Genomic DNA, 55,442 nt, shown 5'->3' with positions numbered 1-55,442 from the left:
GCCAGCGCCGCCGTGGCCGCCAGGGCCCGTGCCGGGCCGCCGACGGGGCCGCCGACCGGGGTGACGAACGCCCCGCCGGGGTGGACGGCCGCGCCGACCGCCCACTCGGCGCCGTCGGCACGGGTGGCGCGGAGCAGCACCCGCCCCGGGCCGCCGGCGGCCCGGGCCCGGACCGCCGGGATCCCGGCGCGCGCCAGGGCCCGTACGGCCGCCGAGGCCAGGGGTCCGCCCGGATCGGCGGCCCGTACCTCCACCCGGGCCCCGGCGAGGGCGGCGGCCGCCTCGGCGGGACGGCCGGCGACCGTGAGCAGCCACTCGCCCGCCGGGGCGCCGTCCGGCGGAGCCGGGGCCTCCACCAGCATCCCGTGCGCGTGGAGCTGCCCGATCAGCGCGCACAGCGCGGCACGCAGCGGCGTACCGGCTCCGGCGCGGGCGGCGAGCTCCGCGGCGCCGTCCGTCCGCAGCGCCTCCTCCAGCATCCGCCACAGCGCCGGCAGCGCGGGACTGCCCTCCAGGGTGACGCTGCCGCTCCAGCCCCGCAGGTGGAGCCCGCCGGCGAGGGGGCTCGCGATGACACCGGGCCGCAGCCGCCAGGCCCGCAGGACGTCCAGCCGGTCGGGCTCCCGGTCGGGCGCGGGGGACACGCCGGACACGTCCGGCGGCGCGGCGGTCATGACGCACCCCCGGGGCTTCCGGCACGGTAGGTCTCCACCACGACCTCGACGGCACGCGCGGGGACCTCCCGTGCGCCGGGCGCGGGCAGGGCCTCCTCCAGCACCAGCCCGTCGGGATGGCGGGCGAGCCACTTGCCGAGGCAGCGCAGGTGCAGCGCGTTGCCGAGGTCGACGAACTGCGGCTTGGGCAGCGCCTGCCGGTACCGGGGATCCTCCGGCGCCGCGGCGGCCTCCGCGGCCGTCACCAGCGGCGGGTGCAGGAACAGCTGGTCGGGCACGCCCAGCAGGGCCCGCCAGCGTGCGGCGGCGGCGAAGGGGACCTCCCCGCCGGCCGTGTCGGCGGCCAGCGCGGCGCGCAGCGCACCGACCGTGCCGGGCGCGAGCTTCCAGCGCCGGCGCCGCAGCACGACGTGCCGGTGGCGCAGCCGGGGGGTGCGCACCAGCGGCCCGCCGGGGACCTCGGTGACCACCCGGGGCACCAGGGAGGCGAAGGAGACGACGCCTTCGGGATGGTCGTGGACCAGCGGGGCGTCCCGCGTGGGGAGCAGGCCGCTCACCAGCAGACCCGGGTAGAAGACGTCCAGCGGCTCGCCGGTGTCGCGCAGCCGCAGGCGCACCTGGTCGGTGGTCTCGTCGTGGACCAGCTCCACGTCCGAGTCGCGCAGCGGCGCCCGGTCCCCGCGGCCGTCCGCCGCCCGCGGGCCGTACTCCTGGGAGACGATCTCCTCCGGCATGAACCGGGGCTGCAGGTTGGCGTTGAAGCCCTGGACGGGGCGGAACTGCACCGGCCGCGAGCCGGGTCCCGCCGCGTGCGCGACCTGCCGGGTGACGGCCTCGACGGCGTCCGGGCCGAGCAGGCCGAAGAAGCGGCTCCCGGTCCGCCCCCAGCCGCCGTAGAGGTGGTTGAGGGCCAGCAGCCCGCGCCGGGCGTCCCGCTGGACGAAGTGCGCGTACGAGAGCGGGCGCGTCGCCGCCCAGGCGGGCAGCCGCGCGGCGTAGGCCCCGACCAGCTCCGCGGGCAGCACCACATCGGCGTCCGGGTCCTCCCGGAGGGCGGCCTCCGCCCGCACCGCCTCCTCGAACGAGGCCCGCAGGCGCACGAGTCCGGCCGCGCGGCTCGGCAGGGCGCCGAGGCCGTCCCGCGGGGTGAGGAGCGCGTCCCGGACGGTGTCCTGCCAGGCCGCGACCGTCGAGGGCCCGAAGTCCCAGACGGGGTGGCAGACCCCGCCCCGGCCGTAGCGGGCCACGAACCGGTCGCGCAGGGCCCGGCGCACCAGGTGCCCGAGGTCGTACAGCTCGGCCAGGGCGGCGACCTCGCGCAGCGCCTCGTGGTCCTCGGCGGTGAGGAGGCCGTCGGCGTCCACCGGGCGCCGGGCCACCACGTCCTCCGCCAGCACGGGGGGCACCGGGTCCGCCGCGGGCAGCGGCCGTCCCGCCGAGGCCAGCAGGGCCGTCCAGCGTTCGCGCAGCAGCGCGAGCAGCGCGGTGCGCTCGCGGGGCCCGGCCGCGCCGAACTTCCGTGTGGCGTCGGCGACTTCGTCGACCCGGCAGGCCAGGGCGGTCTCGCCGCCGTCGCGCAGCCAGGCGGCGAGACGCCCGAGCGGGTCGGCCTCCTGCGGTCCGACGGGCGGTACGGGGACCAGCAGTCCGGCCTCCACGAGCTGGTCCAGGTACGCCATGGCGGCCGCCCGGTCCCCCGGAGCGGCCAACGCCGCCGCCAGCCGCGCGGGCGTCGCGGGAGTGCGGCACAGCCCGGCCACCCGCTCCAGGGGGGCGCTCGCCGCGACCTCGACCTCGTCCTGCCCGGGCACGGTGAAACGGCCGACGGCGGACAGGCCGCGGGCCCGGGCGAAGGTGGCGCGCCCCTCGGCCGTACGGGCCGCACTCGCCATCCGGTGCGGGAGCCGGGCCCGCCGGGCGGGGTCGGTGAGCAGCGCCTCGCACAGGGCGGCGACCAGGCCCCGGCCGGCGCGCACGCGGTTGCCGACCGGGCCCGGCAGGCCGTCCTCCCCCCAGTCGGGGCCGCCCGGCTCCCGGGAGCCGGGCCCGGCCGGGAGCGGACCCCAGCCGACCGCGGTGTACCAGGAGACGGGGCTGCTGCGGGTGGCGGCGCGCACGGCGTGCCGCAGCACCCCGGGTTCCTCCTTGCGGGCGCGGCGCCCGGCGGCCCCGGCCCCGGCCCGCTCGACGGCGGCCAGCAGTTCGGCGCTGGTCGCCGAGGCCGCGAGGGCGAGGGCCGGCTCGCGGCACTGGGCGGCGAGGGCGCGGCGCTCCGCCGCCAGGGCGGCCGCGGCCGGGACGCGGAGCCGGTCCCGCAGGGAGGCGAGCCGGCCGCGCAGCTCCAGCCACTCCCGCAGCGCCGGGACCCGTTCGGGCAGGTCGCCGAGCGAGTCGAGGAGCGCGGGCCGGGGGTCGCGGCCGTTGTGCAGGGCCCGGCGCAGCGGCAGCACCACGTCCCGGTGGAAGGCGTCGGGGTGGTCGCCCCGGCTCGCGTACAGGGCGTCGGTCAGTGCGGGCGTGAGCCGGGCCAGCGCGCCCTCCAGCCGCGTCAGTTCCTCGGACGCGGCACGGAAGGCGGCCGCGTCCGGCGACTGCGCGGGATGGGTGAGCGTCGTCGCGCGCACCAGCGCGTACGAGGAGGTGCGCACGGCGGGGGCGGGGGAGGTCATGGCGTCCCGGGTCCTTCCGGCTCGGCCTGGTCGGGGGCAGGAAGCGGACCGCCCGCTCCGGGCCCGGGTGCGGGCGCCGGAGCGGGCGTCGGCAGGGGCACTCTCAGATGACGCCGGGAACCGTCTGCGGCTGCTGCGTGACGCACTGGCAGGCCGTGGCGGTGGGGATGCCGCACGTGGAGGTGGACGAGCCGGCGGCGAAGGCCGAAACGCCCGCGGTGTCGCGCATCGCGGTGACGGTGATGCCGCCGAGGTCCAGGTCGTGGGCCTCGAAGGACGTGGCCGCGTCGAAATCTGCCATGAGAACTCCCAAGGGTGTGGGGCGACTTGTGATGGCTGGATCCTTGTTGCGGACGAGCGGTCGCAACGCTAGCTCCCAGGGTGGCCCGGTCGCAGCGGACCGTTTTCGACATCGCGGGGTAACTCCACGTGAAACCAGGGAAGTTGACCGAAAGGCAGCACAACGCGCCCCCGAACGGACCCGGTCGGCCAGGCGGCACGCCGCCCCACCGCCGAAATCGGGCCGGTCTGGCCGCAAACCGCCGCCGGGAGCGCGGAGGCAGCGGGAGCCGCTGTCGTGACGGGTGCACGGGTACGGGGGCTGCGGCCGTGCCGTGGAGGCAGTTCATCCACGCGGAGCGGCGGAAACAGCAAAGGCAAGGAGGTCAACCCACTCCTTGCCACTCTCAAGTTATAACGCACCGGGGGGCTTGCGGCAAGGCCCCGGTCGTAGCGCAGAATCGCTGGCCTGAGCCGAACACACCGCAACACACGGGTCGCGAACGAACGCCCCCGGATCGGAGCCGCATCAGTGAACCCGCTGACCACCAGCGTGTTTGACCTTCCCGACCACCTCGGCGCCAAGGCCGCCCCGAAGCTGGTCGCCGGGGACGAGCGGCACTTCGCCGCCATCGAGGAAAGCCTGGAACGGACGATCGCCGAGGTGTCCGAGCGGCTCGACGCCGCGCGCCGGGCCCCCGGCGGCATCGGCCGGGAGGCCATGGACCGGGACGCGGAGATCCACCGGCTGACCGCGCGCCTGCGCGTGCTGCGCCGTTTCGGCCTGGACCTGTGCCTCGGCCACATCGTCCTCGCCGACGACCCCGAGCCCCTGTACGTCGGCCGGTTCGGCCTCACCGACAGCACGGGCCGCCGGCTGCTCGTCGACTGGCGCTCGCCGGCCGCCGAACCCTTCTTCGCGGCCACCCACGCCAACCCGATGGGCCTGGCCAGCCGCCGCAGGTACCGCTGGAACCGCGGCCGGATCGGCGACTACTGGGACGAGGTGTTCACCGTCGACGGGCTGGAGGGGCACGCCGCGCTCGACGACCAGTCGGCCTTCATCGCGAGTCTCGCGGGCAACCGGTCGTCCCGCATGCGGGACGTCCTGGGCACCATCCAGGCGGACCAGGACGCCATCATCCGGGCGGGATCCCGCGGCGCCCTCGTCGTCGACGGCGGTCCCGGCACCGGGAAGACCGTGGTCGCCCTGCACCGCACCGCCCACCTCCTCTACTCGGACCCCCGCCTGGGCCACCGCCGGGGCGGTGTGCTCTTCGTCGGTCCCCACCGCCCCTACCTGTCCTACGTCGCCGACGTGCTCCCCAGCCTCGGCGAGGAGGGCGTACAGACCTGCACCGTCCGGGACCTCGTCGCCGAGGGCGCCACGGCTGTGCCCGAGAGCGACCCGGAGGTGGCCCGCCTGAAGTCCACCGCGGACCTGGTGAAGGCGATCGAGACGGCCGTCAGGTTCTACGAGGAGCCGCCCGCCCAGGGGATGACGGTCACCACCCACTGGGCCGACGTCCGGCTGACCGCCGGCGACTGGGCCGCGGCGTTCGACGCGGTCGAACCCGGCACTCCGCACAACGAGGCGCGCGAGCAGATCTGGGACGAGCTGGTCACGATCCTGCTGGACAAGCACCACGACGAAGGAGACGGCGACGGGGACGACCTCTCGCCCGAGCTGCTGAACAGGTCGCTGCGGCAGAACCGGGAGCTGGTGACCGCCCTCGACCGCGCGTGGCCGGCGCTGGAGGCGACCGACCTCGTCGCCGACCTGTGGACGGTCCCCGCCTACCTGCGCAAGTGCGCTCCCTGGCTCAGCCGCGAGGAGGTGCGCACGCTCCAGCGGGAGGACGCCGAGCGGTGGACGGTCTGCGACCTGCCCCTGCTGGACGCGGCCCGGCACCGGCTCGGCGACTCGCAGGCGTCCCTGCGCAAGCGCCGGCACGAGGCCTCCGTCGCCGCCGAACGCGAGCGGATGGCCGGCGTCATCGACAGCGTGCTCGCGGCCGACGCCGACGGCGAGGGCGCGGTGACGATGCTGCGCGGCAAGGACCTCCAGGACAGCCTGATCGACGAGACGGCGCTGCCCGCCGTCGACCGGGACCTGCTCGCGGGCCCCTTCGCGCACATCGTCGTGGACGAGGCGCAGGAACTGACCGACGCCGAATGGCAGATGCTGCTGCTGCGCTGCCCCTCCCGCAGCTTCACCATCGTCGGGGACCGGGCGCAGGCCAGGGACGGGTTCACGGAGTCCTGGCGGGAACGGCTCGAACGGATCGGGCTCGACCGGATCACCATGGCTTCCCTGGGCGTCAACTACCGCACCCCGCAGGAGGTCATGGCCGAAGCCGAACCGGTCATCCGGGCCGCCCTCCCGGACGCCAACGTGCCGGCCTCCGTCCGCAGCAGCGGCATCCCCGTCGTCCACGGGTCCGCCGCCGAACGGGACTCGGTCCTCGAAGCCTGGCTCTCCGCGCACGCGGAAGGGGTCGCCTGCGTCATCGGCGATCCCGCGTTCCGTGCGACGCCCCGCGTGCGGTCGCTGACACCGCAGCTGTCGAAGGGGCTGGAGTTCGACCTGGTCGTCCTCGTCGACCCGCAGGAGTTCGGCACGGGCGTGGCGGGCGCGGTCGACCGCTACGTCGCGATGACCCGGGCGACCCAGCGCCTGGTGGTCCTCACCGGCGCCGACCGGCGGTAGCGGACTTCCGTCGGTGCCGTGGGACCGGACCGGCTGCGCGGGGCCGGACCGGTTGCGCGGGGCCGAGTCCGCGAGGAAAACGGTCTCCGACCGCCGCCCCGCACCCCCGGCCGCCGTCGGGGGTGACGGCGCCGCGGGAGCCGGGGCGGGAGCATCCGCCCGGCGGGCCGGCCGCCGGTCAGGCCGTCCCGGTCAACGCCCGCACCAGGCGCTCGACCCGGGCCCGGACCGAAGGCCCCGCCCCGGCCGGGCCGGTCATCAGAAGGTGGTGCAGCGTCCCCACCAGTGCCAGCGCGGCCGACTCCACGTCCACGCCGGCCCCCACCCGCCCGAGGGTCTGCTCCGCGCGCAGGTAGCCGCAGACCGCCCGTTCGACGGCGTCGAACCCCGGGGCACCGCCCGCCCAGGCCTCCCGCACCCGCCGCGCCGCGGCCGGCCGGGTCACGGCCAGTCCCACGAGACCAGGGTCCAGGGACAGCACCGCCGACGCCACGTCCGCGAGGTTGTCCGCCACCGCGCCCGCGCCCGCCCTGGCCGGGAGCCCTTCCGAGAGGGCGGCGGCGGCCCCGAAGCGGAAGAGGACGAGCTCGGCGACGAACTCGTCCAGACCGGCGAAGTGGGTGTGCAGCACGCCCTTGGCACAGCCCGCCTCCTCGGTGACGGCCCGGCTCGTCAGGGCGGCGGCCCCGTCCCGGGCCAGGACGCGGTCGGCCGCCTCGAACAGCCGCTCCCGCAGGCCTTCGATGGCCACTCCTCGCGGTGACATCAACATCCTCCCGGTGTAAGGGGATTGCCAGTATGGGCACATGCCCATACTGTTTGGGCACTCGCCCATTCTAGGTGCCCGCCACTCTTGCCGGAGGTCCTTCCGCATGCACACCACCAACAGCGCCAACACCGCCCAGGCCGAGGCGTGGAACGGCTACGAAGGAGCCCACTGGGCCGCCCACCACGACCGCTGGAACGCGGTCAACGCGGGCTTCGACCGGCCCCTGCTCGCCGCCGCCTCGATCCGGCCCGACGGGCGCGTCCTCGACATCGGCTGCGGGGCCGGCGCCACCACCCGGCTGGCGGCCCGGACGGCCCACCGCGGCCACGCCCTCGGCCTCGACCTCTCCGGCCCCATGCTCGACCGGGCGCGTGCGGTGGCCGCGCGGGAGGGCATCGCCAACGTCTCCTTCACCCACGGCGACGCCCAGACCCACCCGCTGCCCGAAGCCGCCTACGACGTCGCGATCAGCCGGTTCGGCGTCATGTTCTTCTCCGACCCCGCCGCCGCGTTCGCCAACATCGCCTCGGCCCTCAGGCCGGGCGGCCGCGTCGCCCTCCTGTGCGCGGCCGAGCCCGAAGGCAACGAGTGGCTGACGGCGCTCACCGCACTCGCGGACGTCCTGCCGGTCGGGGGCTTCGGATCGCCCGGCGGGCCGGGCATGTTCTCGCTGGCCGACCCCGGCACCGCGACCGGTCTGCTGCGGACGGCGGGCCTGCGCGACGTCCGTGCCGAACACGTCCGGGCGCGGGGCACCTGGGGCCGCACCGCCCGCGACGCCGCGGACTTCCTCCTCGACTCCGGCCCCGGCCGCCATCTGCTGAGCGCGGTCGACCCCGACGCGGGCGCCCGGGCCCGGGACCGCCTGACCGACACGTTCCGGGCGTACGAGGCCGAAGGCGCGGTCAGGCTGAGCAGCACCGGCTGGCTCCTGACCGCGACCCGCGCCGCCTGACCCGCGCCGCCTGACCCGTACCGCCACGGCGGGGCCCCGGACCCCGGGGCTCAGTAACCCCAGACGCTGAGCTCGACGATGGCCGCGAACAGGTGCTCCCAGACGTCCCCGCCGGGCGTGGCGGGGTCCACGGCGAGCGGGTCCAGGGCGGCCGCCTCGCGCAGGAAGTCCCGCTTGCCGTTCTCGCCGGGGTACGGGCTCCAGCACGCGCCCATGAACCGGTACACGGCCTCCAGCAGCCGTACGAAGGTCTCCACGTCCCGGGCGAAGAGGAACGGCCCCTCGCCGTTGCGGACCATCCAGACCGCACCCGTCTCCGGGTGGACGGACACCCGGCCGGTGTCGCCGTACCTCAGGTCGAAGGTGCCGAGCGGCAGCAGGCCGTGCTCCTCGGGCCCCACCCGGTGCGCGTCCGCCCCGGTCCACCCCAGGGTGAACGAGGCCACCCCCGCCGCCCACCACCGCGGCAGCCCCGCGGCCGCGATCACCTCCCGGGTGGGGGAGTGGACCAGCGCCGCGGGCTGCTGCCCGGGCTCCAGGCGCAGGACCCCGTCGGCCCCGAAGGCCTCCGCCAGCCGGCCGGCGTCGAGCGGGGTCCCGGCGGGCGACGGCCCCGCGAACCAGGGGCCGCCCGCCCCCCACCCGACGGCCTCGGCGGGCCGGGCGGCCGCGGGCCGGTCGCCGTTCCGCTCGACGACCGCCATCCCGCGCTCCTCGGCGAACGCGAACCGGCCCCCGCCGAGCGGCACGGGCTCCTCCCAGGTCCCCGGCCAGTGGAGGACCGGCTCCTCCTCGTCGTCGAAGAAGACGTCCTCCCCTTCGGCCACGGCGTCGTACGGCCGCTCGGCGAACTCCCCCTCGGCCGGGGCGGGGACCCGCTCCCCGGTGGCCGGGTCGAACCAGCGCTCGCCCGCCCACTGTGCCTCGACCTTCAACAGGACCCGGCCGTCCGGCGCTTCGTGGACCTCGACGTGCGCGCCGCCGGACAGGTTCGGCTGGGCCCGGTAGGCCCCGACCGGACGCCACCAGGCCCAGACCGTCCGCCACGGCATGTCCGGAGCGGCCCCGGCGACCAGTGCGGCGTACGCCTCGTGTCCCAGCACCCGAGCCCCGAAGTACAGCCACGACGCGAACTCCGCGCGCGACACCTCGGCCCCGTCGAGCACGGCGACCGCCTGTCCGAAGGCCTCGCGCCCCACACCCCCGCCCGTGGCGGGCAGTTCCGTGAGGGCTCCGGGTCCGGCCGCCAGCAGCGCGGCGGGAGAGGCGAACAGCTTGTCAAGATCGTCAAGAGCCATGGGCCCATGCTGCCACGCCCCACCGACAGGCCCGCCGCTCCGTACGGACGACCCCCTGCCGGACGGCGGTACGAGCGCGCCGCCGCTCCGCGGCCACCCCGGGGACACCGCCCGCACCGGATCCGCGGCGGTGCCGTCGACATCCGGAGGCGGTGCTGGTGGCGTCGGCGGCCGAGGCGCGGACGCGGAAAGCCCTTCGGCCCGGACGGTCTCCGCCGTCCGTACCGGGTCCCCGCGCCCCGGCCGCCCGCGGAGAACCCGCCGGACACCCCTGAGGGCTGTCCCGTGATCCCCGGCGGGCCGCGGCCCCTGGACCCGGACGGCCCCGGGGGTGTCTTTCCGGCCGGTCGGGCCGGGCCAGCGCGCCCCGCCCCGGTCGGCCGGGCAGGACGTGCTTCCATGGCGGACGTGCCCGGCCCGGCACTCCCCGCCCCGCCGACGGAAGGCGCCCGATGGCCGCGATCCTTTCCCCCGCGACCCGTTACCCCGAGACCACCCCCTGCGACATCGGCCTGCCCGTGCTGCGCCTCGTGCTCGGTGTGATCATGGCCGTCCACGGAACCCAGAAGCTGTTCGGATGGTTCGACGGCCCCGGCCTCAAGGGAACCGGCGTGTTCTTCGCCAAGGCCGGCTACCCGGCGGGCGAGGCCACGGCGGCGGTCGCCGGCCTGACCGAGACCCTCGGCGGTCTCGGCCTGATCCTCGGGCTGTTCACCCCGCTGGCCGCCGCGGCCGTCGTCGGCGTCATCATCAACGCCATCGCCGTCAAGTGGACCGGCTCCGTGTTCGGCCCGGAGGGCGTCGAGTTCGAGTCCCTGATCGTCGCCGCCGCCGTCACCCTGGCCCTGACCGGCCCGGGCCGCTTCGCCCTGGACCGCTTCCTGCCGGTCCTGCGCGCCCACCGGCCGGTCCACGGGCTCGCCGCCCTCGCCCTGGCGGTCGTACTCGCCGCCGTGGCGCTCCTGCTGCGGGACTGATCCGCCGGGCATCATGGCCGGGTGACGACGCAATCCGGCGACGACCCCGGACGCGGCCCGCGCGAGCGGCCCGTCCTGCTGCCCTACGCCGATCCGGCCTTCGTCGCGGACCCGTTCCCGCTGTACCGGCACCTGCGCGAAGAGGCCCCCGTCCACCGCGCGGTCATCGCGGGAGGCCTGGACGCCTGGCTCGTCACCCGCTACGAGGACGGCCTGGAGGCCCTGTCGGACCCCCGCCTCAGCAGCGACGTCCGCGACGCCACGGACGCCCGCCTCCTGCGGCAGCTGCCCGGCACGGAACGCGAGGCGATGCTCGGCAACATGCTCCGCAGCGACCCGCCCGACCACACCCGGCTGCGCCGCCTGGTCTCCAAGGCGTTCACCGCCCACCGGGTGGCGGGGATGCGGCCCCGGATCCAGGCCGTCGCCGACCGGCTGCTCGACGCGGTCACCCCCGCCGGCCGCGCCGACCTCGTCGCCGACTTCGCGCTGCCGCTCCCCGTCACCGTGATCAGCGAACTGCTCGGCGTCCCGGTGGACGACCGCCACGACTTCCAGCGCTGGACGGACCGCCTCATCACCCGCGGCGCGGAGCCGCCGGACCCCGCCGTGGTCAACGAGGCCTGGCAGCACATGCGCGGCTACGTCACCGGGCTCATCCGGGACAAGCGGACGAGCCCCGCGGACGACCTGCTCAGCGACCTGGTCGCCGCCCGGGACGAGGAGCGGCGGCTGACCGAGGACGAGCTGATCGCCATGGTCTTCCTGCTGCTGGCCGCCGGCTACATCACCACGGTCAACCTGATCGGCGGCGGCCTCGCGATGCTGCTCGCCCACCCCGACCAGCTCGACCTGCTGCGCTCCGATCCCGGGCTGCTGCCGGGGGCCGTCGAGGAGTTCCTGCGCTACGACGGCCCGGTCAGCCCCGGCATCGCCCGGTTCGCCCGCGAGGACGCCGAGATCGCCGGCGTGCGGATCCCGCGCGGCTCGACCGTACTGATCGCCTCCGCCATCGCCGACCGGGACCCGGTGCGCTTCCCCGACCCCGACCGCCTGGACATCACCCGGCGGGACAACGCCCACCTGGCGTTCGGCCACGGCATCCACTACTGCCTGGGCGCACCGCTGGCCCGGCTCGAAGGCGAGATCGCCATCGGCACGGCCCTGCGCAGGCTCCCCGGGCTCGCCCTCGGGGTACGGCCGGACGAGATCCCCTGGCGCCCCGGCGGCCTGCGCGGCCCCCTGGCCCTCCCGGTGGCCTTCACCCCGGACACCCCCTAAGGGCTGTCGCGCCGCATGGCGGCCGGCCGTGCGAACCGGCCGGCCGGGCCGTCGGCCTCAGCCGAACCAGACGACCAGGCGGACGTTGCGGTCCCCGTGCACGGCCGCGAGCGCGCGCATCGCCGCCCATACGGGTCCCCAGCCGCCGTCCGGCGGGACGAACATCCGGGGCGTCAGGACCACCGGGCGGTACTCGGCGCCGTTCAGGCGGACGCCCGCGCCCGGCGGCCACTCCGGCGGCATCAGGTCCTCGCCGAAGGCCTCCTCCGCCGCGTCGAGGACCTCGGCCCGCGCCCAGACCACATCGTGCAGCACGGGCCCGCCGTCCGGGCCCGGACGCCACTCGCCGAGCCAGGACCAGGCGGGAGCGTCGCAGACCGGAACGTCCCAGTCGACCGCCGCGACCTCCGCCCAGGTGGCGTACGAGTGGCCGTGGTGCAGTTCCCCGCTCGTCCGCGGAACCGGATCCGAGACATCGTCAGGGACTCCCCGCTGGTCGAACAGCGGCCGGTCCACACCGAGGCTCCCGCCGAAACCGAAGAGGCACTCCCAGACGTGACGCTCGCGCCCGAGCCCGAAGTCCAGCAGGCTGCCGACCGTCTCCCAGCGCCCGCCGGGCCCGCGCGCCTCGATCACCCCGTCGATGTCAACCCCCACGGCCGAAGATCCTAGACGGGCTCAACCATCCCCGGCCCGCCGGAGTCTTCCCGTGCGGAACAACCAGACAGCCCAACGGCAAGGAGACGAGAAGCCATGACGTTACGGAAGACCGCACGGGCCGGCGCGGTGGGCCTCGCGGCGGCCGCCATCGCCGCCACCGCCCTGGCGGCCCCCGCCCACGCCTCGCCGGACCCCGCTGCCGCCAAGGCACGGCACGCGGCGACCCAGCGCGAGATGGACGCGGACGTGAAGGCCGGCACCCCCGGCATCACGGCACAGGCGCGCGACGCCCACGGCGTCTGGCAGTCGACGTCGGGCGTCGGCAACCTGGCCACCGGCGCACCGCGCGGCGCCGACGACCGGTTCCGCGTCGGCAGCATCACCAAGACGTTCGTGGCGACCATCCTGCTCCAGATGGAGTCGGAGCACAGGCTCGACCTCGACGACAAGGTGGAACACCACCTTCCCGGCCTGGTACGGGGCAACGGCAACGACGGCAGCAAGATCACCGTACGGCAGCTCCTCAACCACACCAGCGGCCTCTTCGACTACCTGGCCGACGAGGAGTACTTCTCCACCTACATCAGCGGCGACGGCTACCTCACGCACCGGTACGACACCCTGCCGCCCGAGAAGCACATACGGGTGGCCACGTCCCACCAGCCGCTGTTCCGGCCCGGCGACCGGCACTCCTACTCCAACACCAACTACGTCCTCGCCGGGCTGATCATCGAGAAGGCGGGCGGGCGGACGTACGAGGCCGAGGTCCGCGACCGGATCATCCGGCCGCTGGGCCTGAAGGCCACCTCCAACCCCGGCGACGGCATCCGCATCCCCTCGCCCGGCAGCCGCCACTACTCCAAGCTGTTCGAGTCCGCCCCCGACCGCATCGACGACGTCACCGAGATGAACGGCTCCCAGGGCTGGGCCGACGGGGACATCATCTCCACCACCGGAGACCTGAACCGCTTCTACCGCGCACTGCTGCGCGGCGAACTGCTCCGGCCGGAGCAGCTCAAGGCCATGAAGACGACCGTGCCGGTCCCCGACCGCCCCGACATGGCCTACGGGCTCGGCATCACCCGGTTCCGGACGGGCTGCGGGACGACCCTCTGGGGCCACGGCGGCGGCATGGTGGGCTCGACCTCCCTCGCCGTCTCCACCGAGGACGCCCGCCACCAGCTCGCGTACAACCGCAACGGCGACTGGAACGGGGAAGCCAAGCAGAAGATCATGGACGCCGAGTACTGCCCCGCCAACCCGCTCCCCGCCCACTGAGCCGCACGGCCGCCCCCGGCCGCACACATCCGTCAGAAAATTCCCCGGCGGCGATGTCGAGAAGCCGCAACCGGCTCCGTCTCCTGTATGAACGCGACCGGAAGGGGTCGCACCAGCACCACGGAGGAGAGTCATCATGGCCAAGTACCTGCTGCTCAAGCACTACCGCGGAGCCCCGGCGGCGGTCAACGACGTGCCCATGGACCAGTGGACGCCACAGGAGATCTCGGACCACGTCCAGTACATGAACGACTTCGCCGCCCGGCTGGAGAAGACCGGCGAGTTCGTCGACGGCCAGGCGCTCGCCCCCGAGGGGACCTTCGTCCGGTACGACGGGGAGGGGCGCCCGCCGGTCACCGACGGCCCGTTCGCCGAGACGAAGGACCTCATCGCCGGTTGGATGGTGATCGACGTCGACAGCTACGAACGCGCCGTCGAGCTGGCCGGCGAACTGTCCGCCGCCCCCGGGGCGGGCGGCGAGCCGATCCACGAGTGGCTCGAACTGCGCCCCTTCCTGACCGAGCCGCCCACCATCACGGAGTGACCTGCGACATGCCCGAGGTGCCCGGGATGGACGAGGCACTGCTCAGGAGCCTCACACCGGGCGTGCTCGCCGTCCTCGTCCGCCGCGGAGCCGACTTCGCGGCGGCCGAGGACGCCGTGCAGGACGCGCTGGTCGAGGCGGTCCGCGTCTGGCCGGCCGAACCCCCGCGCGACCCGAAGGGCTGGCTGGTCACCGTGGCCTGGCGGCGGTTCCTCGACGCGACCCGCGCCGACACCGCCCGCCGCCGGCGGGAGGACCTCGCCGACCAGGAGCCGGCACCCGGCCCGGCCCCCGCCGCCGACGACACGCTCCGGCTCTACTTCCTGTGCGCCCACCCGTCGCTGACGCCGTCGTCCGCGGTCGCGCTCACGCTGCGCGCCGTCGGCGGACTCACCACCCGCCAGATCGCCCGGGCCTACCTGGTGCCCGAGGCGACCATGGCGCAGCGCATCAGCCGGGCCAAGCGCACCGTCTCGGGCGTACGGCTCGACCGGCCCGGTGATGTCGCCACCGTGCTGCGCGTGCTCTACCTGGTCTTCAACGAGGGCTACTCCGGGGACGTCGACCTCGCCGCCGAGGCCATCCGGCTCACCCGGCAGCTCGCGGCCGCGACCGACCACCCCGAGGCGGCGGGGCTGCTCGCCCTGATACTGCTCCACCACGCCCGGCGCGCCGCCCGGACCGCGCCCGACGGCAGCCTGGTGCCGCTCGCCGAACAGGACCGCGGACTCTGGGACACGGGGGCGATCGCCGAGGGCGTCGGCATCCTCCAGCGGGCCCTCGCCCGGGACCGTCTGGGAGAGTTCCAGGCGCAGGCCGCCATCGCCGCCCTCCACGCGGACGCGCGCACCGCTCGGGAGACCGACTGGCCGCAGATCGTCGAGTGGTACGACGAGCTCGTACGCCTGACCGGCAGCCCGGTCGTCCGGCTCAACCGCGCGGTGGCCGTCGGCGAGGCGGACGGACCCCGCGCGGGCCTGGCGGCGCTCTCGGCGCTGGACGACACGCTGCCCCGCCACACGGCGGTGGCGGCGTACCTCCACGAACGCGACGGCGACCTCGCGACGGCGGCCCTCCTGTACGCCGAAGCGGCCCGGAAGGCCCCCAACCTCGCCGAGCGGGACCACCTGACGCGCCAGGCCGCCCGGCTCAACGCCCGCGGACGCCGCTGACCGGGCCCCCGCGTACCGCGCACGGGTGCTTTCCCGGACCGGCCCGGGAGGGAGAGCGCCCGCCGGGGAACCTCCCCGGAATCCGGGCCGGCCGGCGCCCCGCACACGGCCACGGGCGGCGGGGGCCGACGGGCCCGACCGGGCGCAGGCGAAGGAGCGCGAAGCTCCGGATGTGTAAGCACCACGGACCGTCTGTCCAGGCGGGCCCAGGGGTGCGAACCTGGCCACGCCGCTCGGCCGAGCGGAGCGCCCACGAGCCCCCCGATCGTGTGCGCCGCCTTTCGACGACCCGTCACAGAGGGAGCCCGCCGTATGCAGACCCGTTCACCCGATGAGCCGCGCAAACGAGTGGTGTGGGGGACGACCCTCGTGCTGATCGCGGTCACCGCGCTCCTCGGGGCCGCGCCCGGGGCCGCCACGGCGGCGCCCCCCGCCGCCCCGCCCGTCCCCGTCCTGTCCTGGGGCCCCTGCGAGGGCGCCGCCCCCGGGGACGCCTTCGAGTGCGCGACCGCCCGCGTACCGCTGGACTACCGGGACCCGGCCGGGCGTACGATCCCGCTGGCCGTCACCCGGCGGCCCGCGGCCGACCGGACCCACCGCACCGGCGTCCTGCTGCTGCACCCCGGCGGACCCGGCAACTCCGGTGTGGACTTCGCCCGCAACAGCTACGAGAACCTGCCCGCCTCCCTCCGCGACGCCTTCGACGTCGTCGGCTACGACATGCGCGGCGTGGGGCGCAGCGGACAGGTGGAGTGCTGGAACGACAAGGAGTACTCCGCCGCCGTCGACGCCGCACGCGGCGTACCCGGCCCCGGAGCCCTGCGGGAAGCGGTCCGGCAGGGCCTCGACTTCGCCACCGCCTGCCGGCAGCGGGCCGCGGACCTCGCCCCGTACATCGGCACCGGCTCCAACGCCAAGGACATCGACCTGCTCCGCCAGGCCCTCGGCGAGGAGCGGCTCACCTTCTACGGCCGCTCCTTCGGCAGCTACGTCGGCACCGTCTACGCCGCGCAGTTCCCCCGCCGCGTCCGCGCCATGGTCCTGGACGGCGCCTACGACCCCCGCACCTACGCCGACCTGCCCTACGCCTACGACGCCGCGCAGTTCACCGCCCTGGACGGGGCCGTGGGCCGGTTCCTCGACTGGTGCGCGAAGGACCCCGCCGCGTGCGGCTTCGGCGACGGCAGGCCCCGGGAGGCCTTCGAGGAGCTCAAGCGGGCGCTGGACGCCGACCCGGTCGTCACCGCGAGCGGACGCCCCGCGACCGGCTACACCCTCGCCTACCGCCTGATGTTCAACATCAACTCGGGCAAGGAGGTCTGGCCCTACCTGGGACAGGCCCTGCGGGCGGCCCAGGCGCGCCAGACCTCCTTCCTGCTCAACCCGCCCTCACCCGGGTCCTTCGACTTCCTCAACGTCAACCTGGCCGTGGAGTGCGCCGACCGCGTCTACCCCAAGAGCCCCCTGCTCCTGGGCGCGCTGGTCAGCGCCGAAGCGGCCTCCGCGCCGCTGCTGGGCCCCCCGATCGGCCTCGGCCCGCCCACCTACGACCACAACCACGCGACCACCTGCGCCCAGTGGCAGGCGGAGCGCCCGAGCCGCTTCGAGGGCTCCTACCGGGCGGCCGGCTCCGCCCCGATCCTGGTCCTCGGCACGACGGGGGACCCCGACACCCCGTACCAGGACGCCGTGGCCCTCGCCAGGACGCTCGACAACGGCCGCCTGCTGACGTTCGACGCCGAAGGACACACCGCGTACAACCGCAGTACCTGCGTCAGCGCCCTGGCCACGCAGTACCTCGCCACCCTGGCGCTGCCCGCCCGGGGCACCGTCTGCGCGGACGAGGCGCCCCCGGAGGCGCCGGGCCGCCGCACCGCGGGCATCGAGGTCGACGAGACGCGCGATGTGATTCCGGCCCTGCGCTGAGCACCGGCCTCCGCGCGGGCCGCGGCCGGTCACCGGCCGCGGCCCGCGCGGTTAGGCTCACCCCATGACTGCGCTCGTATACGAAGACTTCGGCACCGGCCGCCACCGCGAGGCCTCGCTGATCAGGCACGCCCTGGGCAGCGTCCACGACGAGGAGCTCGTGGCCGGCCTCGCCGGGGGCATCGGCTTCATGTACTTCGTCTTCGAGTACGAGGGACGCCTGCCCATCCTCACGATCGTGGCCCAGGCCCACCCCGAGCCCTGGGTGCAGGTCGCGCTCGGCCGCCTCGGGGTCCCGTACGAGGCCACCCGCGCGATGAACCCCCGCTGGGGCCGGGTCCGTGCCGCGCTGGACGGCGGGCAGCCCGCGTTCTGCGTGGTCGACCGCTCCTCCCTGCCCTGGCACGCGGCCGACCCGGACGCCGAGATGACGGGCACCGACCCGTACACCGTGGTCATCGCCGGGTACGACGGCGACGACCTGCTGATCGAGGACGGCGCCGAGACCCCGTACCGGATCGGCCGCGAGGAGTTCGGCGCCGCCTGGACCGCCCACCGCAAGGGCCGCCACCAGCTGATCGTGCCCACCGGGCCCGCCGAGGGGGAGCCGGACGTGGACGGGGCGATCGCCTCCACCGTCACGCACCTCACCGGGGCGGTCCTCGGCAACGCCTTCGACGTGAACTTCGGCTTCACCGGCATGGAGAAGCTCGCCGCCCAGCTGCGCGACGGCACCACGAAGACGGGATGGGAGCGGCGGTTCGGCAGTTCGCCCGAGGCCCTCCGGGCCGGCACCGGGCGGCTGTACGCCTGTCTGGAGGAGGAGTGGACCGCCCCGGGCGCGACCCGGCCGCTGTACGCCGACTTCCTCGATCTCGTCGGGCGCCCGGAGGCCGCCGGACTCTTCCGGGAGTCCGCCGGCCACTGGGAGGCGCTGGCCGTGCTCGCCCGGGACGCCGACCCGCAGGGCGGTCCGCAGGAGCGGCGGGCGCTGTTCGACGCGTGCGCGGAGCGCGTGGACCGCTGTGTGGAACTGGAGCGCGAGGCGGTCCGGGCGCTGGAGAAGTAGGGGGACCCGCACACCCTTGACGGATGGATGGTCTGGACCAACCCTACGTGGTGACGCGCCACTTCCGGCGCGAACGGACGAAGGGAGCACCCCGTGATCCGTCGCACCATCCGCCTGCTCGGCCTCGGCCTCGGACTCGCCGCGTTATGCGCCCAGCTGCCCGCGGCGGCTGCGGCCGAGCCCCCCGGGCCGCGCGCGCCCGACACCTGCGCGGTGAAGCCGAAGCCGGCCGGCAAGGTACTCCAGGGGTACTGGGAGAACTGGGACGGCGCCGCGAACGGCGTCCACCCGCCCCTCGGCTGGATCCCCGTCACCGACAGCCGCATCCGCGCCCACGGCTACAACGTGGTCAACGCGGCCTTCCCCGTCATCCGCTCCGACGGCACCGTCCTGTGGGAGGACGGCATGGACAGCACCGTGAAGGTGCCCACCCCCGCCGAGATGTGCCAGGCCAAAGAGGACGGCCTCACCCTGCTGATGTCCATCGGCGGCGCGGCGGCCGGCATCGACCTCGGCTCCAGCGCCGTCGCGGACCGCTTCGTGGCGACGATCGTCCCCATCCTGAAGAAGTACAACTTCGACGGGATCGACATCGACATCGAGACCGGCCTCGTCGGCTCCGGCAGCATCACCCGCCTCTCCCCGTCCCAGGCCAACCTGATCCGCATCATCGACGGCGTGCTCGACCGGATGCCGGCCGGATTCGGCCTGACGATGGCCCCCGAGACCGCGTACGTCACCGGCGGCAGCGTGGCGTACGGCTCGATCTGGGGCGCGTACCTGCCCGTCGTCAAGAAGTACGCCGACAACGGCCGGCTGTGGTGGCTGAACATGCAGTACTACAACGGCAGCATGTACGGCTGCTCGGGGGACTCCTACTCCGCCGGGACCGTCGCCGGCTTCAAGGCTCAGACCGACTGCCTCGACCGCGGTCTCGTCGTCCAGGGCACCACGATCAGGGTGCCCTACGACAAGCAGGTCCCCGGGCTTCCGGCCCAGCCGGGCGCCGGCGGCGGCTATCTGGCGCCCGGCCTGGTCGCCCAGGCCTGGAACCCCTACGGCGGCCGGCTCAAGGGGCTGATGACCTGGTCCCTCAACTGGGACGGATCCCGGAACTGGACCTTCGGCGACAACGTCAGGGCGCTCCAGGGCCGTTGACGGCGCGGCCCCTCAGGCCCCCAGGTGCTTGCGGATCAGCTCGTACGAGCGGACCCGGTCGCGGAAATCGTAGACGGGCGTGGTCAGCATCAGCTCGTCCGCGCCGCTCTCGCCGGCCAGCTGCGCGAGCCGGCGTACGACGGTCTCGGGGGTGCCGACGGCCTGCTGCGCGCGGAAGCCGGCCAGGGCCCCCAGCTCCTCCCGGGTGAAGGGGTGCGCGGCGGCCTCCTCGGGCGTGGGGAAGGGCATGTCGCTGATCCCCTTGAGCAGCCCCGCCTTGACGACGTTCATCGGCCCGCCGCGCCACTGGGCCTCTTCCTCCGTCTCCGCGCACACCGTCTCCACGCACAGCAGGACCCGGGGCCGCGCGCACCAGCGCGAAGGGGTGAACGCGGCCCGGTACCGCTCCAGGACCGCGCGGGTGTTCTCCGGCCGGATGTGGTGGGCGACGGCGACCGGCAGGCCGAGTTCCGCGGCGAGCGCGGCCCCGGCGGGGCTGGAGGCGAGCAGCCACGGCTCCGGCAGCGGGCCGAGCGCGACCTCCTCCACGAGGAAGGACAGGACCGCGGCCACGTCCTCCCGGTACTCGGTGTCCGTCGTGGGTCCCGCTCCGCGGCGCAGGGCGCGCGCGATGCCCTCGTCGAAGGTGCCGGGACCGCGGCCGACGCCGAGGTCGATGCGGTCCTCGTGCAGGGCGGCCAGGGTCCCGAACTGCTCGGCGAGCGTGATGGGCGCGTGGTTGGGGGCCAGCACGCCGCCCGAGCCCAGCCGGATCACCGAGGTGGACGCCGCGGCGTGCGCGGTCAGCACGACCGGCGGGAACGCCCCGATCGCGGGGGAGTGGTGGTGCTCGGCGTACCAGACCCGGTGGTAGCCCAGCCGTTCCAGCTCCTGCGCGAAGGCCGCGGTGTCCCGCAGGGTGTCCACGGCCCGGGTGCCGGTCTGGACCATCGCGACTTCGAGCGCGGAGAGCGGTATGTCGATCATGTCCGCCAGCATAGGGACCGGCCGCCCCGGTGAGCGGGGTGGTGATCCCTTTTGCGCCACGTGGCGGGGCCGGCCGCCGGCGCGCCCGTGCGCGGCGTCGGAGCCGCGTGCGCGGTGTCCGCACCGAGCGGATCTGACCGGTTGACAGGAGCCGCACCCTTGCATCACCCTTTCACTAGTCAACTAGTGAAAGGGTGATGCTGTCGTGCTGGAGTACCGCATCGACCGGCGCAGCGGCATCGCCACGTACCTGCAGATCGTCCAGCAGACCAAACAGGCCCTGCGCCTGGGCCTGTTGGAACCCGGCGACAAGCTGCCGGCCGCGCGCGAGGTCGTGGAGGCCACCGCCATCAACCCCAACACCGTCCTCAAGGCCTACCGCGAGCTGGAACGCGAAGGGCTCGTCGAGGCGAAGCGGGGGATGGGCACCTTCATCCGGAAGTCCCTGGGCAGTGCCCCGGCCGACTCCCCGCTCCACGACGAACTCGAAGGCTGGGCGCGGCGGGCACGGGCCGCCGGGATGGAACGGGACGACGTGGCCGCGCTCTTCGCATCCGTACTGGACCGACACTTCAAGGGGGACGGCGACGCATGACGGACACCGTGATCGAGGCGGAAGGCCTCGGACTGCGCTACGGCCGCAAGGGGGCGTGGGCGCTGCGCGACTGCACCTTCCGGCTGCCCGAAGGCCGGATATGCGCACTCGTGGGCCCCAACGGCGCCGGAAAATCGAGCCTCTTGTCGCTCGCGGCCGGGCTCGAGCTCCCCACCGAGGGCACCCTGCGCACGGCGCCGCGCGAGGAACTGGCCTACGTCGGCCAGGACAAGCCCCTCTACCCGCAGCTCACCGTCGACGAGACCCTGCGCCTCGGCCGTGAACTCAACCCCGGCCGCTGGGACGCGAAGACGGCCGAGCGGATCACGGAAGCCGGCGGACTGTCCCGGGGGGCCCGGATCCGTACGCTCTCCGGCGGCCAGCGCACCCGCGTCGCCCTGGCCCTCGCCCTCGGCAAGCGGCCCGCCCTGCTCCTCCTGGACGAGCCGATGGCCGACCTCGACCCGCTCGCCCGGCACCAGCTCATGGGCACGCTGATGGCCGACGCCGCCGACAACGGGACCTCCGTGGTGATGTCCTCGCACATCCTCACCGAGCTGGAGGGCGCCTGCGACCACCTCCTCCTCGCCGACGGCGGCCGGATCCGCCTCTCCGGCCCCATCGACGAGGTCAACGCCGCCCACCGGCTGCTCACCGGCCCGGCCGCCGCCTCCGCCGACCTCGCCCGCCACACCGTCGTCGAAAGCCGTACGACGGGCCGCACGCTCACGGCCCTCGTCCGGCCGGGAGGACCCGTCGACAACCGGACCTGGCAGACGGCCACCCCTTCCCTGGAGGAGCTCTTGCTCGCCCACCTGCGTTCCCCCGACGCCCCGCCGTTCGCCGCCGGCGACACCCTCACCGGCGCGGGGGTGCGGGCATGAGCGCGCTGACCCCGAGGGGACCGTACTGGGCCACGGTCCGCCAGCACCGCCGCGTGGGCCGGGCGCTGCCCGCGCTCGTGGCGGCCGCACTCGCCGCGGTGGTCGCGCTGCGCGTCTGGGCCGGTGCCCCGGGCTCCGACGGGGCGTTCGCGTACCCGACCCGGGGCTACGACCTGCTGCGGCTCTGCATGGAGTACGCGGGCACGGGCCTGCTCCTGCTGCCGCCGCTGGCCGGCGCCTTCGTGGCCGGCCCGATGACCGCGCGCGAACTGGAGAGCGGCACCTGGCGGCTCGCCCTCACCCAGTCGACCACCCCCAGGGCCTGGCTCGGCGCGAAGGCCGTCGTCGCCGCCCTGGTGTCCGCCCTCGCGGCGGCCTCGCTGGTGCTGGTCTACCGCATCGGCTGGTCGCGGGTGTCCAGCACCTGGCAGCTCACCTGGTTCGACCGGGGCCCGTACGAGGCCACCGGCCCGGTGCTGGCCGGCTACTGCCTGCTCGGCGTGGCGGTCGGACTCCTCGTCGGACAGCTCGTCCGGCGCACCGTAGCGGCCATGGCGGCCGCGGGCCTGCTCACCGCACTCGTGCTGTTCGGCCTCGGCTCCCTGCGGTGGTCGCTCCTGCCCACGCAGACCAACACCATTCCCTTCGCCGGGAACCCGGGCGGGCTGACGCCGCCCGACTCCCTGATGACGGACTCGGGGCTGATCACCGCCTCGGGGGCGCGCCTGCCCGAGTACGCCTGCTTCGAGCGGACCCGGGACATGGGCGTCTGCCCGGCCGACCTGAACATCACCGCCCGGTACGCGGAGTTCCACCCGGCCTCGCACTACTGGCCGACGCAGCTGATCGAGACCGCCCTCGTGCTCGTCCTGGCCGCCGCCGTCCTGTACGCGGCGTTCCGGGTCCTGCGCGCCCGGCGCGGCTGAGGCCTACAGTCCCGCTCCACCGGTCGCGTCGACGACGCGGCCGGTGACCCAGCGGCCGGCGTCCGAGGCGAGGAAGGCGACGACGTCCGCGATGTCCCGCGGCTGCCCGACCCGGCCGAGCGCGGCGAGCGAGGCCGCGTGCGCCTCGGCCTCGGCGTTGCCGCGCAGCCAGCCGGCGTTGACGTCGGTGTCGACGATGCCGGGGGCGACCGAGTTCACGGTGACGCCCCGGGAGCCCAGGGCCTTGGCGAGGTTCAGGGTCAGCGTGTCGAGGGCGCCCTTCGTCGCCCCGTAGGCCAGGATCTCGGGCATGGCGAGCCGGGCGGCGCCGCTGGAGATGTTGACGACCCGGCCGCCGTCGCGCAGCCGGCCCAGGGCCTCCTGCACCACGAAGAACGGGGCCCGTACGTTGACCGCGAAGACCCGGTCGAAGCCCTCCTCGGTGACCTCGCCCAGCGGGGAGGGCAGCCCGATGCCCGCGTTGTTCACGATGATGTCGACGCCGTCCAGGCCGAGTTCGTCGTAGGCGGCCCAGAGCGCGGCCGCGTCCCCGTGGCGGCCGAGCTCGGCCCGCAGCGCGAAGGCCCGGCCGCCGTCCTCGGCTATCCGCTCGACGGTCGCCCGCGCGGCGGCCTCGTCGCTGGCGTAGGTCAGCACGACGGTGACCCCGTCCGCCGCCAGCCGCTCGGCGATCGCCCGGCCGATTCCCCGACTGCCGCCGGTGACGAGCGCGTTCTTGCCCATGAGGAGCTCCCCCTTATTTCTGTAGTGCTCGTTACATAAAAAAACGTAACACAAGATCCAGAACTCCCGCAACGCCCGCTGCGGCCGCTAGGATCCGGCCATGCCGATCACGCCGATACCCGTCCTCCGAAGCGGCAAGCGCACCGATCTACGAGCCGCCGAGGGCGAGTTGGTCCTGCGGCGGGCGGGCCGGGAGCACCGCATACCCTTCGAGGCCGTCGCCCTGGTCCACGCCGAGCGGCGGGCCGTCGAAGTCCGCCTCAGGGCGCCCGCCGGGCGCCCGCCGGCCGTCTACCGGATCGAGGGCGTCAGCGCGGCGGCGGCGACGGCCTTCGCGCGGGCCGTCCACTCGGCGCTCCCGCCGGTCCCCGAGGGCGCCGCGGCCGTGGACGGCGCCGCCCTGGTCACCACCCGCCCCGCCGAGCGCGAACCGGAGACCCCGAAGGAGGCGTTCGGCCGGCGGGTGAGGTGGATGGTGTGGACTTCCGTCCTCGCGATCGCCGTGATGAGCGTGGTGGTCTCGGTCGTCACGCACCCCGTCATGATGATCTTCGTCTGGCTCACGGGCGGTGTCTGCTTCCCCTTCGCCGGGGTGGTCATCCTGCTGCTGCCGGCGGTCACCGAGCGCTGGCGCCTGCCCCGGCACGGCATCACGGTGACGGCGGAGTACGCCCACAGCGCCGCCGAACCGACCCTCTACCTGTACGGGGACCTGGAGGGCAACACCCGCACGTACTTCGACACGAGCGGCCGCCTCCGCCTGGAGGTCAGCTACGACGCCCACGACCCCGGCAGGGTGGTCCGTGCCGACGGCAAGGGCCGCTGGCTCCAGGCGACCGTCCTCGCGGCCGCGGCCCCGATAGCGCTCCTGGCTCTCTTCGCCTTCCTGTCGACCCCCTTCATGTCCGTCTAGGCCGCCTTTCGGATCTCGCGGGTCAGGTGAGATCCGGAAGGGACGGCCCGGGGCCTGCCCGGACCCCGCGGCCATATTGACGTGCGCGTCCCCATCAGAGCTGCGACAGTCACCGTCGTGACCTTGATGAACGTGCTCCTCGGCTTCGCCGTGACCGGCCGGGTCGGTCCGCTCCACTGCGGAATGTCCCTCACCGGAGCCGAGGAGATCCTCGGCCCGGGCCGCCCGCACCCCCAGATCCAGATGAAGGGCCCGGACTTCGACGGGTACCCGTACGTCTGGGGCGGGCTGGAACTCGAGGTCACCCGGCGCCACGTCAGCGGCATCTCGATACGGCTCGACCCCGGTTCGGCGGTCAGGCTGCCGCCCCGCGTACTGCCGGACGCCGGCGCGTACGCGGCGACCGTCCTGCGCGAGGACTTCCTCGCCGCCCTCGACGCCGCCGGCTGCCGGCACGACCCCAACCCGATCCTCACCTTCGACGAACAGTCGGCGGTCGTCACCCGACCCGGCGGCGTCCACGCGGTCTTCGGCCTGCCGGCCGGGCGCGCGGACGTCCCGGACCGCGGCCGCTTCCACCTCGACAGCCTCTACAAGCACACCGCGTGACCCCCGTGGAGCACATGCGGACCGTCTCCTTCGCCGCCTGGCGGCAAGGCGCGGCACTCGCCCCGGAGGAACGGGAGGCCACGGACTGACCCCACGGAACCGCCGGGACGCGGCCATCGGTACGACGGGGCGATCGCGCCGGCGGTGTCAGCGGGCGTGGCGGCGGTACCGGTTCGCGATCAGGGAGACCGTGAGCATCGCGGTCATGACGCCCACCGCCAGGGTGAGGGTGCCTGCCTCGCCGCCGGCCATCGCCCAGCCGTTGCCGAGCAGGAGCGCGGTGCCGCCGACGAGGGCGAGCGCGGTGTGGCGGCGGTCGCGCAGGCGGCCGAAGTGGCGGGCCAGGACGTAGCACGCCGCGATCAGCGAGACGAAGGTGACCGACCCGGCGGCGAAGTGGGCGTAGCTGTGCCAGGTGAGCGCGGCGGGCGGCCCGTACGGCGTGCCCGCCGGGAAGCCGTCGGCCGGGTCCATGACGAACACCCCCGCCAGGATCATGCCGATGCCGCCGATCCGTACCAGCCGTGGCGCCCATGTGCCTCCGGGGGTGCCGTGCAGGGCCTGGCGCAGGCCTCCCGCCCCGACGACGAGCAGGGCGCCGACGGCCAGGAAGTTGGCGATCTGGAGCCAGCCCAGCGAGCCGTTGCTCAGCGCGCTCAGCGGGTGGCGGGTGATGTCGAAGCCCTCGCGGGTCGCGGCCTGGGTGAGGGCGACGACCGTCCACAACGGGGTTGCCGCGACGGCGCAGGCGAGCCTCGTGCCGGCCGTGGCGTGGGCGGCGGGGGTGTTGCGGGCGGTGCGGGTGGTGGCGGTGTTCATGTGCCTGTCCTCCGGGATCGGCGTTCGGCGTTCCGTTCTCGCTGACACGTCGATCCGGCGATGTGACAGGGAATGCGCGGCGTTCCCTGTCACATCGGCCCGTTCGACGTGTGGGTGGACACCAGCACCTCATGACGAGAAGAGGATCCCCGTGCGCTACCTGATGACGACCCGGCCTTCCGACGCCGCCCCCGACGAGAACCTGTACGCCGAGATGGGCAGGTTCATCGAGGAGCTGTCGGCGGCCGGCGTGCTGCTGGCCACCGGCGGCCTCGAACCGGGCGGCGTCCTGGTGACCTCCGTCGGCGACGAGATCACGGTGACCGACGGGCCGTTCGCCGAGGCCAAGGAGGCCGTCGCCGGCTTCGCGCTGATCGAGGTCCGGTCCAAGGAGGAGGCGGTCGAACTGGCCCGCCGGTTCCGCAGGATCGTCGGTGACGGCGAGAGCGTGGTCCAGCAGGTCTTCGGCCCCTGAGCCGTCCGAAGCCCCGAAGCCCTGAAGTCCCGAAGCCCTGAAGTCCCGAAGTCCCGAAGCCCCGGCCGCCGCTTGCGGGCGGCCGGGGCATGTGCTGTGATCGGCCCGTGCCGGATGTCCATCGCACGGTGGACGCGGTCTGGAAGCTCGAATCGGCGAAGATCATCGCCGGGCTCACGCGGATGGTGCGCGACGTCGGCCTCGCCGAGGAGCTGGCCCAGGACGCGCTCGTCGCCGCCCTCGAACAGTGGCCCGTCCAGGGCGTCCCGGACAACCCCGGAGCCTGGCTGACCACGACCGCCAAGCGCCGCGCCGTCGACCACATACGCCGCTCCGAGCGGCTGGCCCGCAAACAGGAGCAGCTCGCCCACGAGCTGGACCAGCGACAGGGCCTCGAACCCGGCCTCGACGCGGATGCCGAACAGGGCGACGTCCTGCGGCTGATGCTCATCTCCTGCCACCCCGCACTGCCGACGCGGGCGAGGGCCGCACTGACCCTGCGGCTCCTCGGCGGCCTGACGGCCGAGGAGATCGCGCGGGCCTTCCTCGTCACACCGTCGGAGATCACCCAGCGGATGGCCGCAGCCAAGCGGACGCTGGCCGAGGAGCGCGTGCCCTTCGACCTCCCCGACGGCCGGGAACTGGCCGGGCGCCTCGCGTCCGTACGGGAGGTCGTCTACCTGATCTTCAACGAGGGCTACTCGGCCACCACCGGCGACGACCTGATGCGCCCCGGACTCTGCCTCGAAGCACTGCGGCTGGGCCGGCTGCTGGCCGAGCTGGCACCGCAGGACGCCGAAACGCACGCGCTGGTCGCGCTGATGGAGATCCAGGCCTCCCGCTCGGCCGCGCGCACCGGCCCTTCCGGCGAACCCGTCCAGCTGCACGAACAGAACCGCGGCCGCTGGGACCAGCTGCTCATCCGCCGCGGCTTCACCGCCATGCTGCGCGCCCGGCAGGCCGGCGGCCCGCCCGGCCCGTACCTCCTGCAAGCGGCGATCGCCGTGTGCCACGCGCAGGCGCGCACCGCCGAGGAGACGGACTGGACGCAGATCGCCGGCCTGTACGGGGCGCTGGCGCAGCTGCTGCCGACGCCGGTCGTCCAGCTCAACCGGGCCGTCGCGCTCGGGATGGCGTACGGGCCCCGGGCGGGGATCGACCTGGTCGACTCGCTCACCGCCGACCCCGCACTGCGCGACTACCACCTCCTGCCCAGCGTCAGGGGAGACCTGCTGGTCCGTCTGGAGCGGTACGGGGAAGCCCGGCTGGAGTTCCACCGGGCGGCGTCCCTCACCGGGAACGCCGCCGAGCGTGCCTTCCTGCTCCGGCGCGCGGACGCGATCGCCGCCACCGGCCCGGCGGACCCGCCCGGTCCCACACTGGGGCAGGCCGCCCACGAGTTCCTGACCCGGGGCGATCTGGACGCCTCGACCGTGCACTCGTACGGGCAGACCCTGCGGCGCCTGCGCCTGACCCTCGGAGAACGGCGGCCGCTCGCCTCCGTGACGCCGGAGCAGGTGGCGGCGGCCTTCGCCACGGCCTGGAGCGGGGCGGCGCCCGCGACCTGGAACCGGCACCGCTCCGCCGTCCGCTCATTCGGCGCGTGGGCCTCCCGGGCCGACCTCGCGGCAGGCCTGGACCGCCGCACCGGGAACCCCGCCACCGGGCCCCGCCCCCGGACACCGGCCCTGGACCCCGCGCAGCTCGACGCGCTCTGGAGCCGCCCGGACCTCCCGCTGCGCGAACGCACCCTGTGGCTGCTCCTGCACGAGTCGGCCGCACCCGTGACGACGGTCCTGTCGCTGGACGTCGAGGACCTGGACCTGGACGACCGCCGGTCCCGCTCGGCCCGTTCGGGCGGCTCCCGGGTGAGCTGGCGCTCCGGGACCGCCGCCCTCCTGCCCCGGCTGCTGGCCGGCCGCGCCCGTGGGCCGGTGTTCCTCTCGGACCGCCGGCCCGGCCCCGCCCGGACCCCCGGGCCCGCCGACCTCTGCCCGGAAACGGGCCGCCGGCGCCTGTCCTACGAGCGGGCCGAGTACCTCTTCAAGGAGGCCACCAGATCCCTGGACCCGGCGGGCACCGGCTACACCCTGCGCCGGCTCAGGGGCACCCGGCGCCCCTGACGGGCGGCGCGCCGCTTCGCCCGGTCGGGCGCCCCGGGCGCGCGCGTCCGGCGAGCTTCGCCGGCCCGGACGCCCGACGGGTCCAGGCTCGGACGACGTCCCGTACGGCTCGGTGGGGAGGCAGCGCATGCCCGGTCCTCGGCACGGCCCGCCCGGGCGCGCCCCGGAGGGGTACCGGGCCTACCTGATCGCGGTGCCGGCCGGCGCCCTGGTGGGGATGGTCGGCGGCGCGTTCCGCTGGTGCCTGGAACGCGCCGCCGAACTGCGCGGCCGGGTGCTGGAGGCCGCAGGCGGACTCGGCGGCCCGGGCTGGCTGATCCCGGTGGCGCTCGCCGCGGCCGGCGCGGCCGTGGCCTGCGCGATCGCCCGGCGGGTCCCGCACGCCGCGGGCAGCGGCATCCAGCACGTGGAGGCCGTATGGCGGGAGGAGGCCGAGCCGGGGCCCCCCTCGCTGTGGCTGCTGCCCGCGAAGTTCCTCGGCGGCCTCATCGCCATCGGATCCGGCCTGGTGCTCGGGCGGGAGGGCCCGATCGTGCACATGGGGGCCTCGATCGGGTCCGGGGCGGGCCGCCTCACCCGCCTGGACGCCGCGGACGCCCGGCAGTTGCACACGGCGCTCAGCGGCGCCGGCCTGGCCACGGCCTTCACCGCGCCCCTCGGCGGGCTGCTGTTCGTCTGCGAGGAGGTGACCCGTACGGTCCGGCCCCGCCTGGTGCTGCTCACCCTCGTCGGCACGGCTTCGGCCCTCGCCTGCTCCCGGTTCCTGGTGGGCGACGCGCCGGTCTTCCCGGTCGGGCCGACGCCGGTCCCGGCGGTGTGGATGCTGCCCGTCTTCCTGCTGTTCGGCGCGGTGGCCGGGGTGCTGGGCGCGGCCTACGGCGGCCTCGTCGTGGGGACGCTGGCCGTGTGCGACCGGCTCACCCGGGTGCCGCTCGTGGCCCGGGCCGCGGCCATCGGGGCCGTCGTCGGCCTGCTCATGGCGTACGACCCGCTGCTGGCCGGGGGCGGCGACCCGCTGAGCGAAAGCCTGCTGGCGGGCGGGGATCCCGCCGTGGCGGTGCTGGCGGGATACTTCGCCGTCCGGTTCGTGGCGGGCCCGCTCAGCTACGCGGCCGCGACCCCGGGCGGGCTGTTCGCCCCGCTGCTGGCCCTGGGAGCCCTGTGGGGGGCCTTCGCGCACGCGGTCACCGCGCCGCTGCTGCCGGCCGGGGCGGCCGGTCCGGGGGCGTTCGCGGCCGTCGGGATGGCCGCCCTGTTCGCCGGCGTCGTACGGGCGCCGTTCACGGGTGTCGTGCTGGTGCTGGAGATGACCGGCGCCACCCCGCTCGTCCTGCCGCTGCTGGTCGCCTGTTTCGCCGCGACACTGACCGCGGACGCGCTGGAGAGCGAGCCCGTCTACGACAGCCTGCGGCGGCGGATGCTGGAGCGGCCCTGAGCCGGCGGAGGGTGATCGTTGCCGGAAACCCCCTTCGGGGAGGCGGCACTGTGATGGTGTGGCCTTCCATTCCCAGCCGCACTTCCAGGGGAGGCCGCCGTGTCACCGACACCGCAGCAGATCTTCGAGGGCTACCTTCACGCCGGCACCGTGAGCCGGAACGCCGACGCCCTCGCCGAGACCTTCACCGAGGACGGGGTCTTCGAGGCGCCGCTCATGCCGGACGGCGCGGCCTTCCCGCGGAGGCTGGCGGGCCGCGAGGAGATCCGCAGCGCGATGGCGGCGTACTACGCCCGACCGGCCGAGGGCGGCCGCGCCCCGAACTTCGGGAAGTCCGGGTACGTGCTGCACACCACCTCCGATCCCGACGTCTTCATCGCCGAGATCGACACGGTCTTCGACGGCGACGGCGACGCGGCAGACCGGGCCGTCTCGCTGGTGCAGATCTTCCGCGTCCGGGACGGGAAGATCGCGCGGCTGCGCGACTACTTCGCACCCGCGCTGATGGACTGAGACTCCGTCACGGACCGCCCCGCGGGCGGGCCCTCACTTCCCGCCCGCCGGGCCGTCGGCGCACGCGGCGTCAGCCGGCCGCGGCGGCTCCGCACCACTTCGCCGGCGCGCCGGTCGCCGCTCCGCCGGTGCAGTGGCGTTTCGCCAGGTGAACGCATTGGCCCACTCGGGTGAGTTCCCCCTTCGGGCCCTGTCCCGGCCCGGCCGCGGGTCGTTACAAACGGATCGTGATCAAGGGCGGGCCCCAGCGGGCACGACGGTCACCGCCGCCCGCCGGCGTTCCTCGAGCAGTGACAGAGCGACAGAAAGAAAGACGGCTCTTCCATGAACAACCCCCTGCGGTACCTCGCCGCGACCCTGGCAACCGGTGTCACCCTGGCGCTCACCACCGGTGCTCCCGCCGACGCGCGGCCCAGCGGGGTCGACAGCCAATGCGGGAGGTACATCTGTGTGATGACCGCCCACCACAACCGCTTCGTGCAGGACATCACCGTCCAGACCAAGGACGGCCTGCCGGGCACGCTGCGGTCCTACTGGGGCGACTTCCACGGTCCGAGGGTGAACGCCGCCTCGCACCGGTGGGCGGTGGGCTACGAGCAGGCGGGCGCGAAGCTCGTCTGCGGCGGCCTGGAGCGGGACGGCCGCACCATCGAGGACGGCATCTGCGTCACCATCTGACCCTTGCGGAGCAGCCCTGAAGCCGCCGGCCAGGCCCCAGCGCCCCCGGCGGCACCCCCGCGCCACGCCCCGAGTGGCGAACGGCGGTGAGGGGCGCCCCCTGAGCCGCGCCGCTCCTCATGGCTTCCTTCCGTCCCACCGCAGGCGGCTTGTTCGCGCTCTGGCCGCGGGCCGGTGCTGCCGTCACCGTCGACAGTGCAGACGTCGACCGAAGGGACGCCCCTTGGCAGCACCGGCAACACCGCTCCCCACCCCTCGCAAGCAGGTCATCACCGCGTGGCAGGGCCGGCTCCTGGCCCGGTTCGCCGGAGTCGTGCAGCACAGGTTCGCCCGCCACCGTTTCCGTCCGGACGTGGCCCTGCGGAACGCGGCCATGCGCGCGGCGAACCGCCGCGGCGTCGACCGTGACGAGCTGGTGCGGGCCACCAGGCTCAGCACGGCGACCGTCGCCAAGGCCCTGGCAGGAAGGCCCGCGACCGAATAGCCGCCGCCGGCACCGGGGTCCGCGCCGGCACCGCGGGCCCCCCTAGCAGCCGGACTCGGGGGCGTCGTCCGCGATGCGGCGACGGACCTGGTCCTCCTGGGCGAGGCGGCGCAGCAGTTCGAAGACCGGGGCGCAGATCGCGAAGACGATGACGGCCCGCTCCGCGAGGGCCACCGGCTCGTCGAGGCAGGACGCCCGCTCCAGGTCCAGCCGGGCCACCGACTCGGCCAGTCTCGCGTAGGCGGCCAGCTCGCCGGGGGCGTACTGGGCGTCCAGCCGGCGCAGCTCCTTGAGCGCCGCCGTCAGCCCCTTGACGTGCGGTGACGTGCCGGGCGCCCGCCAGTCCAGGGCCGCGAGCAGCTCCGCCACCTCCACCCCGGCGGCCTCGTCGGCGTCGTCCTCCTCCTCGTCGCCCCCGGGGCCCTGGGAGGCCACCGGCACCGGGAGCGCGTAGCTGATCGCACCGAGGGCGCCCTCGGTGCTGTGGGCCTGGTCGACGGCCCCCAGCACCTCGCGGGTGGCCGCGATGGACAGGCCGCCGAGCGTGGTCAGGGCCTTGATCAGCCGCAGCCGCTCCGCGTGTTCCTCCCCGTACTCCGCCAGCGTCGCGGCCGTCGCCCGTCCGGCCGGCAGCAGGCCCTGCCGCCGGAAGTACTTGATGCTGGCGACCGGCACGCCGGTGAGCCGGCTGAGCTCCGAGATCTTCATGCGGCTTCCCTGCTGGTCATGCGGTCCGGTATCCGTCATCGGCGATTGGACACCACAACAAGATACTGCCAGTATCCAGTTACTGGATACCATAAGTATCCAACTCAGGAATCGCAGCCGCACCGGAGAATCGATGCCTCACCCCACGCCACCCTCCGTGCTCCGCCGACCCCAGCTGTGGATCGGTACGGGACTCATCGCCGCAGTGGTCTCGATGTTGTTCGCCCTGCTCTACGTGGGCGGCAACGTCAACCCCAGAGGCAACCTGCGCGACCTGCCGGTGGCCCTGGTCAACGCCGACGCCGGCGCCGACGCGGGCGGCCGCCGCGTCACCCTCGGCGAGCAGGTCGTCTCGGGCATCGAGAAGGCCGCCGAAGGCGACAAGAGCATCGACTGGCAGCTCGTCAGCCGGGAGGAGGCGGACAAGCGCCTGGGCAGCGGCAAGGTCTTCGGCGCCCTCGTCATCCCGCGGGACTTCTCCGCCACGGTGACCGCGCTCGCCGCCCCGCAGCCCCCGGCCCAGGGCAAGCCCGCGCCGCCGACGATCACGGTGCTGACCAACCAGGCCGCCGGCAGCATAGGCTCCTCCATGTCCTCCCAGGCCGCCCAGAAGGCGGCCCACGCGGCCTCCGCCCAGATCGGCCAGGAGCTCCTCAAGCAGGCCGCGGCCCAGAAGACCCCGCTGCCGACGGCCGCCCAGCTCAAGCTGGCCGACCCGGTGACGGTGACCGTCGCCGACGGCCACCCCGTCGGCTCCCGCAGCGCCATGGGCCTGAGCGCCTTCTACTACGCCCTCGTCCTGGTCGTCTGCGGCATGCTCGGCGCCAACCTGGTCAACTCCCAGGTCGACACCGCGCTCGGCTACCTGCACACCGACTACGGCCCGGTCCGCAAGCGCGAACCCGTCCAGCACACGAGCCGCGTCCGCACCCTGGCCGTCGGCATGGCCCTCATGCTCGGCATGTCGGTGATCATGGGCACCCTGGTCGAGGTCGCCACCGTCGCCGTCCTCGACATGGACGCCTCCCACCTGGGCCTGCTGTGGCTGTACTCGGTCGCCACCATCGCGGTCGTCGGCATCGGCAGCCTCGCCCTGTTCGCCGCCTTCGGCACCCCCGGCATGCTCCTCGCCACCATCGTCTTCATCGCCATGGCCGTCCCCTCCTCCGGCGCCACCGTGCCCCTCCAGGCACTGCCCGGCTTCTTCCGCGGCCTCGCCGAGTTCGAGCCGCTGCGCCAGGTCACCGAGGGGCTGCGCTCCCTGCTGTTCTACGGGGCCCAGGCCGACGCGGGCCTGACCCGTGCGTGGACCGCGATGGGGATCGCCCTCGTCGCCGCGCTGCTCTTCGGCTTCGCCGTCACCCGCCTCTACGACCGCCGGGGCCTGCACCGCATCCCCCGCCCCGCCGCCGACGGGGCATCCGCCGACGAGACCCCGGAGCCGCCCGCGGCCGCCGAGGCTCCGGCGCCCGCCACGGCCTGAGACGGGCCCGGCCGGCCGCCGAGGGGGCCCTTCAGGGCAACGGGCGGCCGGCCACAGCCGGGATCCTTGGAAAGGCGGGTTCCGCGCGGTACCCCTGACAGGGCGTACGCGCGGAACCCGCCTTTCCGCATCCGTGCCGCCCGGCCGGACCGTCCGGGCGGCACGGCCCGCGCGCCCCGACCGACGGCAGGAGCGCCCCATGACCACAGGCTGGACCCCCCGCCCGCCGGACGCCGGCCACCCGCAGGGCGAACACCTGCCGGAGCTCGACGTCCCGCCGCCGGGCCGGCAACGGCGCTGGACGGTCCTGCTGCGGCTGCTCCTGCTGCTGCCGCAGCTGATCGTCACGGCCCTCCTCGGCATCGCCGCCTTCTTCGTGACCATCGCCGGCTGGTTCGCCGCGCTGGTCCAGGGCCGCCTGCCCGACGGCATCGCCCGCTTCCTCGGCGGGTTCCTGGCGTACGAGACCCGGGTCGCGGCCAGTGCGATGCTGCTGGTGGACCGGTACCCGCCGTTCTCCTTCGAGGCGCCCGGCCATCCGGTCCGGATCGAGCTGCGCCCCGGCCCGCTGAACCGGGCGGCCGTCCTGTTCCGCCTCGTCCTGATGCTCCCCGCGATGATCGTGACCGGCCTGCTGCAGTACGGCTGGGGCGCCGTCTGCTGGGTGTTCTGGCTGATCACCCTCGTGCTGGGGCGCATGCCCGCCGGTGTGTTCTGCGCCGTCGCGGCGGTCGCGCGGTACCGGATGCGCTACCAGGCGTACGCGATGATGCTGACCTCCTCGTACCCCAAGCGCCTGTTCGGCGACGCGCCGACGGGCGCCGCCGCCGTGCCGGAGGCCGGTGCGGGGTCCGGCACCCGCCCGCTGGTCCTGGGTACGCCGGCGAAGGCGCTGGTCGTGCTCTTCCTCGTACTCGGGATCCTCGTCGCGTGCGCCTCCCCGACGGTGCAGGTCCAGGTCAGGGATGACGGCCGGCCGGAAGGCGTGGAAACCGCAGCGATCCGGACAAGCTGAATGACCTCAAGGTGAACGCGTGCCGCTCGACGGCAGGTCAGCGGCCCGCGTTCCGCCGCACACCCCTCTCCTCACCCCCCGTTTCCGACCGGACACGGAGCGCCGCACCCCGCCTGAGCTGCCCGAACGACCATTCGTTATCCGATATTCGAACGCGCTGTCCGTAAATCGGCCGTCGATATGCACTCCACCTTCACATCCGACAGACTCGGCCGCATCGGAGCCCGACAACGTAAGTATTTGTCGCGCTCAACCTTCATATCGAAAGTGAGTCTCGTCGTGCGCTACCGCTTCGCTGCCGTCTCCGCCGCCGCCCTCCTCTGCCTGGCAGGTGCCACCGGCATGGCGGAGGCCAAGCCCACCAGCCTCTACGCCCCGTCCGCGATGGTCTTCTCCGTCGCCCAGGGTGACGACGCCTCCGCCACGGTCCTGCGTGCGGCCACCCTCAGCTGCATGCCGACCGCGCAGGGCACGCACCCCGACCCCAAGGCCGCCTGTACGGCCCTGAACTCCACCGGCGGCACCTTCGACCGGCTGCTCGCCGCCCCCGACGCCGACCGCGCCTGTCCGATGCACTACGCGCCCGTGACCGTCACCGCGGAGGGCGTCTGGCAGGGCAGCCGCGTCGCCTGGAAGCACACCTTCTCCAACGCCTGCGCCATGAACGCGACCCTCAACGGCAACGCGGTCTTCGCGTTCTGACGCCCGCTCCGCCAGGAGGCGCCCCCGGACGGGACGCCCGTCACGGCCTCGGGCCTCCCTGGAGCACCGCCTCGATCTCGCCCGCGACATCGCCCCGCCCGAGCCGCGCGCGGCCGAAGTCCGCCGTGCGCGGCAGGTGCAGGACCAGTTCGTACCCCACGTCGACCCGCACCCGCCCGGAGCGCAGCACGAAGTCGTACGCGTGCCCGCCGCGGGTGCGGCAGCGGGAGAGGAAGTGCAGGTGGTATCCGGCGGCGGCCACCCCCAGCAGGTGGGCGGGGCTGCGGAAGCCGACGACGGTTCCCCGCAGGCCGGTGTGGGTGGAGATGACCTGTCCCGCGACCGCGTCGATCAGCCGGGGGTACGGCCGGTGCTGTTCGGGGAGCATCCGGGTGACCACGTGGTCGAAGTGCCCGTCGACGCGGACGGCGTAGAAGTGGTTGGGGCTCGGCAGCCGGTCGTCGATCAGCGCGCGCAGCCCGGCGGCGTCCACCGGTTCCCGGGTCCGCCAGTCGTGCTCGCCGTGGAAGTAGGTCACCGCCGCGAGCGGCGTACGCGTGGACGGGTCCGCCTCACCGGCGGACCCGTCGGCGCGCAGCCGGTAGCAGCGGCCGTCGAGGACGATCATCTCGCCGTCGAGCCGGTCGAAGGTGCCGATGCCGAAGTCCCCGTGCCGGCGGAGCTCGGCGATGGTGGTCGTGCCCTCGTAGACGCCCTCCAGCATGGCCGTCATGGTCGAGGTCTGGAAGATCCGTCCTCTGGGCCGGGGTGTGCCGGGCGGGTCCGCGTCCGGTGTGGTCATGTCCCCCCTCGAGTCGCGTGGATACGACGGCCCGGCAGTGGCGCGGTGCCCTTCCCCCGCGCCCGCCGGACCCGCGTCGAGCACGCTAGGCAACGCACCCCGCCGTCACAACGGCGCGCACGCGGTCGTACGTGGCGCGAGAGGGTGCGCGGTCCCGGCGCCCGCCGTACGGAGCCCCCGCGCGCCCCCACCGGCCGGTCGAAGCTCTGATGTTGCTCAACCCGGGGTTGAAGCCGCTCCTGTGTGGGGCATCGTGCTCGGACCAGTGCAACGGAGAGGGACGGGAGAGCGCGATGGAAGTGGTGCTGACCATGGCGGTGGTCATCCTCGTGGTGGCCTTCCAGGTGCTGTTCGGGCGCAAGCGCCCCCGTAGGCGCAAGTCCCTGTGGGGCGACGGCGGAGGCGACTCCTGCGGCGGCGGCTCCTCGTCCTGTGGAGGAGGCGGGGGCGGGGGCGACTGACTCCCGCGCGGCGCTCAGCGCGGGGGCGGGTGCGCCGCCAGCCAGTGGCGCGCGATGCGTTCACGGGTGGTGATCCAGGCCCCGCCGCGCCGCGCCGCGTGCCGCAGGAAGCCGTCGAGCGCGCGGATGCGCCCGGGCCGGCCGGTGATCCGGCAGTGCAGGCCGACGCTCATCATGCGCGGCCGGTCGGCACCCTCGGCGTGGAGGGCGTCGAACGTGTCCACGAGGTAGCCGAGCATGTCGTCGGCGGTCGTGAAGCCGTGGACGATCAGGAACTTGAAGTCGTTCGCGTCCAGGCTGTACGGCACCACCAGGTGCGGACGCCCGGCCGCCTCGACGTAGAAGGGCAGGTCGTCGGAGTAGTCGTCCGAGTCGTAGAGGAAACCGCCCTCCTCGGCGACGAGGCGCCGCGTGGCGGGGCTCGTCCGGCCGGTGTACCAGCCGACCGGCCGACGGCCGACGAGCCGCTCGATCGTGGCGGTGCAGCGCGCGATCTCGGCGCGCTCGGTGTCCTCGGGCACGTGGCGGTAGTCGGTCCAGCGCCAGCCGTGGCCCGCCACCTCCCAGCCGGCGCCGCCCATCGCCCGCGCCGCGTCCGGATTGCGTTCGAGCGCCTGCCCCACGGCGTGGACGGTGAGCGGCGCGCCGTGCTGCGCGAGCGTGCGGTGGATGCGCCAGAACCCGGCGCGCGAGCCGTAGGCGAACATCGATTCGACGTTCAGGTCGCGCCCGCCCACCACCGGCGGCGCGCCGACGATCTCGTGGAGGTACCCCTCGGAAGCCGGGTCGCCCTCCAGGACGCTCCGCTCGCCGCCCTCCTCGTAGTTGAGTACGAGGCTGACGGCGACGCGGGCCCCGCCGGGCCAGGCGGCGTGCGGCGGCTCGGCACCGTAGCCGACGAGATCGCGCTGATGCTCCGACACGGGCCGCACCCTACCGCCCGGCCCGGCGGGGGCGCCGGACCGCCTCGGGCCGTGTCCTGCGGATCAGGGCGCGGGGGCGGGCCAGGGGACGTCGGTGGCCACGGCGGCGGTGTAGTCGATGCCCGGGACCGAGAACCCGTACAGGCGCCGGACCTCGTCGCGGAACCAGTCGAGGTCGGCGAGGCCCGCGATGGTGCCGGTCGTGGCGGCCTCCCAGCGCTCGGCGACGGCCGCCTGTACCTCGTCGGTGAGCTCCCAGGTGTCCAGCCGGACCCGGCCCTCGTCGTCCTGGGCGAGCGGGACCGCTCCGGTCAGCTGGTCCCACAGGGCGGCGAGCTGACGGATCGGCGGGACCAGGTCCTCTCCGAGCACGCCGCGCAGCAGGCCGGTGTACAGGGCGATGCCGGGGATGGCGGTGGAGGACTGGGTGACGGCGGCGCCGTTGACGGAGGTCACGGCCCGCCCGCCCACCGTCTTGCCGAGGCGCTCGTCCAGGGTGCGGGCGGTGGCCTCCAGGTGTGCCTTGGCCGCGCCGATGGTGCCCTGCCGGTAGATCGCCGCCGTCAGCGGCGAACCGATGTAGGACAGCGCGGCGGTGGCGAAGCCGTCGGCGAGCAGGCCCCGTCCGGCGAGGTGGTCGATCCAGCGCTCCCAGTCCGCGCCGCCCATCACGGCCACGGTCTGCTCGACGTCGTCTCCCTCGGCCGGTCCGGTCTCGACCTCGCGGACCTCGGGAGCGCCCTGGTCGTCGAAGACGAGGGTCTTGGTGCGGTTCGCCCCGCCGATCGGCTTGAGGACGGAGGCGTACGCGGCACCGGTGTCGGGGTCGGTGCGGCGGGGCGCGGCCACCGAGTACACCAGGTAGTCCAGCCGGCCGCCGAAGCGCCGCTCGATGAGCTCGGCGACCTGGTCCTTCATCGCGTCCGAGAACGCGTCGCCGTTGAGGAAGACCAGGTCCCGCCCGGCCGCGCGGGCGATGCCGGCGGTGGCGGCGGTGCGGTACCAGCCGGCCGTGGCGGTACGCCGCTGCGTGGGGGCCTTCTCGAAGGAGACCGCGATCCCGCGGATTCCGGCGCGCTTGAGCCCGGCGAGGGTGGCGGCGAGGCCGTATCCGGCGGAGGAGCCGATGACCAGCGCCACCGGGCCGTCGCCCTCCGGGGCGTCGGCGGGAGCGGGACACGCCTGCCACATGTCGTCCACCAGCCGCCGGCAGCCCGCCGGATGGGAGTCGAGGAAGAGGAAGCCCCGGTTGCGGGGGGTCAGAACGCGGTCGTTCACGGTGGCAGTCCTTGGGTCGGCCGGGACAAGGACGCGGCGGCCGGCCGGCCACCACGTCCCACGTCCCACGTCCCGCAAGTCTGCGACAGCACCGGTACGGCCCGGAGGCGTGGCGGGGGACAACGATCGCGAGTCGGTCTTGGAGTGTTCCCACCACTGCCCACCACTGCCCGTCCTGCCCGTCCGGCCCGCGAAGACCGGCGCGGGCCGTCCGGGCGGGGCGGCGGCCCCCTACGGCATGGCAACTGTGACCGCGGCGCGCCGTCGCGGATGCTGATGCCGTGAGCGATCCGCGCACCCGAGTGACCCGGAGGCCGCCGGCGCCCGCCGCGGCGGGCGATGACGTACCCGCGCCCGGGGTCATCGGCATCGGCCTCGCCGCGGTGCTGACGTTCGCGCTCGCCCAGGGCTCGTGGCAGTGGTTCGCCACGTTCATCGGGGTGACCCTCCTCGCGGTGATGCTCGCCTTCCAGCGGCGGGCCCGCTGGACGCCGGTCATCCGCTCCGCGTACACGCGCGGCCTCGTCGCGTACGCGCTGGTCGTCGGCCTGTGCGTGGCGATCGCCCTCGCCCCCCTGCTGCAGCGCCGGGCCTGGCTGCTCCCGATGCCGGGCACGCGCGGGCAGTGCGGGCTGGTGGGCAGGTACGAGGCCCTGAAGGCGCGGGCCGCGCTGGGGGACCTCGCCGGCCGCGACGCGGCGGCCCTGGCCTTCGCCCAGGACACGGCGGCCCGCAAGGCCGTCGCCGAGTGCCTGGCGGCCACCACCACCCTGTGGCTGCCCCTGTACGGGGTGGTGGCGGCGGTGCTGGTGGGGGCGGCCGTATGGTTCCGCGACCGGACCGCGGCCCTCGCCCGCCGGGACACCCCCTAGCCAGGGGGTGTCCCCGCGACTCCGCTCCCCGTGGTGCCGGCGCAGGCCCGTACAGTTCTGCCCGGCAACGCTCTTGGGAACGGGGTGGGTTGGTGGAACCGCTGGGACCCGGTGATCCGCTCGGCATCGGGGGATACCGCCTGCTGGCGCGGCTCGGGGAGGGCGGCATGGGCGAGGTGTTCCTGGCCCGGACCGCGTCCGGCCGGGCGCTCGCCCTGAAGACCGTGCACCGGGACCTGGGCCGGGAGCCGGGCTTCGCCGAGCGGTTCGACCGGGAGATCCGCACCAACGACCGGGTGCGGTCCCCCTGGACGGTCTCCGTGGTCGACTTCAGTCCGGAGGGCTCGTCGCCGCAGTGGCTGGCGACCGAGTACGTCCCCGCGCCCTCGCTCGGCGACTGGGTGCGCCGGCACGGGCCGCTGCCCGAGCCGGCCGTGCTGGCCCTGGCCCGGGAACTGTCCGCCGCGCTGGTCTGCGTACGCACGGCGGGCGTGGTGCACCGCGACATCAAGCCCGCCAACGTGCTGCTGGGCCCGGAGCGGCCGTTCCTCATCGACTTCGGCATCGCCCGCGCCGTCCGCGACCCGCGCCGCACGCGGACGGGCGCGGTCATCGGAACCCCCGGCTACCTCGCGCCGGAACAGGCCACCGGCGCCACGGCCGCACATCCCGCGGACGTCTTCTCCCTCGCCGCCGTCCTCGTGTACGCGGCCACGGGCCGGGGCCCCTTCCTCGACCACGGCGAGGAGGCGAGCCTCCCGGCCCTCCTGTACCGCATCGTCCACGACGACCCCCTCCTCGACGGGGTGCCGCGGCCGCTCCTCCCGCTCCTGCGGGACTGCCTGGCCAAGGATCCGGACCGGCGCCCCGCCGCCGAGGAGGTACGCGCCCGCCTCGGGCCCGCCGAAGAGGACGGCTGGCCCGCCGCGGCCCCGTCGGTCCTGCTGGCCGACACCGCCCGCCGCGAGGCGGAACTGCGGCCGCTGCTCGGAGAACCACCGACGGCCGCCCCGGTCCCGCCGCCGGTGTCGCCGCCGGCGGCCCCTGAGGCCCCCGCGGGCCGCCGCAGGCTGCCGGCCGGAGTGGCCGCAGCGGCCGGCGCCGCCGTCCTCGCCGCCGCCGTACTGCTGACCCGGCTCCCCGGCGGGGAGGGTACGGACGGCAGGGGGGCGGGCAAGCCGTCCCCGTCTCCGTCTCCTTCGGGCACCGTCTCGCCGCCGTCCCCGTCCGCCCTGCCCGCGGCATGGGTCGGCACCTGGACCGGCCTCGGCCCCGGCACCCCGGACGCGGACGGCATCACCCACGCCCGCACCCGGGACTTCGCCGTCACGGTCACCTTCCAGGCCGGAGCGGTCGGAGAGCTCACGGGCCGCCAGGTCAGTGACGTCCGGGAGATCTCCAGCGGCCGGAACCTGGGCTGCACGGAGGCCCTGGAGCTGCGCCGACTCCGCGCCGACACCGCGTACCTGGCGGCCGTGACCAGCCGCCCCACCGACCGCGCGGCCACCTTCGACTGCCCCAAGGGCAACCTCTACGTGGTCCGGATGACGGCACCCGACACCCTGGCCATCGAACTGGAAGGAGCCCAGTCCGCCGGCGCTCCCGCGACGCTCACGCGCGCTCCCTAAGGGGTCCGTGCCGGGGCGAGCCGCGTGAGGACGAGCAGGGTGTCGACGAGGTCCTCGGCCGGGGCGCCGGTGGCCAGGCGGCGCAGCTGCTGGCCGAAGACCAGGGCGACGGCCGCGCCCGCCAGCCGCTCGGGATCCGGCACGCCGAGGTGGCCGAGCACCCGCGCGGCCAGCAGGTCGTAGGCGGCGAAGCACTCGGCGGCGGAGGCGCGCAGCCGTTCGTCGCGGCCGGCCTGGACGTACAGCTCGAACGGCGCGATGTGCCGGCTGTCGAACGCGTTGCCGCCCGCGACCCCCGCCACCACCTCCGCCGCCTGCCCGATGTCGAAGCGCTCGTCCGTGCACGCGTCGGCGAGCTCCGTGAAGTGCCGGGTCTCCTCCGCCACGAAGTGCAGCAGGCTCTCGCGCAGCAGCTCGTGCTGGGTGGCGAAGTGGTAGGTGACGGAGCCGAGTGAGACCCCGGCCTCCCTGGCGATACGCCGGTTGGTGACGGCGGTGATCCCGTCCTGCCCGATGATCCGCAGCACGGCGTCGATGATGCTCTGGCGGGTTTTGGAAGCATGGGGCATGCCGGCATTCTGCCCCATCGGCCGCGTCGGGCCACTGTCCTTGCGGGGGGCGGGAGTTGGAGCTGTCCGGGGTGTGGACAAGGGGCGTGGCGATCCCTACTGTTCGTTCGAACGAACAGTCCGGGGGAACACCGTACGGGAGTCGTCGTGGAGATGTCCGGATCGAACGTCCTGCTCACCGGGGCCACCGGAGGCATCGGGTCCGCCCTGGCGGCGCGCCTGACCGCCCAGGGGGCCCGCCTCACCGTCACCGGACGCCGGGAGGGAGCCCTCAAGGACACCGCCGATGCCTGCGGCGCCCGCACCGTGGTCGCCGATCTCGCCGTACGCCCGGACGTGGTCCGGCTCGCGGAGACCTGTGCCGGGACGGACGTCCTCGTCGCGAACGCCGCCCTGCCGGCCAGCGGCGACCTGCTGGACTACACCGAGGAGCAGCTCGACCGCGCCCTCGACGTCAACCTGCGCGCGCCGGTCCTGCTCTCCCGGCTGCTCGCGGCGGGCATGGCGGAGCGCGGCCGCGGTCACATCGTGCTGGTCGGCTCCATCTCCGGGAAGGCCGCGACGAGGTCGACCTCCCTGTACAACGCGACGAAGTTCGGGCTGCGCGGCTTCGCCCTCGCCCTGCGCCAGGAACTCAGGGGCACGGGGGTGGGGGTGTCCCTCGTGCAGCCGGGCTTCGTCCGCGACGCCGGCATGTTCGCCGCGACGGGTGCCGCCCCGCCGAGCGGCATCAGGACCGTGACGCCGGGACAGGTCGCCGACGGCGTCGTAAGAGCCGTCCGCCGCGACCTCTGCGAGGTCAACGTGGCGCCGCTGGAGCTGCGGCTGCTCAGCGCCGTGGCCGGCCAGTTCCCCGGTTTCGCCGAGCGGATCCAGGCCCGGGCCGGCCTCGACGGCTCGGTGCGGCGGATCGTCGAGGCGCAGCGCTCGCACCGGTAGCCGCGGGTGTTCCCGCCCGCGCTGATTCGTTTCGCCCCGCTGCTCGTTCAATTGGCCCGACTGTAGCGGGCGGTGCCGGTCCAGATGCGTTCCAGCCGTACGCGGGTGCCGGGTTTGGGGGCGTGCCAGATCTTGTCGTGGCCGGCGTAGATGCCGACGTGGCCCATGGTTCCCCCTTTGGGGAAGAAGACCAGATCGCCGGGTGCGCGCTGCGTGTGCGGAATGTGGAGGGTGCTCTCGTACTGGGCATCCGCGGTGCGGGGAAGGGCCCGGCCGGCCTTCCTGAAGGCGTAGAGAGTGAGGCCCGAGCAGTCGAATTCATTGGGCCCGGTGGCGCCGTAGACGTAAGGTGCGCCTTTCTTGGACGCGGCGATGGCCACGGCCTTTATCCCGTACAGGGAAGCGGCCTGGGCCGGGCGGGCGGGGATGAACAGGGCGGCGGCCACGGAGACGGAGAGGAGCAGGGCCGGGCAGCGATGCCTCTTCACGCGTTTTTCTGTTCTGGGCAATCGTGATACCTCCGCATTCAGATACAGGAACAAACCGTGATGGTGACTGTTCTCGGTGACTGCGTAACGGCTCCCGACGACCGCCCATTTTGCACGAAGTATCCGCTATTGCACGTTCGGACACGGCGCGATTCTTTTTCGGGTCGGGCAAATCGGCCCGAGATGATATGCCTGGATGTCCTGCGGTCGGTAACGCGGGCGCCCGGCCGGGCGGTTCCGTCGATACCCGCCCCGGACCGGCCGTGCACGGCCGGTCAGCCGAGGAAGGACAGCCGCACGGTACGCCGGGGGTTGTCCTTGTTGGTGTCCACCAGGACGACCGACTGCCAGGTGCCCAGGGCGAGTTGGCCGCCGACGACCGGCAGTGTGGCGTGCGGCGGCACGAACGCCGGGAGCACGTGGTCGCGGCCGTGGCCGGGGGAGCCGTGGCGGTGGCGCCAGCGGTCGTCGGCGGGCAGCAGCGAGGCCAGGGCGTCGAGCAGGTCGTCGTCGCTGCCCGCACCCGTCTCGATGACCGCGAGCCCGGCCGTCGCGTGCGGGGTGAACACGTTGAGGAGCCCGTCGCACCCCCGGGCCGCCTCGCGCAGGAAGCCGGCGCAGGCCGCGGTGAGATCGTGGACGGTCTCCGAGGAGCCGGTGGTGACGTCGATGGTCCGTGTCGTGAAGGTCATCCCGCCATCCTCGGGCAGACGCCCGGCGACACGGCGGACGGGCCGTGGGCCGGACGGGCTACTTCCCCGCGTGCGGGCCGGTGCGGGCTCTGATACTGGCCGCGTGGGCGCGCCGGGCCACGGGGCGCCATGACGAGGGAGTGCCGACGTGAACTCACCGGTGCCCGGGGAATCCGGCTGCGAACTGATGAGGCGCCTCGCGAAGGACCTGAGGAAGAGCATCGAGAAGACCGAGAAGCAGGCGGCGGAGGTCGCGGACAGGATCGCCGGCCTGGAGGCGCAGTCCCATCCGGACGAGCAGCAGATCACTGCCCTCAAGCAGACGCTCGGAGTGCTGGAGGCGAAGCTGGAGGAGGAGCGCCGGGCCCTGTCGGACCTGGAGTCGGTGATCAGCGAGAACTGCTGAGGGGTCGTCCCCTCGGCGGCGGTCCGGCGTCGGCACGCGCGGCCCGGACCGCCTGCCCGGGGCCGGTCGCGGAAGCGGTCGGGAACGGAGAAGCACCACGCACCCGGCCGGAACCGGCGTGATGGACATGAACCCCAGTGAACGCATCACCCTCGGCGTGGCCGGCCCCGTCGCCGCCGGCCGCTTCTACGAGCGCTTCCACAGCGGGCAGGGTCTGGCCGCGTCACGGAACGTCCCCGGAATCCATGTGGAGTTCGCGGCGGGCGAGGGCTCCGCGAAGCTCGCGCCGTACGAGCGAGGGGCCCTCGCCAAGGACGCCGGAGTCACCCCAGAGGGCACCGGGTCCCGCCGCCTCACGACCGTCGCGGCCGCGGCCCCCTTCACCGGCCCGGACGGCTTCGCCTGGGAGACCGCCTGAGCGCGGCGGCCCACCCGCCGGCCGCCCGCCCCCGCCGGCCGACAGGAACTCCCGGAACACCTGCGCGGAACGCGGGTTCTTCCCGCACTGCCACACGCCGTGCGGGCAGTAGTCGGTGATGCTGTGGTACAGCGGCTTGTGGTCGGCGATCCAGGCCAGCATGTCCCGCATGTAGTCGGCGTTGTCGCCGTTGCGGAACAGCCCCCACTCCGGGTACGAGATCCGCTTGCCGTGCTCCCTCGCGAAGTCGACGTGCTGCTGCAGGCCGTACGGCTGGGTGACCTGCTCCTCGAAGCTCTCTCCGGGCGGCTGGTCGTACGAGTCCATGCCGACGATGTCGACCACGTCGTCCCCGGGATAGCACTTCGTCCAACCGATCGCGTCCCTGCCCCTGTTGGGGGCGAAGTCGAAGCGGAACCGCTGCCCCTGCACCGAGCGCATCGAGGACACGATGTTGCGCCAGTACTGCTTCCAGCTCTCCGGATCGGGCTTGCACCGGTGGGTGTAGTTGAACCCGTTCATCTCCCAGCCGAGCACGATCACCGTGTCCGGCAGCCCCAGGGAGACCAGGCGCCCGGCCAGCCGCCGGAAGTGGTGGTCGTACGCGCCCTCCGCACCGGCGCGCAGCAGCTCGGCGACCCGGGCGTCGGGGACGTCGGCCTCGTTCTGGTTCAGCATGGGCACGTTGAGGACGAACAGCCGGTCCGGCCGCTCCTTGCGCCACCGCGCCCAGGCGTGCAGGGAATCGGGTGCTCCCTCGATGTTCGCCCAGGTGTCGCCGGGCAGGTAGGTGTGCCCGGCGCGCAGGTCGGTCCCGCCGAGCCAGTGCGAGAGCCCCCGCATCCGGTCGACGCCGGGTGAGCCGTAGTGGAGGTAGGCGCCCACCGCGACTCCCTTCCCGGACCCGCCCCCGAAGGCCCCGTGCGGCGCCGGGGCCGGGGCACCCCCGGTGGCGAGCAGCAGGACTGCGGCCGTACTGGCGCAGGCGCGGGCCATCCAGCGGCCTCTACGGGACATGGTGTCTCCACAAGGTCTGCGAAAGGGTCTGCCAAAAGGTCTGCGAACGGTGTGCCTTGCCAGCGACGTTAGGCATCCCACCCGGACAACGGCCTGTCCGGTGTCCCGATCCTGGACCATTCGCGGTAGCGGACCGCCGCCGCTTGGCCCGACCAGGTGACGGCCGGAGCGTCCGCAGGTCCGCCCGCCCGGCCGCTCCGATAATCACTGGGGCGGGAACCGCGGCATCGGGCACAATGCCCGCGATGATCTCCACTGCCGACGAGCTGCTCGCCGCCCTCGACCCCCTGCCGCACGCCGCCCGGCTCCGGTACACCGCGATCACCGCCCGCCGGCTCGGCGCCCGGGACGCACTACGGCCCCTGCTCACCGCCCTGGACGCGCGCGGCCCGTACGAGCGCCGGCTCGCCGCGCTGGCCGCCCTCACCGCCGGGGACCTCGGGCACCTGGAGGCCCGGCTGGCCGACCCGGACCCGGTGGTCCGCCGGTACGCGCTGCGCGGTGCCCGGCGACTGCCCGTCCGGGACCGGGCCGTCGAGGCCGCGTACGACGACGCGCCCGCCGTGGTCCGCGCCGACCTGGCACGGCTCCTGCGCGACGGCCGCCGGCCCGCACTCGCCGAGCGGCTGGTGCCGCGGGTGCGCACCGAGTACGGCGACCGGGACGCGGCCCGCCTGCTGCCCGGCTGCTCGGCGGAGTTCACCGCGCGGCTGCTGCCCGAACTCGCCGGGGCGCTCGCGTTCGAGGACTGGAGCACCCTGGCCCTGCGCCATCCCGTCGCCGTCGTCGACCACGCGGAACGGGAACTCCGGGACCTGCCCGAGCGGTTCCGCGACCGCTGGTGGCAGCAGCACGGCACCGGGATGGCCGCCGCACTGCCCGCCGCGCCGGGCAGGGTGCTGGACCTGCTGGAGCAGTGCGGCCCGTACACCCTGCCCGGGCCGGTGCACGAGCGGCTGGGCGACCTCGTCGCGGTGGACGCCGAGCGCGTCGTGCGCTGGCTCGCCGACCCCGCGGCACACGTGCGGTGGGAACGGACCCCCGGCCCGGCCGTCATGCGGCGGCTGGTCGCGGCGGACCCGCCGTCCCTGCCCCGGCTCGGGGACCGGTGGCTGCAGCGGCCCGCCTTCGAGGTCCTGCTGCGCTCGATGCCGCCCGCGCGGCGTCCCGGCTTCCTCGACGAGGTCGTCGCCGCGGGCAGAGGCGGCCGCGGGCCCCTGCCGCCGCCCCAGGGCGCGCTGGCCCTGCTGCCGGCCGCCGAGCGGCACGCCCGGGCCCGCGCCGCGGCCGAGGCACTCCGCGCCGACCGCGACACGCTCCGGGACCTGTTCGGGCAGCTGTCGCTGCTGCCGCCCGCCGAAGCCCGGCCCGAACTGCTGGCCGCCCTCACCACCAGTGACCCCGACGGGCGCGGGGCGATCTGGGACGGGCTGGCCGTCAACGCCGGCCGGACCCGTGATCCCCGGGAGGTCGCGGAGGTCCTCGCGCTGGCCGCCGGCCGGCTGGCCAACGAGCGCGACCCCGTGCGCGGGGAAGCCCTGGCGGCGTTCGCCGGCCTGCCGGACCCGCTCCTCGTGGCGGCCCTCGCGAGCGCCGGGTCCGCCGGGGCGCGTACCGGGGCGGAGTCCCTGGAACGGCTGTGCCTGGACGCCCTGCGCGCCCGCGACTGCTCGCCCCGCACCCGAGGCACGATCCGGAACCTGGCCGTGACCCTGCTCGCCGCCGGCGCGGACCCGGCCGCCCTCGCGACCGCCGTACGCATCGTCGAAGCGCTGGCCGCCCACACCGGCACCGTCGACCTCGGCCGCCCGGGCGGTTCCCTGCCCGGCCCCGGGCTGCCCGCCGTCCTCGAAGCGCTCGGCCCCTGGCTGGACCGGGCCGCCGCCCGCGGGGACGTGGCGCCCCTGCTCGCCCTGGCCGCCTCCTGCGGACGCCACGGGCACCGGATCCCCGCACTGCAGGACCGCCTCGGGCAGGCCCTGCGAAGCTGCCGGGACGCGGCCTTCGGCGAGGTCGCCGCGGCCTGGCTGGCCGACCCCGCGACCCGTGGCGACCGCGTCGCCGAACTGCTGGCGCGGGAGCCCTCGGCGGCCTTCCTGCCCCCGGTGCTCGCCGTGCTCGCCGCGGAGCGCACCGACCTGCTGGACCGCGCGCTGCCCGGGGAACCGCCCCCGGGCGGCCGCTTCCCGGCGGCCGGCACGCCCAGGCCGCTGCCCCCCTTCCGGTACGCCGACCGGTGGCTGCCCCGGCAGCAGCGGGCCGCGGCCCGGCTGGCGGCGGCCGCCGTCGCCGACCCCGGCCGGTGCCTCGACGAACGCGCCGCGCTGCTGCGTGCGGTGGCTCCGGTGCCGGAGCACGGGCGGGCCCTGCTCCAGCGGTACGCCGCCGCCCCGGCGGCCGGGTCCGAGCCCGTCCTGACGGCGGCCGCGCTGGACGCGGCCGCCCACACGGACGACCCGGCCCCGGCCCTCGCCGCCCTGCTCGACCACGCCGGCGACGACCGGGCCTCCGCCGCCTGGTCCGCGGCCGGCCGGGCCGCCGCACACGCCCGCCCCAGCCGGGTCGCGGCCCTGGTCCGTGACGTCCTGACCCGGGAGAGCGGGGTGAAGGTCACCGTCCGCAAGGAGGCCGCCCGGCTCGCCGTACGCCACCTGCCCCCGGCCGCCGCCACCGCGCTCCTGGCCGCCGTGGGCCGCAGCCCGGGCCTCCACCCGGACGTGCGCGCCACCGTCGTCGGGGTCGCCCCGGCCCTGCTGCCGGCCGAGGAGATGTGGGCCCTGCTGGAGTCGGCGGCCACCGACGGGCCGGATGCCGTCCGGCGCGCGCTCCTGGACGTGGAACCGGCGGATCTGGCCCCGGCCCACCGGTCCCGGTACGGGGAGCTCGTCGCCCGGCTGCCCTTCGTCGCGGGGGAAGAAGCCGCGGGACAAGCGCTGTTCGCCCTCCGGGACTGGGCGCGGTACACCCCCGCGGCCGGCACGGTCCTGGCGGACGTCTACGCCGACCCCGCCCAGCGCCGGGGCCTCTGGCAGGCGAGCCACGGCCTCACCGAGCTGGCCCGGTCCGGGCTGCCGCACCCGATCGGCGGAGTGGAGCCGGGCAGCCTGCTGCTCGGCGTCGTGGAGCGGCTGCTGGCGCTGATCGCGGCCGGCGAACCGGAGGGCGGCGGGCCCGGCGGTGACCTGCCGGCCCGCCGCCGTCTGGAATCCCTCGTCGAGGGCTCCGTCCGGGACCGCCGGATGTGCGCGGCACTGGCCCGCCGGCTGGCGGGCGAACCGGCGGTGACCGGTGCCCGCACGGTCCTGCTCGTACGCGCGGTCGACCTGGAGGCGGACGGGCCCGAACTGCTGCTCTCGCTCCGCGAGCTGACCGAGGCGGTGGACGGCCGGCCCGTCCTTGCGGTCCGGGTGGCCGAGGACCTGGAGAACGCCCACCGGTACGGCGCCACGCTCGCCGACCCCGCCGCCGCCCTCGCCGCGGTCGCCGCCCTGGGCAGTGGCGGCGGCCTGGTCGAAGGCCTCCTCGCCGTCGGCCTCGCCACGGCCCTCGGCGCCCGCCAGAACTGGTCCGGCCCCTGCCGCGCAGCCGTCCTCGCCCTGCGCCGCCACCCCGAACCGGAGGTCCGCGAGGCCGCGTACGCCACGGATCTGGGCGGGAACTGACCCCGGGCGGCGGAGCCGCCCCCGCCGCCCGGTGGATCAGGCCGCGCCCGGAGCCGGCCCCGCCAGGCCGTGGAGCAGCAGGGCGGTGAGGGCGTCGACGATCTCCTCGTCGGTGGCCTGCGGGCCGCCCTCCCCGGCGGTGACGACGGCGTAGCCGAGCATCGAGACCATCGCCCCCATGGCCGCGGCGACGACCGCCGGGTCGCCCGGCAGCCGGTGGCCGCGCCGGGCCAGCCACTCCAGGTGTTCGCGGAGGATGCCCGTCTCCCCGGCGAGGGCCGCCCAGGCGCGCCCCTCACCGGGCGGGCCGGCGAAGTTCGTCTGCATCAGCGCCACGACCACCGGCAGGTGATCGCGGATCACCCCCCAGGTGACGGCCAGGTGCGCGCGCAGCTCCTCGCGGTCGGTCAGATCGTGGTCGGCCGGATGGCCGGCCGCGGCGATCTCCGTGTCCGCCTGCGTGTTCAGGTCCTTCAGAAGGGCCTGGAGCAGGGCGTTCTTGTCCGCGAAGTGGGCGTAGAAGGAGCCCGTGGCGCGTCCCGCCTCGCGGGTGATGTCGGTGATCTTCGTGTCGAGATAGCCGCGGTCGGCGAACAGCCGCCGTGCCGCGGCCTTGAGTGCCGCCTCGGTCTCGGCGGCCTTCTCCTTGCGTACGCCCATGGGGCGGAACTCCTTGTCGCGCTTGACGTGCCACTGACCCTCCATCATAGTGAACCCCACTTCGGTGAATAGAGATTCACTGAATGCTGATTCAGGAGGATCGTATGCGTGTCATCGTGATCGGCGGGGGAGTCGCGGGAGCGGCGAGTGCGATCGCGCTGCGGCGGATCGGAGCCGAGGTGACGGTGTACGAGGCGTACGCCGAACCGGCGGGCCGGGTGGGCTCCTTCCTGAGCCTGGCCTCCAACGGACTGCGCGTGCTGCACGCCCTCGGCGTCCTGGAGCGGGTGCGGCAGGCCGGGACGGACGTGCCGCGCCAGCGCATGTGGTCGGGCTCGGGGAAACTGCTGGGCGACGTGGCGCGGGGCCGCCTCGGCGGCGACGAACTGCACAGCGTGACCCTGATGCGCGGCGCACTCGTCGAGGCCCTGCGCGCGGAGGCCCTCGCGGCGGGAGCCGAAGTGGTCACCGGCGAGCGCCTGGTGGACGCCGTCACCACCGAGGAGGGCGTACGGGCGGTCTTCGCGAGCGGCCACGAGGCGCGGGCGTCACTGCTGGTCGGCGCGGACGGCATCCGGTCGGCCACCCGCTCGCTGCTCGCCCCCGACGCGCCCGTCCCCGCGTACGCCGGCCTCTACAGCATCTCGGGCACCGCCGACGGCGTCGGCACCGAACCAGGCGTCTTCAACATGACCTTCGCCCGCAACGGCGCCTTCATCCACCTCGCCGCCCCCGACGGCCGGCTCTGGTGGTCGGCCCAGGTCGCGTCCCCCGCACCGCCGGACCTCGGCCTGACCGGCGAGGAGTGGCTGCGCCGCCTGGCCGGGCTCTACGGACACGAACGGGTGCCGTCCGAGATCCTCGGGGCCACCACCGAACTGCACCGCCCCACGCTGATGCACACGCTCGGCGCGGTCCCGGTGCGCCACGGCGACCGGATCGTGCTGATCGGCGACGCGGCGCACCCCGTCGGCGCTGGCCAGGGCGCATCGATGGCCCTGGAGGACGCGCTGGTCCTGGCCCGGTCACTGGCCGCGGAGCCCTCGGTCGCGGCGGCCCTCGCGGCGTACGACACCGCCCGGTCCGCGCGCGTCGCCAGGATGGTCAAGGCGGCCGGCGGCAACCGCGACGCCAAGACGGCGGGCCCGGTCGCGAGGCGGATGCGCGACCTGGTCATGCCGATGGGGATCCGCCTCTTCTACGAGAGGGCCACGGCCTGGCTCTACACCCACGACTGCGGTGAACTGCCGGCCGTTCCCCGCCCTCCGCGGCCGACGGAGGACGGGGAACGCCGCCGGCACCCGGTCAGGCCCGGCGCGAGCCGCGGAGCACGCGGCTGACGACGGACGCGGCCGTCTCCGGGTCCCGCGCGAACCAGGCGCCCAGCTCTTCCCGCACGGCCTCCGCGACGCAGCCGCGCACCGCGGCATTGCCGAGCACGCCGTGCGAGACGCCCAGGAACTCGGGCTGGTCCAGCTTCACCGAGACGACCGCGACCAGCCCCTCCCGGACACTGCCGTCGCCGGATCCGGGAGCCGGCGCCGGCCCGAGCCCCCGTTCGCGCGCGAACGCGTCCACCGCGGCCGCCAGACCGTCGCGCAGACCTTCGGCGTGCGTACCGCCGTGCGGGGTGGGGAAGCTGTTGGCGAAGCCCAGGACGCTCTCGCCGGGGGAGTAGTGCCACCGCAGGGCCACCTCCACCGTCCCGCCCATCGCCGGGACTTCCCGCTCGAAGCCGAAGACCTCCGAGTGGACGGGCGCCCCTGCCCGTCCCCCGAGGAAGGCGACGAAGTCCCGGGCCCCGCCCGGGAACCGGAACCGCTCGGAGCGCGGCCCGCCCGCGGGGCGCCGGTCGGTCAGCGAGACGTCGAGGCCGCGGTTCAGGAAGGCCAGCTCCCTGAAGCGGTCCGCCAGTACGTCGAACGAGTACTCGGCCGTGCCGAAGACCTCGGCGTCGGGCCGGAAGGTGACCACGGTGCCCGTGCCGGCCGCGGGCCCCGCCGGAGCCGGCGGGGTGACCTCCTCGCCGCGCTCGTACTCCCGCAGCCGGCGGACACCGTCGCTCCGCAGCTCCGTGGTCAGGCGGCTCGACAGCGCGTTGGTGACACAGAGGCCGCTTCCGGCCAGGCTCAAGGCCACGACGTGCCGGCCGGCGGACCGGCGCCCGGCGGGCAACCGGGTCAGCAGCGCCTCGGCCGCTTCGACGGGCAGCCCCGGGCCGTCGTCGGCGACCTGCACGGAGCCCTCGGCGGTGAGGGTGACGTCCACGGCTCCGGCGCGGCCGGCCAGGACCTCGTTCACCGCCCGGTCCGCGACCTCGAAGACCAGCTGGTGCAGCCCGCGTTCGCCGCTCGACCCGATGAACATGCCGGGTCGCATCCGGATGGCTTCCAGCCCCTCCAGCACCTGGATGTGGGAGGCGTCGTACTCGATGCGGTCCTTGCTCATGAAGTCCCCCTTCGCTGGTGTCCAGCAGACCTCCACAGCCTAGGCGTGATCTCGTAGAACACCAGGTCAGGGCCGGTTTCCCGAAGCGCCGGCCGGTCGGCTGGGGGCCCCGCGCGAGCCCGGCCGGGCAACCGGTCGCGGGCCCGGCCGGCGGGCCCCCGGGACCCCCGCCGAAGGCCCCCGGGACCTCTTTCCCGGCGGCCCGCAGGTCCCCGATTCCGGCCCGTCGCAGGGACCTCAGACCATGAGCAGCAGGCGCGTCTGCGGTACCAGCTTCCGGTTGACGCTGGTGCTCTGCACGAAGATCGTGAAGTCGTCGTTGTGGTCGGGCTTGACGCGGACTTCCGCGTCGGGCAGGCCGAGCAGGGCGCGGGCCTCCGGTCCCGTGTAGACCCGGTCCGTCTTCTTTTCCAGTACCGCTATCTGCTTTCGCGCCTGGACCTTTTCCGACTTGCTCAGCTGGTAGAACGCGCAACCGGTGCGGTAGGCGTATCCGCTCTCGACGACCCATTCCCGGATGGCCGTGTCGCGGGCCACCGGAATGAGCTTGTACTGCGACGGATCCGCGGGGGTGAGGCCGGCCGCCTCGATGGCCTTCTTGTTGACGGCTTCACCACCCGTGGAGAAAACCGTCCGTGATCCGCGGATTCCCTTCGTGCGGCCCACCATGAACTTCTCGGTGGCCTCCTGGATGACCTGCCCGGCGTCTTCCAGCCCCTGAGTGCTGGTGGCGTCCCAGATGGCGATGTTGTCCTTCGGGAAGCCGCACTGCATGGCCTCGCGCTTGCCCATCTGGTCCGGCACCAGGACGGCCAGCGTCCAGTTGTCGTCCTGCGTCTCGATCATCGTGCCCACGGCCCGTACCAGGTCACCGGGGTTGCGGCCGGGGGCGCCCGGGCAGCGGTGACTCGCGTTCTCCTGACCGTCGGTCAGCACGAAGGTCAGGAAGCTGTGGTCGCCGTAGAGCTGGGCCGTCTGCGCCAGCTCCCGCTGCGACTGCAGCGTGGCCGCCAGCAGTGCCGTCATTCCGCCGACCCGGTACAGCTGCTTCAGGGACGGCATTCGCAGCACGTCCTTGTCGTAGATGACGCACTCGACCTTGTTCGAGAAGACGTACACCGTGACACGGGTTTCCTGGTCCAGTTCCTTCGAACGGCGCGCCAGGTATTCGATCTGCTGATCGGCGACGTCAACGACCTTCTGACTCAGGTGCGACATGGACGAACTCGCGTCCAGCACGAGGGCAACGTGATTGATGTAGTTCTGGATTCCGGACATGGCCGCTCCCCCTGTTTCCGACTTGATGCTCCGATCCTCGCACCCGCCACTGACAATCGGCCCCGGACCGGTACGTCAGCGGTCCTTCAGGAGCGCGCAGGCGAAGTCCTCCTGGACCGTGCGGAGCCGGGCGAGCAGGGCGGGCTTGTTGCCCTTGCTGGTCTGGGTGTTGACGGAGAACGTGAGGGAGCGCGTGCCGTCAGGGGTGGCGGCGGCGAGCTGGGTGTAGCCGGGGAAGTTGCCGGTGTGGCCGTACAGCACGCCGCAGCGGGTGGTGTACCGGAAGACCGCGAGCCCGGCGGCGTTGGTGCCGGGGCCGGCGGGCTCGGAGGCGTCCCCGGGGCGGAACGCGAGCTGCTCCTCGCGGGTCTTCTGCGACAGCAGGGCGGGACCGCCGTACGCGCGGATGAAGGCGCCCAGTTCCCGGGGCGTGGAGACGATGCCTCCTGAGGCCCAGACACCCGAGGCGCCGATGGCCTCGCTGACGTCCTCGGGTGCGGCGGGCGGGGAGACGTCGTAGCCGTGCAGGAACGGGCGCGGCAGGCGGTAGCCCAGGGGCAGGCTGGTCCGGCGCAGCCCGAGGGGACGGTACACGAGGTCCTCGAGGAGGTCCTCGTAGCGGCGGCCGGTGGCGGCCTCCGCCATGAGGGCGACGGCGATGTTGTCGGAGTTGGAGTACTCGTACAGGGAGCCCGGACGGAAGAGCAGCGTCTCGTCCGCGACGAAGCCGAGGAGGGTGCGCGGGTCGAAGACGTGGCGGGGGTCGGCCTGGAGGATCCGCAGGAACCCGGGGGCGGCCGAGAAGTCGGGCAGGCCGCTGGTGTGCTGGAGGAGCTGACGCAGGGTCACCGCGTGCCAGGCCTCGGGCTGGGCGGGCAGCAGGTCGCCGATGGTGTCGTCGAGGGAGAGCGCTCCCTGGTCGACGAGCCGGAGCGCGACGGCCCCGCTGAACGCCTTCGCGATGCTGGCGATGCGCATGTGGTCGTCGAGGTGCGGCGGGCGGCCGGTGGCGAGGTTCCCGACACCGGCGGTGTACACCTGCGTCCGGTCGCCCCTGGTGAGCACGGCGATCACCCCGGGCGGACCGTCGTCCTGGGCGACGAGCCGGTCGAGCTGCCGCTGGAGGCGCTCGTCCCGGTGCGGCCCGGGCGGCGCACCGGCCGCCTGCGCGGGCGGGAGGAGCGCGCCGAGCGCGGCGGCGGCGAGGGCCGCGGCGGACAGACCGGCGCGGAAACGGCGTACGGAGGCGCGGGTGGGCACGGATCTCTCCCGGTGTGCGGTGGGGGTCACACCACTAAGGCGTGTCTGATAATTGATCTTGTGGCAGGTCGAGGTGAGTTGACGGACGCGGCGTGGGAGCGAATAGAGCCCTTGTTGCCGCAGGTGGAC

The 55,442-nt window shown here is 74.6% G+C and carries 52 protein-coding genes (1 of these 52 running past the window's edge); 31 read left to right on the top strand and 21 right to left on the bottom strand.

The window, feature by feature from the left end; translation table 11 throughout:
- The 3 genes from ACZ7IF_RS00260 to ACZ7IF_RS00250 all read right to left on the bottom strand — a co-directional run.
- Positions 1-674, bottom strand: the 5' end (the start) of a protein-coding gene (locus tag ACZ7IF_RS00260) for a hypothetical protein (RefSeq protein ID WP_470960813.1). Its footprint begins 1,117 nt before the window's first position; 674 of the gene's 1,791 nt are visible here — the first part of the coding sequence; its start codon is at positions 672-674; its stop codon lies beyond the left edge, outside the window.
- Entirely contained in the window at positions 671-3,343 is a 2,673-nt protein-coding gene (locus ACZ7IF_RS00255) for a lantibiotic dehydratase (protein WP_470960811.1), read from the bottom strand. The genes ACZ7IF_RS00260 and ACZ7IF_RS00255 overlap by 4 nt, the downstream gene beginning before the upstream one ends.
- A 103-nt stretch (positions 3,344-3,446) precedes the next feature.
- Positions 3,447-3,644, bottom strand: a complete 198-nt coding sequence (locus ACZ7IF_RS00250) for a thiopeptide-type bacteriocin (protein WP_007268133.1) — start codon at positions 3,642-3,644, stop codon at positions 3,447-3,449.
- Positions 3,645-4,154: 510 nt separating this feature from the next.
- On the opposite strand from ACZ7IF_RS00250, the gene helR reads away from it, so the two are divergent.
- Positions 4,155-6,332 (top strand): RNA polymerase recycling motor ATPase HelR, encoded by a 2,178-nt coding sequence (gene helR, locus ACZ7IF_RS00245; protein WP_470960809.1) that lies wholly within the window; start codon positions 4,155-4,157, stop codon positions 6,330-6,332.
- Between the two features lie 178 nt (positions 6,333-6,510).
- Here the strand turns inward: helR and ACZ7IF_RS00240 are convergent, their stop codons facing one another.
- On the bottom strand, positions 6,511-7,098 hold the full coding sequence (locus tag ACZ7IF_RS00240) for a TetR/AcrR family transcriptional regulator (protein ID WP_470960807.1): 588 nt from the start codon (positions 7,096-7,098) through the stop codon (positions 6,511-6,513).
- A gap of 106 nt (positions 7,099-7,204) precedes the next feature.
- On the opposite strand from ACZ7IF_RS00240, the gene ACZ7IF_RS00235 reads away from it, so the two are divergent.
- Positions 7,205-8,056, top strand: a complete 852-nt coding sequence (locus ACZ7IF_RS00235; protein WP_470960805.1) for a class I SAM-dependent methyltransferase — start codon at positions 7,205-7,207, stop codon at positions 8,054-8,056.
- Positions 8,057-8,106: 50 nt separating this feature from the next.
- On the opposite strand, the gene ACZ7IF_RS00230 is transcribed toward ACZ7IF_RS00235, so the two are convergent.
- On the bottom strand, positions 8,107-9,354 hold the full coding sequence (locus ACZ7IF_RS00230) for an SUKH-4 family immunity protein (protein ID WP_470960803.1): 1,248 nt from the start codon (positions 9,352-9,354) through the stop codon (positions 8,107-8,109).
- 452 nt (positions 9,355-9,806) lie between these two features.
- Here ACZ7IF_RS00230 and ACZ7IF_RS00225 point away from each other — a divergent pair, with 452 nt between their 5' ends.
- Both ACZ7IF_RS00225 and ACZ7IF_RS00220 read left to right on the top strand, forming a co-directional pair.
- Positions 9,807-10,331, top strand: coding sequence for a DoxX family protein (locus tag ACZ7IF_RS00225; RefSeq protein ID WP_470960801.1), 525 nt, complete (start codon positions 9,807-9,809; stop codon positions 10,329-10,331).
- Between the two features lie 21 nt (positions 10,332-10,352).
- Positions 10,353-11,612, top strand: coding sequence for a cytochrome P450 family protein (locus ACZ7IF_RS00220; protein ID WP_470960799.1), 1,260 nt, complete (start codon positions 10,353-10,355; stop codon positions 11,610-11,612).
- Between the two features lie 57 nt (positions 11,613-11,669).
- Here ACZ7IF_RS00220 and ACZ7IF_RS00215 read toward each other — a convergent pair whose 3' ends face one another.
- Complete coding sequence (locus ACZ7IF_RS00215; RefSeq protein ID WP_470960797.1) at positions 11,670-12,269, bottom strand: hypothetical protein; 600 nt, start codon at positions 12,267-12,269, stop codon at positions 11,670-11,672.
- Positions 12,270-12,365: 96 nt separating this feature from the next.
- Between ACZ7IF_RS00215 and ACZ7IF_RS00210 the strand changes: the two genes are divergently transcribed.
- The 6 genes from ACZ7IF_RS00210 (at position 12,366) to ACZ7IF_RS00185 (ending at position 19,419) form a co-directional block, all read left to right on the top strand.
- Positions 12,366-13,550, top strand: a complete 1,185-nt coding sequence (locus ACZ7IF_RS00210) for a serine hydrolase domain-containing protein (RefSeq protein WP_470960795.1) — start codon at positions 12,366-12,368, stop codon at positions 13,548-13,550.
- Positions 13,551-13,686: 136 nt separating this feature from the next.
- Positions 13,687-14,094, top strand: a complete 408-nt coding sequence (locus ACZ7IF_RS00205; RefSeq protein WP_470960793.1) for a YciI family protein — start codon at positions 13,687-13,689, stop codon at positions 14,092-14,094.
- Positions 14,095-14,120: 26 nt separating this feature from the next.
- Positions 14,121-15,266 carry an RNA polymerase sigma factor gene (locus ACZ7IF_RS00200; protein ID WP_470962241.1) on the top strand — a complete coding sequence of 382 codons (1,146 nt, stop codon included), beginning with the start codon at positions 14,121-14,123 and terminating at the stop codon, positions 15,264-15,266.
- 312 nt (positions 15,267-15,578) lie between these two features.
- On the top strand, positions 15,579-17,192 hold the full coding sequence (locus tag ACZ7IF_RS00195) for an alpha/beta hydrolase (protein WP_470960791.1): 1,614 nt from the start codon (positions 15,579-15,581) through the stop codon (positions 17,190-17,192).
- Positions 17,193-17,256: 64 nt separating this feature from the next.
- Positions 17,257-18,261 (top strand): BtrH N-terminal domain-containing protein, encoded by a 1,005-nt coding sequence (locus tag ACZ7IF_RS00190; protein ID WP_470960790.1) that lies wholly within the window; start codon positions 17,257-17,259, stop codon positions 18,259-18,261.
- Positions 18,262-18,354: 93 nt separating this feature from the next.
- Positions 18,355-19,419: a chitinase gene (locus tag ACZ7IF_RS00185; RefSeq protein WP_470960788.1), complete on the top strand. Its 1,065-nt coding sequence runs from the start codon at positions 18,355-18,357 to the stop codon at positions 19,417-19,419.
- 12 nt (positions 19,420-19,431) lie between these two features.
- On the opposite strand, the gene ACZ7IF_RS00180 is transcribed toward ACZ7IF_RS00185, so the two are convergent.
- On the bottom strand, positions 19,432-20,406 hold the full coding sequence (locus ACZ7IF_RS00180) for an MsnO8 family LLM class oxidoreductase (protein WP_470960786.1): 975 nt from the start codon (positions 20,404-20,406) through the stop codon (positions 19,432-19,434).
- Between the two features lie 205 nt (positions 20,407-20,611).
- Here ACZ7IF_RS00180 and ACZ7IF_RS00175 point away from each other — a divergent pair, with 205 nt between their 5' ends.
- The 3 genes from ACZ7IF_RS00175 to ACZ7IF_RS00165 are packed head-to-tail and all read left to right on the top strand — an operon-like array spanning position 20,612 to position 22,811.
- Positions 20,612-21,001 (top strand): GntR family transcriptional regulator, encoded by a 390-nt coding sequence (locus ACZ7IF_RS00175; protein ID WP_470960784.1) that lies wholly within the window; start codon positions 20,612-20,614, stop codon positions 20,999-21,001.
- Complete coding sequence (locus ACZ7IF_RS00170) at positions 20,998-21,885, top strand: ABC transporter ATP-binding protein (protein ID WP_470960782.1); 888 nt, start codon at positions 20,998-21,000, stop codon at positions 21,883-21,885. Before ACZ7IF_RS00175 ends, ACZ7IF_RS00170 begins: the two co-directional genes overlap by 4 nt.
- The gene (locus tag ACZ7IF_RS00165; protein ID WP_470960780.1) at positions 21,882-22,811 is read left to right on the top strand and encodes an ABC transporter permease; all 930 of its coding nucleotides are present in this window, start codon (positions 21,882-21,884) and stop codon (positions 22,809-22,811) included. The genes ACZ7IF_RS00170 and ACZ7IF_RS00165 overlap by 4 nt, the downstream gene beginning before the upstream one ends.
- A 3-nt stretch (positions 22,812-22,814) precedes the next feature.
- Here ACZ7IF_RS00165 and ACZ7IF_RS00160 read toward each other — a convergent pair whose 3' ends face one another.
- Positions 22,815-23,555 carry an SDR family oxidoreductase gene (locus ACZ7IF_RS00160; protein WP_470960778.1) on the bottom strand — a complete coding sequence of 247 codons (741 nt, stop codon included), beginning with the start codon at positions 23,553-23,555 and terminating at the stop codon, positions 22,815-22,817.
- Positions 23,556-23,655: 100 nt separating this feature from the next.
- On the opposite strand from ACZ7IF_RS00160, the gene ACZ7IF_RS00155 reads away from it, so the two are divergent.
- Both ACZ7IF_RS00155 and ACZ7IF_RS00150 read left to right on the top strand, forming a co-directional pair.
- Positions 23,656-24,468: a hypothetical protein gene (locus tag ACZ7IF_RS00155; protein WP_470960777.1), complete on the top strand. Its 813-nt coding sequence runs from the start codon at positions 23,656-23,658 to the stop codon at positions 24,466-24,468.
- 126 nt (positions 24,469-24,594) lie between these two features.
- Entirely contained in the window at positions 24,595-25,077 is a 483-nt protein-coding gene (locus ACZ7IF_RS00150) for a hypothetical protein (protein ID WP_470962239.1), read from the top strand.
- Between the two features lie 147 nt (positions 25,078-25,224).
- On the opposite strand, the gene ACZ7IF_RS00145 is transcribed toward ACZ7IF_RS00150, so the two are convergent.
- The gene (locus tag ACZ7IF_RS00145; RefSeq protein WP_470960775.1) at positions 25,225-25,896 is read right to left on the bottom strand and encodes a DUF998 domain-containing protein; all 672 of its coding nucleotides are present in this window, start codon (positions 25,894-25,896) and stop codon (positions 25,225-25,227) included.
- 151 nt (positions 25,897-26,047) lie between these two features.
- Between ACZ7IF_RS00145 and ACZ7IF_RS00140 the strand changes: the two genes are divergently transcribed.
- From ACZ7IF_RS00140 to ACZ7IF_RS00115, 6 genes are all read left to right on the top strand, one after another.
- Positions 26,048-26,371, top strand: coding sequence for a YciI family protein (locus ACZ7IF_RS00140; RefSeq protein ID WP_470960773.1), 324 nt, complete (start codon positions 26,048-26,050; stop codon positions 26,369-26,371).
- 107 nt (positions 26,372-26,478) lie between these two features.
- Positions 26,479-28,494 (top strand): sigma-70 family RNA polymerase sigma factor, encoded by a 2,016-nt coding sequence (locus ACZ7IF_RS00135; RefSeq protein ID WP_470960771.1) that lies wholly within the window; start codon positions 26,479-26,481, stop codon positions 28,492-28,494.
- A 127-nt stretch (positions 28,495-28,621) separates the two neighbouring features.
- Positions 28,622-29,929, top strand: coding sequence for a ClC family H(+)/Cl(-) exchange transporter (locus tag ACZ7IF_RS00130; RefSeq protein WP_470960769.1), 1,308 nt, complete (start codon positions 28,622-28,624; stop codon positions 29,927-29,929).
- Between the two features lie 99 nt (positions 29,930-30,028).
- The gene (locus ACZ7IF_RS00125) at positions 30,029-30,442 is read left to right on the top strand and encodes a nuclear transport factor 2 family protein (RefSeq protein WP_470960767.1); all 414 of its coding nucleotides are present in this window, start codon (positions 30,029-30,031) and stop codon (positions 30,440-30,442) included.
- A 324-nt stretch (positions 30,443-30,766) separates the two neighbouring features.
- Positions 30,767-31,120, top strand: coding sequence for a hypothetical protein (locus ACZ7IF_RS00120; protein WP_470960765.1), 354 nt, complete (start codon positions 30,767-30,769; stop codon positions 31,118-31,120).
- Between the two features lie 223 nt (positions 31,121-31,343).
- Positions 31,344-31,604 (top strand): hypothetical protein, encoded by a 261-nt coding sequence (locus tag ACZ7IF_RS00115; protein ID WP_470960763.1) that lies wholly within the window; start codon positions 31,344-31,346, stop codon positions 31,602-31,604.
- A gap of 42 nt (positions 31,605-31,646) precedes the next feature.
- Here the strand turns inward: ACZ7IF_RS00115 and ACZ7IF_RS00110 are convergent, their stop codons facing one another.
- Positions 31,647-32,312: a MerR family transcriptional regulator gene (locus ACZ7IF_RS00110; RefSeq protein ID WP_470960761.1), complete on the bottom strand. Its 666-nt coding sequence runs from the start codon at positions 32,310-32,312 to the stop codon at positions 31,647-31,649.
- Positions 32,313-32,445: 133 nt separating this feature from the next.
- Here ACZ7IF_RS00110 and ACZ7IF_RS00105 point away from each other — a divergent pair, with 133 nt between their 5' ends.
- From ACZ7IF_RS00105 to ACZ7IF_RS00095, 3 genes are all read left to right on the top strand, one after another.
- Positions 32,446-33,795 (top strand): YhgE/Pip domain-containing protein, encoded by a 1,350-nt coding sequence (locus ACZ7IF_RS00105; protein ID WP_470960759.1) that lies wholly within the window; start codon positions 32,446-32,448, stop codon positions 33,793-33,795.
- A 199-nt stretch (positions 33,796-33,994) separates the two neighbouring features.
- Positions 33,995-34,810: a DUF4389 domain-containing protein gene (locus tag ACZ7IF_RS00100; protein WP_470960757.1), complete on the top strand. Its 816-nt coding sequence runs from the start codon at positions 33,995-33,997 to the stop codon at positions 34,808-34,810.
- 342 nt (positions 34,811-35,152) lie between these two features.
- On the top strand, positions 35,153-35,512 hold the full coding sequence (locus ACZ7IF_RS00095) for a subtilase-type protease inhibitor (protein ID WP_470962236.1): 360 nt from the start codon (positions 35,153-35,155) through the stop codon (positions 35,510-35,512).
- 40 nt (positions 35,513-35,552) lie between these two features.
- Here the strand turns inward: ACZ7IF_RS00095 and budA are convergent, their stop codons facing one another.
- Entirely contained in the window at positions 35,553-36,314 is a 762-nt protein-coding gene (budA, locus tag ACZ7IF_RS00090; protein WP_470960755.1) for an acetolactate decarboxylase, read from the bottom strand.
- A 293-nt stretch (positions 36,315-36,607) separates the two neighbouring features.
- On the opposite strand from budA, the gene ACZ7IF_RS00085 reads away from it, so the two are divergent.
- The gene (locus ACZ7IF_RS00085) at positions 36,608-36,775 is read left to right on the top strand and encodes a hypothetical protein (protein ID WP_470960753.1); all 168 of its coding nucleotides are present in this window, start codon (positions 36,608-36,610) and stop codon (positions 36,773-36,775) included.
- Between the two features lie 14 nt (positions 36,776-36,789).
- Here the strand turns inward: ACZ7IF_RS00085 and puuE are convergent, their stop codons facing one another.
- A complete protein-coding gene (gene puuE, locus ACZ7IF_RS00080) occupies positions 36,790-37,698 on the bottom strand; it encodes an allantoinase PuuE (RefSeq protein ID WP_470960751.1) in 909 nt (302 codons plus the stop codon).
- A 63-nt stretch (positions 37,699-37,761) separates the two neighbouring features.
- Positions 37,762-38,976 carry an enoyl-[acyl-carrier-protein] reductase FabV gene (fabV, locus tag ACZ7IF_RS00075; RefSeq protein ID WP_470960749.1) on the bottom strand — a complete coding sequence of 405 codons (1,215 nt, stop codon included), beginning with the start codon at positions 38,974-38,976 and terminating at the stop codon, positions 37,762-37,764.
- 281 nt (positions 38,977-39,257) lie between these two features.
- Between fabV and ACZ7IF_RS00070 the strand changes: the two genes are divergently transcribed.
- Complete coding sequence (locus ACZ7IF_RS00070; protein ID WP_470960747.1) at positions 39,258-39,848, top strand: hypothetical protein; 591 nt, start codon at positions 39,258-39,260, stop codon at positions 39,846-39,848.
- Positions 39,849-39,940: 92 nt separating this feature from the next.
- Complete coding sequence (locus ACZ7IF_RS00065; protein WP_470960745.1) at positions 39,941-41,476, top strand: serine/threonine-protein kinase; 1,536 nt, start codon at positions 39,941-39,943, stop codon at positions 41,474-41,476.
- Here ACZ7IF_RS00065 and ACZ7IF_RS00060 read toward each other — a convergent pair.
- Positions 41,473-42,045, bottom strand: a complete 573-nt coding sequence (locus tag ACZ7IF_RS00060) for a TetR/AcrR family transcriptional regulator (RefSeq protein ID WP_470960743.1) — start codon at positions 42,043-42,045, stop codon at positions 41,473-41,475. The genes ACZ7IF_RS00065 and ACZ7IF_RS00060 overlap by 4 nt on opposite strands.
- Positions 42,046-42,198: 153 nt before the next feature.
- Between ACZ7IF_RS00060 and ACZ7IF_RS00055 the strand changes: the two genes are divergently transcribed.
- Entirely contained in the window at positions 42,199-42,984 is a 786-nt protein-coding gene (locus ACZ7IF_RS00055; RefSeq protein WP_470960742.1) for an SDR family NAD(P)-dependent oxidoreductase, read from the top strand.
- Between the two features lie 47 nt (positions 42,985-43,031).
- Here the strand turns inward: ACZ7IF_RS00055 and ACZ7IF_RS00050 are convergent, their stop codons facing one another.
- Together ACZ7IF_RS00050 and ACZ7IF_RS00045 are read right to left on the bottom strand one after the other, a co-directional pair.
- Positions 43,032-43,472 carry a C40 family peptidase gene (locus ACZ7IF_RS00050; RefSeq protein ID WP_470960740.1) on the bottom strand — a complete coding sequence of 147 codons (441 nt, stop codon included), beginning with the start codon at positions 43,470-43,472 and terminating at the stop codon, positions 43,032-43,034.
- A gap of 275 nt (positions 43,473-43,747) precedes the next feature.
- Positions 43,748-44,164 carry a YjbQ family protein gene (locus ACZ7IF_RS00045; RefSeq protein WP_470960738.1) on the bottom strand — a complete coding sequence of 139 codons (417 nt, stop codon included), beginning with the start codon at positions 44,162-44,164 and terminating at the stop codon, positions 43,748-43,750.
- 148 nt (positions 44,165-44,312) lie between these two features.
- Between ACZ7IF_RS00045 and ACZ7IF_RS00040 the strand changes: the two genes are divergently transcribed.
- On the top strand, positions 44,313-44,570 hold the full coding sequence (locus tag ACZ7IF_RS00040; protein ID WP_470960736.1) for a hypothetical protein: 258 nt from the start codon (positions 44,313-44,315) through the stop codon (positions 44,568-44,570).
- A 223-nt stretch (positions 44,571-44,793) separates the two neighbouring features.
- On the opposite strand, the gene ACZ7IF_RS00035 is transcribed toward ACZ7IF_RS00040, so the two are convergent.
- Positions 44,794-46,005, bottom strand: a complete 1,212-nt coding sequence (locus ACZ7IF_RS00035) for a glycoside hydrolase family 26 protein (protein WP_470960734.1) — start codon at positions 46,003-46,005, stop codon at positions 44,794-44,796.
- 245 nt (positions 46,006-46,250) lie between these two features.
- Here ACZ7IF_RS00035 and ACZ7IF_RS00030 point away from each other — a divergent pair, with 245 nt between their 5' ends.
- Positions 46,251-49,667 (top strand): hypothetical protein, encoded by a 3,417-nt coding sequence (locus ACZ7IF_RS00030; protein WP_470960732.1) that lies wholly within the window; start codon positions 46,251-46,253, stop codon positions 49,665-49,667.
- A gap of 36 nt (positions 49,668-49,703) precedes the next feature.
- Here ACZ7IF_RS00030 and ACZ7IF_RS00025 read toward each other — a convergent pair whose 3' ends face one another.
- Positions 49,704-50,375, bottom strand: a complete 672-nt coding sequence (locus ACZ7IF_RS00025; RefSeq protein WP_470960730.1) for a TetR/AcrR family transcriptional regulator — start codon at positions 50,373-50,375, stop codon at positions 49,704-49,706.
- Positions 50,376-50,431: 56 nt separating this feature from the next.
- On the opposite strand from ACZ7IF_RS00025, the gene ACZ7IF_RS00020 reads away from it, so the two are divergent.
- Positions 50,432-51,667 carry an FAD-dependent monooxygenase gene (locus ACZ7IF_RS00020; RefSeq protein WP_470960728.1) on the top strand — a complete coding sequence of 412 codons (1,236 nt, stop codon included), beginning with the start codon at positions 50,432-50,434 and terminating at the stop codon, positions 51,665-51,667.
- Here ACZ7IF_RS00020 and ACZ7IF_RS00015 read toward each other — a convergent pair.
- The 3 genes from ACZ7IF_RS00015 to ACZ7IF_RS00005 all read right to left on the bottom strand — a co-directional run bounded on the left by ACZ7IF_RS00015 (position 51,633) and on the right by ACZ7IF_RS00005 (position 55,313).
- Positions 51,633-52,775: an ATP-binding protein gene (locus tag ACZ7IF_RS00015; RefSeq protein ID WP_470960726.1), complete on the bottom strand. Its 1,143-nt coding sequence runs from the start codon at positions 52,773-52,775 to the stop codon at positions 51,633-51,635. The genes ACZ7IF_RS00020 and ACZ7IF_RS00015 overlap by 35 nt on opposite strands.
- A 237-nt stretch (positions 52,776-53,012) precedes the next feature.
- On the bottom strand, positions 53,013-54,053 hold the full coding sequence (locus ACZ7IF_RS00010) for a vWA domain-containing protein (protein ID WP_470960724.1): 1,041 nt from the start codon (positions 54,051-54,053) through the stop codon (positions 53,013-53,015).
- Positions 54,054-54,128: 75 nt separating this feature from the next.
- Positions 54,129-55,313 carry a serine hydrolase domain-containing protein gene (locus ACZ7IF_RS00005; RefSeq protein WP_470960722.1) on the bottom strand — a complete coding sequence of 395 codons (1,185 nt, stop codon included), beginning with the start codon at positions 55,311-55,313 and terminating at the stop codon, positions 54,129-54,131.
- Positions 55,314-55,442 lie beyond the last annotated feature (129 nt).

The sequence above is a fragment of the Streptomyces sp. NPDC037421 genome (assembly GCF_055602105.1).
Note: the sequence above shows the minus strand (reverse complement) of the source record. Positions and strands in the feature narration are given on the sequence as shown.

What these genes read in the sequence shown, in the direction of transcription:
- ACZ7IF_RS00165 (WP_470960780.1), top strand. Translation starts at nt 21,882, where the DNA reads ATGAGCGCGCTGACCCCGAGGGGACCGTACTGGGCCACGGTCCGCCAG.
- ACZ7IF_RS00035 (WP_470960734.1), bottom strand. Translation starts at nt 46,005, where the DNA reads ATGTCCCGTAGAGGCCGCTGGATGGCCCGCGCCTGCGCCAGTACGGCC.
- ACZ7IF_RS00180 (WP_470960786.1), bottom strand. Translation starts at nt 20,406, where the DNA reads ATGATCGACATACCGCTCTCCGCGCTCGAAGTCGCGATGGTCCAGACC.
- ACZ7IF_RS00155 (WP_470960777.1), top strand. Translation starts at nt 23,656, where the DNA reads ATGCCGATCACGCCGATACCCGTCCTCCGAAGCGGCAAGCGCACCGAT.
- ACZ7IF_RS00205 (WP_470960793.1), top strand. Translation starts at nt 13,687, where the DNA reads ATGGCCAAGTACCTGCTGCTCAAGCACTACCGCGGAGCCCCGGCGGCG.
- ACZ7IF_RS00095 (WP_470962236.1), top strand. Translation starts at nt 35,153, where the DNA reads ATGGCGGAGGCCAAGCCCACCAGCCTCTACGCCCCGTCCGCGATGGTC.
- ACZ7IF_RS00160 (WP_470960778.1), bottom strand. Translation starts at nt 23,555, where the DNA reads ATGGGCAAGAACGCGCTCGTCACCGGCGGCAGTCGGGGAATCGGCCGG.
- ACZ7IF_RS00045 (WP_470960738.1), bottom strand. Translation starts at nt 44,164, where the DNA reads ATGACCTTCACGACACGGACCATCGACGTCACCACCGGCTCCTCGGAG.
- ACZ7IF_RS00190 (WP_470960790.1), top strand. Translation starts at nt 17,257, where the DNA reads ATGACTGCGCTCGTATACGAAGACTTCGGCACCGGCCGCCACCGCGAG.
- ACZ7IF_RS00030 (WP_470960732.1), top strand. Translation starts at nt 46,251, where the DNA reads ATGATCTCCACTGCCGACGAGCTGCTCGCCGCCCTCGACCCCCTGCCG.
- ACZ7IF_RS00105 (WP_470960759.1), top strand. Translation starts at nt 32,446, where the DNA reads ATGCCTCACCCCACGCCACCCTCCGTGCTCCGCCGACCCCAGCTGTGG.
- ACZ7IF_RS00210 (WP_470960795.1), top strand. Translation starts at nt 12,366, where the DNA reads ATGACGTTACGGAAGACCGCACGGGCCGGCGCGGTGGGCCTCGCGGCG.
- ACZ7IF_RS00020 (WP_470960728.1), top strand. Translation starts at nt 50,432, where the DNA reads ATGCGTGTCATCGTGATCGGCGGGGGAGTCGCGGGAGCGGCGAGTGCG.
- ACZ7IF_RS00085 (WP_470960753.1), top strand. Translation starts at nt 36,608, where the DNA reads ATGGAAGTGGTGCTGACCATGGCGGTGGTCATCCTCGTGGTGGCCTTC.
- ACZ7IF_RS00060 (WP_470960743.1), bottom strand. Translation starts at nt 42,045, where the DNA reads ATGCCCCATGCTTCCAAAACCCGCCAGAGCATCATCGACGCCGTGCTG.
- ACZ7IF_RS00015 (WP_470960726.1), bottom strand. Translation starts at nt 52,775, where the DNA reads ATGAGCAAGGACCGCATCGAGTACGACGCCTCCCACATCCAGGTGCTG.
- ACZ7IF_RS00170 (WP_470960782.1), top strand. Translation starts at nt 20,998, where the DNA reads ATGACGGACACCGTGATCGAGGCGGAAGGCCTCGGACTGCGCTACGGC.
- ACZ7IF_RS00150 (WP_470962239.1), top strand. Translation starts at nt 24,595, where the DNA reads ATGAACGTGCTCCTCGGCTTCGCCGTGACCGGCCGGGTCGGTCCGCTC.
- ACZ7IF_RS00235 (WP_470960805.1), top strand. Translation starts at nt 7,205, where the DNA reads ATGCACACCACCAACAGCGCCAACACCGCCCAGGCCGAGGCGTGGAAC.
- ACZ7IF_RS00100 (WP_470960757.1), top strand. Translation starts at nt 33,995, where the DNA reads ATGACCACAGGCTGGACCCCCCGCCCGCCGGACGCCGGCCACCCGCAG.
- ACZ7IF_RS00120 (WP_470960765.1), top strand. Translation starts at nt 30,767, where the DNA reads ATGAACAACCCCCTGCGGTACCTCGCCGCGACCCTGGCAACCGGTGTC.
- budA (WP_470960755.1), bottom strand. Translation starts at nt 36,314, where the DNA reads ATGACCACACCGGACGCGGACCCGCCCGGCACACCCCGGCCCAGAGGA.
- ACZ7IF_RS00195 (WP_470960791.1), top strand. Translation starts at nt 15,579, where the DNA reads ATGCAGACCCGTTCACCCGATGAGCCGCGCAAACGAGTGGTGTGGGGG.
- ACZ7IF_RS00025 (WP_470960730.1), bottom strand. Translation starts at nt 50,375, where the DNA reads ATGATGGAGGGTCAGTGGCACGTCAAGCGCGACAAGGAGTTCCGCCCC.
- ACZ7IF_RS00250 (WP_007268133.1), bottom strand. Translation starts at nt 3,644, where the DNA reads ATGGCAGATTTCGACGCGGCCACGTCCTTCGAGGCCCACGACCTGGAC.
- ACZ7IF_RS00255 (WP_470960811.1), bottom strand. Translation starts at nt 3,343, where the DNA reads ATGACCTCCCCCGCCCCCGCCGTGCGCACCTCCTCGTACGCGCTGGTG.
- ACZ7IF_RS00010 (WP_470960724.1), bottom strand. Translation starts at nt 54,053, where the DNA reads ATGTCCGGAATCCAGAACTACATCAATCACGTTGCCCTCGTGCTGGAC.
- ACZ7IF_RS00130 (WP_470960769.1), top strand. Translation starts at nt 28,622, where the DNA reads ATGCCCGGTCCTCGGCACGGCCCGCCCGGGCGCGCCCCGGAGGGGTAC.
- ACZ7IF_RS00145 (WP_470960775.1), bottom strand. Translation starts at nt 25,896, where the DNA reads ATGAACACCGCCACCACCCGCACCGCCCGCAACACCCCCGCCGCCCAC.
- ACZ7IF_RS00240 (WP_470960807.1), bottom strand. Translation starts at nt 7,098, where the DNA reads ATGTCACCGCGAGGAGTGGCCATCGAAGGCCTGCGGGAGCGGCTGTTC.
- ACZ7IF_RS00055 (WP_470960742.1), top strand. Translation starts at nt 42,199, where the DNA reads ATGTCCGGATCGAACGTCCTGCTCACCGGGGCCACCGGAGGCATCGGG.
- ACZ7IF_RS00225 (WP_470960801.1), top strand. Translation starts at nt 9,807, where the DNA reads ATGGCCGCGATCCTTTCCCCCGCGACCCGTTACCCCGAGACCACCCCC.
- ACZ7IF_RS00230 (WP_470960803.1), bottom strand. Translation starts at nt 9,354, where the DNA reads ATGGCTCTTGACGATCTTGACAAGCTGTTCGCCTCTCCCGCCGCGCTG.
- ACZ7IF_RS00110 (WP_470960761.1), bottom strand. Translation starts at nt 32,312, where the DNA reads ATGAAGATCTCGGAGCTCAGCCGGCTCACCGGCGTGCCGGTCGCCAGC.
- ACZ7IF_RS00200 (WP_470962241.1), top strand. Translation starts at nt 14,121, where the DNA reads ATGGACGAGGCACTGCTCAGGAGCCTCACACCGGGCGTGCTCGCCGTC.